Annotated in this window: 55 protein-coding genes and 2 pseudogenes (1 of these 57 cut by a window edge); 33 read left to right on the plus strand and 24 right to left on the minus strand. The window is 70.7% G+C overall.

Features of this window, described 5'->3' with window-relative positions; genetic code table 11:
- From AB0A61_RS04585 to AB0A61_RS04595, 3 genes are all read left to right on the plus strand, one after another.
- Positions 1-1,079 (plus strand): metallophosphoesterase (locus AB0A61_RS04585; RefSeq protein ID WP_361285917.1); only part of this gene is annotated, 1,079 nt, incomplete at its 5' end.
- A gap of 222 nt (positions 1,080-1,301) precedes the next feature.
- Entirely contained in the window at positions 1,302-2,858 is a 1,557-nt protein-coding gene (locus AB0A61_RS04590; protein ID WP_361285920.1) for an ABC transporter substrate-binding protein, read from the plus strand.
- Between the two features lie 96 nt (positions 2,859-2,954).
- Complete coding sequence (locus AB0A61_RS04595; RefSeq protein ID WP_361285923.1) at positions 2,955-3,368, plus strand: ATP-binding protein; 414 nt, start codon at positions 2,955-2,957, stop codon at positions 3,366-3,368.
- A 29-nt stretch (positions 3,369-3,397) separates the two neighbouring features.
- Here AB0A61_RS04595 and AB0A61_RS04600 read toward each other — a convergent pair whose 3' ends face one another.
- From AB0A61_RS04600 to AB0A61_RS04645, 10 genes are all read right to left on the minus strand, one after another.
- Complete coding sequence (locus tag AB0A61_RS04600) at positions 3,398-4,015, minus strand: Uma2 family endonuclease (RefSeq protein WP_361285926.1); 618 nt, start codon at positions 4,013-4,015, stop codon at positions 3,398-3,400.
- A gap of 90 nt (positions 4,016-4,105) precedes the next feature.
- A complete protein-coding gene (locus AB0A61_RS04605) occupies positions 4,106-4,861 on the minus strand; it encodes a TetR family transcriptional regulator (RefSeq protein WP_361285929.1) in 756 nt (251 codons plus the stop codon).
- A gap of 43 nt (positions 4,862-4,904) precedes the next feature.
- Positions 4,905-5,390: a DCC1-like thiol-disulfide oxidoreductase family protein gene (locus AB0A61_RS04610; RefSeq protein WP_361285932.1), complete on the minus strand. Its 486-nt coding sequence runs from the start codon at positions 5,388-5,390 to the stop codon at positions 4,905-4,907.
- Between the two features lie 13 nt (positions 5,391-5,403).
- Complete coding sequence (locus AB0A61_RS04615) at positions 5,404-5,811, minus strand: hypothetical protein (RefSeq protein ID WP_361285935.1); 408 nt, start codon at positions 5,809-5,811, stop codon at positions 5,404-5,406.
- 106 nt (positions 5,812-5,917) lie between these two features.
- Positions 5,918-6,328, minus strand: coding sequence for a VOC family protein (locus tag AB0A61_RS04620; RefSeq protein WP_361285938.1), 411 nt, complete (start codon positions 6,326-6,328; stop codon positions 5,918-5,920).
- A gap of 146 nt (positions 6,329-6,474) precedes the next feature.
- Positions 6,475-7,242, minus strand: a complete 768-nt coding sequence (locus AB0A61_RS04625; protein ID WP_361285941.1) for a succinate dehydrogenase iron-sulfur subunit — start codon at positions 7,240-7,242, stop codon at positions 6,475-6,477.
- Positions 7,242-8,996: a succinate dehydrogenase flavoprotein subunit gene (sdhA, locus tag AB0A61_RS04630; RefSeq protein WP_361285944.1), complete on the minus strand. Its 1,755-nt coding sequence runs from the start codon at positions 8,994-8,996 to the stop codon at positions 7,242-7,244. The genes AB0A61_RS04625 and sdhA overlap by 1 nt, the downstream gene beginning before the upstream one ends.
- 23 nt (positions 8,997-9,019) lie before the next feature.
- Positions 9,020-9,502, minus strand: a complete 483-nt coding sequence (locus tag AB0A61_RS04635; RefSeq protein ID WP_361285947.1) for a succinate dehydrogenase hydrophobic membrane anchor subunit — start codon at positions 9,500-9,502, stop codon at positions 9,020-9,022.
- A 5-nt stretch (positions 9,503-9,507) separates the two neighbouring features.
- Positions 9,508-9,888 carry a succinate dehydrogenase, cytochrome b556 subunit gene (gene sdhC, locus AB0A61_RS04640; protein ID WP_361285950.1) on the minus strand — a complete coding sequence of 127 codons (381 nt, stop codon included), beginning with the start codon at positions 9,886-9,888 and terminating at the stop codon, positions 9,508-9,510.
- Between the two features lie 167 nt (positions 9,889-10,055).
- A complete protein-coding gene (locus AB0A61_RS04645; RefSeq protein WP_361286254.1) occupies positions 10,056-10,625 on the minus strand; it encodes a 2-oxo-4-hydroxy-4-carboxy-5-ureidoimidazoline decarboxylase in 570 nt (189 codons plus the stop codon).
- A gap of 238 nt (positions 10,626-10,863) precedes the next feature.
- Between AB0A61_RS04645 and AB0A61_RS04650 the strand changes: the two genes are divergently transcribed.
- The 6 genes from AB0A61_RS04650 (at position 10,864) to AB0A61_RS04675 (ending at position 17,146) form a co-directional block, all read left to right on the plus strand.
- Positions 10,864-12,453, plus strand: a complete 1,590-nt coding sequence (locus tag AB0A61_RS04650) for a glycoside hydrolase family 20 protein (RefSeq protein ID WP_361286256.1) — start codon at positions 10,864-10,866, stop codon at positions 12,451-12,453.
- A gap of 154 nt (positions 12,454-12,607) precedes the next feature.
- Positions 12,608-13,171 (plus strand): hypothetical protein, encoded by a 564-nt coding sequence (locus AB0A61_RS04655; RefSeq protein WP_361285953.1) that lies wholly within the window; start codon positions 12,608-12,610, stop codon positions 13,169-13,171.
- Between the two features lie 165 nt (positions 13,172-13,336).
- Positions 13,337-13,756 (plus strand): hypothetical protein, encoded by a 420-nt coding sequence (locus tag AB0A61_RS04660; RefSeq protein ID WP_361285956.1) that lies wholly within the window; start codon positions 13,337-13,339, stop codon positions 13,754-13,756.
- Between the two features lie 103 nt (positions 13,757-13,859).
- Positions 13,860-14,477, plus strand: coding sequence for an RNA polymerase sigma factor (locus AB0A61_RS04665; protein ID WP_361285959.1), 618 nt, complete (start codon positions 13,860-13,862; stop codon positions 14,475-14,477).
- Between the two features lie 975 nt (positions 14,478-15,452).
- A complete protein-coding gene (locus AB0A61_RS04670) occupies positions 15,453-16,115 on the plus strand; it encodes an RNA polymerase sigma factor (protein ID WP_361285962.1) in 663 nt (220 codons plus the stop codon).
- 239 nt (positions 16,116-16,354) lie between these two features.
- Entirely contained in the window at positions 16,355-17,146 is a 792-nt protein-coding gene (locus tag AB0A61_RS04675) for a hypothetical protein (protein ID WP_361285965.1), read from the plus strand.
- A 292-nt stretch (positions 17,147-17,438) separates the two neighbouring features.
- On the opposite strand, the gene AB0A61_RS04680 is transcribed toward AB0A61_RS04675, so the two are convergent.
- Positions 17,439-18,308, minus strand: a complete 870-nt coding sequence (locus tag AB0A61_RS04680) for a L,D-transpeptidase family protein (RefSeq protein WP_361285967.1) — start codon at positions 18,306-18,308, stop codon at positions 17,439-17,441.
- A gap of 283 nt (positions 18,309-18,591) precedes the next feature.
- Here AB0A61_RS04680 and AB0A61_RS04685 point away from each other — a divergent pair, with 283 nt between their 5' ends.
- The 3 genes from AB0A61_RS04685 to leuE all read left to right on the plus strand — a co-directional run bounded on the left by AB0A61_RS04685 (position 18,592) and on the right by leuE (position 21,562).
- Positions 18,592-20,172, plus strand: a complete 1,581-nt coding sequence (locus AB0A61_RS04685; protein WP_361285970.1) for a methylmalonyl-CoA mutase family protein — start codon at positions 18,592-18,594, stop codon at positions 20,170-20,172.
- A 92-nt stretch (positions 20,173-20,264) separates the two neighbouring features.
- On the plus strand, positions 20,265-20,840 hold the full coding sequence (locus AB0A61_RS04690) for a Uma2 family endonuclease (protein WP_361285973.1): 576 nt from the start codon (positions 20,265-20,267) through the stop codon (positions 20,838-20,840).
- 68 nt (positions 20,841-20,908) lie between these two features.
- Positions 20,909-21,562 carry a leucine efflux protein LeuE gene (leuE, locus tag AB0A61_RS04695; RefSeq protein ID WP_361285976.1) on the plus strand — a complete coding sequence of 218 codons (654 nt, stop codon included), beginning with the start codon at positions 20,909-20,911 and terminating at the stop codon, positions 21,560-21,562.
- A gap of 76 nt (positions 21,563-21,638) precedes the next feature.
- On the opposite strand, the gene AB0A61_RS04700 is transcribed toward leuE, so the two are convergent.
- The 4 genes from AB0A61_RS04700 to AB0A61_RS04715 all read right to left on the minus strand — a co-directional run bounded on the left by AB0A61_RS04700 (position 21,639) and on the right by AB0A61_RS04715 (position 26,363).
- The gene (locus AB0A61_RS04700; protein ID WP_361285979.1) at positions 21,639-22,598 is read right to left on the minus strand and encodes a class I SAM-dependent methyltransferase; all 960 of its coding nucleotides are present in this window, start codon (positions 22,596-22,598) and stop codon (positions 21,639-21,641) included.
- A 107-nt stretch (positions 22,599-22,705) separates the two neighbouring features.
- Complete coding sequence (locus AB0A61_RS04705; RefSeq protein WP_361286259.1) at positions 22,706-23,815, minus strand: acyltransferase; 1,110 nt, start codon at positions 23,813-23,815, stop codon at positions 22,706-22,708.
- A 236-nt stretch (positions 23,816-24,051) separates the two neighbouring features.
- Positions 24,052-25,389 carry an alpha-2,8-polysialyltransferase family protein gene (locus AB0A61_RS04710; protein ID WP_361285982.1) on the minus strand — a complete coding sequence of 446 codons (1,338 nt, stop codon included), beginning with the start codon at positions 25,387-25,389 and terminating at the stop codon, positions 24,052-24,054.
- Positions 25,386-26,363 (minus strand): glycosyltransferase family 2 protein, encoded by a 978-nt coding sequence (locus AB0A61_RS04715; RefSeq protein WP_361285984.1) that lies wholly within the window; start codon positions 26,361-26,363, stop codon positions 25,386-25,388. Before AB0A61_RS04715 ends, AB0A61_RS04710 begins: the two co-directional genes overlap by 4 nt.
- Positions 26,364-26,562: 199 nt before the next feature.
- On the opposite strand from AB0A61_RS04715, the gene AB0A61_RS04720 reads away from it, so the two are divergent.
- The 17 genes and pseudogenes from AB0A61_RS04720 to AB0A61_RS04800 all read left to right on the plus strand — a co-directional run.
- Entirely contained in the window at positions 26,563-27,918 is a 1,356-nt protein-coding gene (locus tag AB0A61_RS04720) for a DUF6716 putative glycosyltransferase (protein WP_361285987.1), read from the plus strand.
- 32 nt (positions 27,919-27,950) lie between these two features.
- Positions 27,951-29,249 carry an N-acylneuraminate cytidylyltransferase gene (locus tag AB0A61_RS04725; protein WP_361285990.1) on the plus strand — a complete coding sequence of 433 codons (1,299 nt, stop codon included), beginning with the start codon at positions 27,951-27,953 and terminating at the stop codon, positions 29,247-29,249.
- 12 nt (positions 29,250-29,261) lie between these two features.
- Positions 29,262-30,200 (plus strand): N-acetylneuraminate synthase family protein, encoded by a 939-nt coding sequence (locus tag AB0A61_RS04730; protein WP_361285993.1) that lies wholly within the window; start codon positions 29,262-29,264, stop codon positions 30,198-30,200.
- 44 nt (positions 30,201-30,244) lie between these two features.
- Complete coding sequence (locus AB0A61_RS04735; RefSeq protein ID WP_361285996.1) at positions 30,245-31,531, plus strand: hypothetical protein; 1,287 nt, start codon at positions 30,245-30,247, stop codon at positions 31,529-31,531.
- A gap of 176 nt (positions 31,532-31,707) precedes the next feature.
- On the plus strand, positions 31,708-34,146 hold the full coding sequence (locus AB0A61_RS04740; RefSeq protein WP_361285999.1) for a glycoside hydrolase domain-containing protein: 2,439 nt from the start codon (positions 31,708-31,710) through the stop codon (positions 34,144-34,146).
- A 15-nt stretch (positions 34,147-34,161) separates the two neighbouring features.
- Positions 34,162-34,584 (plus strand): hypothetical protein, encoded by a 423-nt coding sequence (locus AB0A61_RS04745; protein ID WP_361286002.1) that lies wholly within the window; start codon positions 34,162-34,164, stop codon positions 34,582-34,584.
- Positions 34,581-35,255 (plus strand): hypothetical protein, encoded by a 675-nt coding sequence (locus AB0A61_RS04750; RefSeq protein WP_361286005.1) that lies wholly within the window; start codon positions 34,581-34,583, stop codon positions 35,253-35,255. Before AB0A61_RS04745 ends, AB0A61_RS04750 begins: the two co-directional genes overlap by 4 nt.
- A 232-nt stretch (positions 35,256-35,487) precedes the next feature.
- Positions 35,488-36,075: a hypothetical protein gene (locus tag AB0A61_RS04755; RefSeq protein WP_361286008.1), complete on the plus strand. Its 588-nt coding sequence runs from the start codon at positions 35,488-35,490 to the stop codon at positions 36,073-36,075.
- Between the two features lie 65 nt (positions 36,076-36,140).
- Positions 36,141-37,370 carry an amidohydrolase gene (locus AB0A61_RS04760; protein ID WP_361286011.1) on the plus strand — a complete coding sequence of 410 codons (1,230 nt, stop codon included), beginning with the start codon at positions 36,141-36,143 and terminating at the stop codon, positions 37,368-37,370.
- A 367-nt stretch (positions 37,371-37,737) separates the two neighbouring features.
- Entirely contained in the window at positions 37,738-38,766 is a 1,029-nt protein-coding gene (locus tag AB0A61_RS04765) for a BMP family ABC transporter substrate-binding protein (protein WP_361286014.1), read from the plus strand.
- Positions 38,767-38,999: 233 nt separating this feature from the next.
- A complete protein-coding gene (locus tag AB0A61_RS04770) occupies positions 39,000-40,055 on the plus strand; it encodes a BMP family ABC transporter substrate-binding protein (RefSeq protein ID WP_361286017.1) in 1,056 nt (351 codons plus the stop codon).
- Between the two features lie 237 nt (positions 40,056-40,292).
- Positions 40,293-41,975 carry an ABC transporter ATP-binding protein gene (locus AB0A61_RS04775; RefSeq protein ID WP_361286262.1) on the plus strand — a complete coding sequence of 561 codons (1,683 nt, stop codon included), beginning with the start codon at positions 40,293-40,295 and terminating at the stop codon, positions 41,973-41,975.
- A complete protein-coding gene (locus tag AB0A61_RS04780) occupies positions 41,972-43,099 on the plus strand; it encodes an ABC transporter permease (RefSeq protein WP_361286020.1) in 1,128 nt (375 codons plus the stop codon). Before AB0A61_RS04775 ends, AB0A61_RS04780 begins: the two co-directional genes overlap by 4 nt.
- Positions 43,096-44,358 (plus strand): ABC transporter permease, encoded by a 1,263-nt coding sequence (locus tag AB0A61_RS04785; RefSeq protein WP_361286023.1) that lies wholly within the window; start codon positions 43,096-43,098, stop codon positions 44,356-44,358. The genes AB0A61_RS04780 and AB0A61_RS04785 overlap by 4 nt, the downstream gene beginning before the upstream one ends.
- Positions 44,355-44,756: a cytidine deaminase gene (locus AB0A61_RS04790; RefSeq protein WP_361286026.1), complete on the plus strand. Its 402-nt coding sequence runs from the start codon at positions 44,355-44,357 to the stop codon at positions 44,754-44,756. The genes AB0A61_RS04785 and AB0A61_RS04790 overlap by 4 nt, the downstream gene beginning before the upstream one ends.
- An 82-nt stretch (positions 44,757-44,838) precedes the next feature.
- A complete protein-coding gene (locus tag AB0A61_RS04795; RefSeq protein WP_361286029.1) occupies positions 44,839-46,122 on the plus strand; it encodes a thymidine phosphorylase in 1,284 nt (427 codons plus the stop codon).
- 95 nt (positions 46,123-46,217) lie between these two features.
- Positions 46,218-46,393, plus strand: a pseudogene (locus AB0A61_RS04800) (Uma2 family endonuclease); the annotation flags it as partial.
- A 2-nt stretch (positions 46,394-46,395) separates the two neighbouring features.
- On the opposite strand, the pseudogene AB0A61_RS04805 reads toward AB0A61_RS04800, so the two are convergent.
- Positions 46,396-46,696 (minus strand): annotated as a pseudogene (locus AB0A61_RS04805) (AEC family transporter); the annotation flags it as partial.
- 159 nt (positions 46,697-46,855) lie between these two features.
- Between AB0A61_RS04805 and AB0A61_RS04810 the strand changes: the two are divergent.
- Positions 46,856-47,242 (plus strand): STAS domain-containing protein, encoded by a 387-nt coding sequence (locus AB0A61_RS04810; protein ID WP_361286032.1) that lies wholly within the window; start codon positions 46,856-46,858, stop codon positions 47,240-47,242.
- On the opposite strand, the gene AB0A61_RS04815 is transcribed toward AB0A61_RS04810, so the two are convergent.
- Together AB0A61_RS04815 and AB0A61_RS04820 are read right to left on the minus strand one after the other, a co-directional pair.
- On the minus strand, positions 47,126-48,145 hold the full coding sequence (locus AB0A61_RS04815) for a sigma-70 family RNA polymerase sigma factor (protein ID WP_361286035.1): 1,020 nt from the start codon (positions 48,143-48,145) through the stop codon (positions 47,126-47,128). The genes AB0A61_RS04810 and AB0A61_RS04815 overlap by 117 nt on opposite strands.
- Before the next feature lie 144 nt (positions 48,146-48,289).
- Positions 48,290-49,594 (minus strand): MFS transporter, encoded by a 1,305-nt coding sequence (locus AB0A61_RS04820; RefSeq protein WP_361286038.1) that lies wholly within the window; start codon positions 49,592-49,594, stop codon positions 48,290-48,292.
- Positions 49,595-49,657: 63 nt separating this feature from the next.
- Here AB0A61_RS04820 and AB0A61_RS04825 point away from each other — a divergent pair, with 63 nt between their 5' ends.
- The gene (locus AB0A61_RS04825) at positions 49,658-50,704 is read left to right on the plus strand and encodes a LysR substrate-binding domain-containing protein (RefSeq protein ID WP_361286042.1); all 1,047 of its coding nucleotides are present in this window, start codon (positions 49,658-49,660) and stop codon (positions 50,702-50,704) included.
- Positions 50,705-50,752: 48 nt separating this feature from the next.
- Here the strand turns inward: AB0A61_RS04825 and AB0A61_RS04830 are convergent, their stop codons facing one another.
- Entirely contained in the window at positions 50,753-51,514 is a 762-nt protein-coding gene (locus AB0A61_RS04830; RefSeq protein WP_361286045.1) for an alpha/beta hydrolase, read from the minus strand.
- A 113-nt stretch (positions 51,515-51,627) separates the two neighbouring features.
- Between AB0A61_RS04830 and AB0A61_RS04835 the strand changes: the two genes are divergently transcribed.
- Positions 51,628-52,791, plus strand: coding sequence for an adenosine deaminase (locus tag AB0A61_RS04835; RefSeq protein WP_361286048.1), 1,164 nt, complete (start codon positions 51,628-51,630; stop codon positions 52,789-52,791).
- 127 nt (positions 52,792-52,918) lie between these two features.
- Positions 52,919-53,266 (plus strand): ATP-binding protein, encoded by a 348-nt coding sequence (locus AB0A61_RS04840; RefSeq protein WP_361286051.1) that lies wholly within the window; start codon positions 52,919-52,921, stop codon positions 53,264-53,266.
- Between the two features lie 73 nt (positions 53,267-53,339).
- Here AB0A61_RS04840 and AB0A61_RS04845 read toward each other — a convergent pair whose 3' ends face one another.
- From AB0A61_RS04845 to afsQ1, 5 genes are all read right to left on the minus strand, one after another.
- Positions 53,340-53,540 carry a PspC domain-containing protein gene (locus tag AB0A61_RS04845; RefSeq protein ID WP_361286054.1) on the minus strand — a complete coding sequence of 67 codons (201 nt, stop codon included), beginning with the start codon at positions 53,538-53,540 and terminating at the stop codon, positions 53,340-53,342.
- Positions 53,541-53,603: 63 nt separating this feature from the next.
- On the minus strand, positions 53,604-54,185 hold the full coding sequence (locus AB0A61_RS04850; RefSeq protein ID WP_361286057.1) for a VanZ family protein: 582 nt from the start codon (positions 54,183-54,185) through the stop codon (positions 53,604-53,606).
- Between the two features lie 94 nt (positions 54,186-54,279).
- Entirely contained in the window at positions 54,280-54,882 is a 603-nt protein-coding gene (locus AB0A61_RS04855; protein ID WP_361286060.1) for a hypothetical protein, read from the minus strand.
- Positions 54,879-56,459 (minus strand): HAMP domain-containing sensor histidine kinase, encoded by a 1,581-nt coding sequence (locus tag AB0A61_RS04860; RefSeq protein WP_361286063.1) that lies wholly within the window; start codon positions 56,457-56,459, stop codon positions 54,879-54,881. Before AB0A61_RS04860 ends, AB0A61_RS04855 begins: the two co-directional genes overlap by 4 nt.
- On the minus strand, positions 56,456-56,909 hold the 3' portion of the coding sequence (gene afsQ1 / locus AB0A61_RS04865) for a two-component system response regulator AfsQ1 (RefSeq protein ID WP_361286065.1). The gene runs 224 nt beyond the window's last position; 454 of the gene's 678 nt are visible here — the last part of the coding sequence; the start codon falls outside the window, past its right edge; the stop codon is at positions 56,456-56,458. Before afsQ1 ends, AB0A61_RS04860 begins: the two co-directional genes overlap by 4 nt.

The raw sequence follows: 56,909 nt of genomic DNA on the forward strand, positions 1-56,909 counted from the left end.
CGGCCACCACCACGGAGCCGGCCCTGAAGAACCCGGCCACCACCACGGAGCCGGCCCTGAAGAACCCGGCCACCACCGCTGAACCGGCCCCGAAGAACCCGGCCACCACCACGGAGCCGGCCCTGAAGAACCCGGCCACCACCACGGAGCCGGCCCTGAAGAACCCGGCCACCACCGCTGAACCGGCCCCGAAGACTCACGCCGCCCTCCCGCCGACGCCCGCGGTGGCACCGGTCGTCCCGCCCGGCGGTCCCACCCGCCGCCTCTTCGTCTCCCGCGCCGTCGCCGGGGCTGCCGCGGTGGCCGCCGCCGGGACCGTCGGCTACGGCACGTACGGCGTGCTGCGCGGGCCGCGGGTGAAGCGGGTCACCGTCCCGCTCGCCAAACTCCCGCGTTCCGTGGACGGCTTCCGGATCGCCGTCGTCAGCGACATCCACCTCGGCCCGACCCTGGGCCGCGGCTTCGCGCAGAAGGTCGTCGACACGATCAACACGACCCAGCCCGACCTCATCGCCGTCGTCGGCGACCTGGTGGACGGCAGTGTGAAGGACCTCGGTCCGGCCGCGGCGCCCCTGGCGCAGCTCAGAGCCCGCCACGGCGCCTACTTCGTCACCGGCAACCACGAGTACTTCTCCGGCGCCGAGCAATGGGTCGAGGAAGTGCGGCGGCTCGGCCTGCACCCCCTGGAGAACGCGCGTACCGAACTGCCCGGCTTCGACCTCGCCGGCGTCAACGACCTGCAGGGTCGAAGCGAGGGACAGGGGCCCGACTTCGACCGCGCCCTCGGCGACCGGGACCCGGCACGCGCGTGCGTGCTGCTCGCCCACCAGCCGGTGCAGATCCACGAGGCCGTCCGGCACGGCGTCGACCTCCAGCTCTCCGGCCACACCCACGGCGGCCAGCTGTGGCCCGGCAACCTCATCGCGGCGGCCGCCAACCCGACGGTGGCCGGCCTGGAACGCTACGGCGACACCCAGCTCTACGTGAGCCGGGGCGCCGGCGCATGGGGACCGCCGACCCGCGTGGGCGCGCCCTCCGACATCACGGTGGTGGAGCTGGCCTCCCGCGCGGCCCGGTAACTCTTTCCGCAGATTTATCCACGGATCTTTCATAGACGTATCCGTAGATCTATCCACCGGCTGGGAATCGGCTGTGAAACGAACCGGAAACTTGTTTCCGTAAGTTCTTTTCCTCCTCCCCCAAATGCCCTTCCCAACCCTGAAAAGCCTGTGATTAGGTGTGCGCGCCACTAGGGGAGTGGCTTGTGCGCAGGGCCCGGAAAGGGCCCGGGGAGGGCACCGATGCGCTCGGTTCGCATGCGGATTCTCGCGTCTCTTCTGGTTCTGGCAGGCGTGGGTGTGGGCGGCCGGCAACTGCTGCCGTCGCAGGGGAGCGGCAACAGGACGATCACGGTGGGCACCACGGACGCGGTCACCTCGCTCGATCCCGCGGGCGCCTATGACGCGGGCTCCTGGGCGCTGTACAGCAACGTGTTCCAGTCTCTGCTGACCTTCGAGCCGGACGGTGCGACGCCGGTGCCCGACGCGGCCGAGAGCTGCGGTTTCGACGGTGCCGGACTGCGCACCTACCGCTGTGAACTCCGTGACGGCCTCACCTTTCCCAGTGGCCGCGCGATGACCGCCGAGGACGTGAAGTACTCCTTCGACCGGGTGAAAAAGATCAATTCCAATCTCGGCCCGGCCTCCCTGTTCTCCACCCTCGGCTCGGTGGACGCCGCCGGCATGACCGTCACCTTCCACCTCTCGACGCCGGACGCCACCTTCCCGTTCAAGGTGGCCACCGGAGCGGGCTCCGTCGTCGACCGCACCCGCTACCCCGAGGGCTCCTTACGCACCGGCGACCAGGCCGACGGCACCGGGCCGTACCACCTGGTGACGTACGCCAAGGACAAGCGCGCGGTGCTCAGGCCCAACACCGGGTACAGGGGCGCCGTCTCCGGCACCGGACGGCCGGTCGAGCTGCGCTACTTCGCCGACGCGGACGCGCTGGAGAAGGCCTGGGCGGCGAAGGAGCTGGAGGTCGCCACCCGCACGCTGCCGCCGAAGGCGCTCTCCGAGCTCAACCCGAGCGACCCCAGCCGGCGTGTCTCCGAGTCCGTCAGTTCCCAGACGCGCAACCTCTACCTCAACACGCGTGCCTCCTCACCGCTGCACGATGTCCGGGTACGGCGGGCGCTGGCCGTGCTGATCAACCGCGAGCAGCTGGCCTCCACGGTGTACGACGGCACCGTCGACCCGCTGTACTCGCTGGTCCCGGCGGGCATCACCGGCCACACCACGGCGTTCTTCGACGCCTACCCGGCGCAGGACACCCGGCGGGCCCGGGCGCTGCTCACCGAGGCGGGCGTGCCGGTCCCGGTGCGCTTCACCTACGGCTACGGAAGAGGGCGCGGCGCGGGAGCCGAGGAGGCCGCCGAGCTCAAGCGGCAACTGGAGGCGAGCGGCCTGTTCCAGGTGGACGTCAAGGGTTACGAGTGGACCGACTTCCAGAAGCGGTGGGCTCAGGGCAGGCTCGACGCCTACGCGGTCGGCTGGGTCGCCGACTACCCGGACCCGGACACCTTCGGCGCCCCGCTCGTCGGCACCGGCAGCACGATGAACACCGGCTACAGCAACAAGGCGGTCGACAACCTCATCCTGGACAGCCGGCAGTACGCCGACCGCAGCCGGGTCGACCAGGACTTCCGCGACCTGCAGGCGGACGTGGCCGACGACGTGCCGCTGATCCCGCTGTGGCAGGGCAAGGAGTACGTCGTCAGCAGCGAGGACGTGGGCGGTGGCCAGTACCTGACGGACGGTACGGGCGTCTTCCGGCTGTGGAAGCTCGGCTGGATCTGACCGGATGCGGCGGCCGGGCTTGCGCCGGAGCGAGGGCGGGCGGACACCCAACGGGAGCATGATGTGCGGGAGGTGGGCGCGGGGGGAGGGGCAGCCGTGTTGAGACGCCACTCCTTCCGGCTCCTCCGGCATCCCGCCTCCGTCGGTATCGCCCGGCGCCGGGTGCGCGATCACCTGGCGGACTGGGGTCACCTTCCCGGTGATCCGGGGCTTCAGGCCGCCGTGCTGCTGGTGTCCGAGCTGGCCACCAACGTCGTACGCCACGGGCCGGACGAAAGCTCCTCGCCGGAGCGGGAGTTCGAGGTGGCGGTGACCGCTCTCGCGGACGGCTCGTGCCTGATCGAGGTGTCCGACGAGGGCCTGTTCGAGCCCCGCCTCCGGGCGGTCGGCGAGACCGCGGAGGCCGGCCGCGGCCTCCACCTCGTGGAGCACCTCACCACGGCCTGGGGAGTGTGGAGCCGCGGCGCCCACGGCAAGACCGTGTGGGCCCTGATATCGGCCGGGGGGTAGCACACCGGCCGCCGGGGTGAGCCGGGCTCTCAAGTGGCCTTGTTCCGCCCGGCCTTGAGGATCTCGGCCACGTCGAGGGTGACCTTGGCGCCGATGGAGTCGGGGAGCGTGACGATCTCACCGGGGGCGTGGGGACGGTGGTACTCGTACTTGCCCTCGGTCGGCTCCGCGAGGACGTGAAGACGCTGATGTTTGCGGTCGACGATGACGTAGACGGGGATCTTCGCCTCGGCGTAGGCGGCGACCTTGGTCTTGAGGTCGTCCTTCCAGTTCCCCGAGGTGACCTCCAGGACCAGGCGGAAGCAGACAGGGTCGTACGCGTTGTTCTCGACGACGTGGTCGTCGATGTCGGCGTCCACCACAACGAGGTCGGGGATGGCGTAGTCCTCGGTACCGGTGGGCAGCCAGAGTCCGACGTTCTGGAGGACCTCGGTTTCCCCGTCATCGAGCCCTGCGACGATGAAGGGGCGCATGAGCTTGGTCAATGCGCGAGCGTGGGGCGCATCCGGTGATGGGGTCACGAGGAGGTGGCCTCCGATGATCTCGACGCGGTAGCCCGGATGGCGCTCCATGATCTCGTCGGCGATGGCCGTGAGCGAGAACGGCCGGACGTCGTCGAAGGGCTGCTCGACGGATGCAGCGGACATCGCGTGCCTCCTAGGGGCTGGTGTCGAGAGCATCATCGTAGGCAGCCCGGATGCCAGGTGTCCCGTTCGAACCGCTTCAGCCGAAAGTGATCACTCGTCCCCGTCCTTGACCCGCCGCCCCTTCCCCGCCGGATCCGGCAGTGCCTTCGTCATCCCCGGCAGGAAGTCCGTGAACAGCTCGTGCACCTCGTGGACCAGCGGGCGCAGCACCCGGAAGCGGGCCAGGACGACGCCCCGGGCGGTGAGGCGGGCGCCGCGCTCCGCGAGCCGGTAGCTGCGCTCGCGCCCCGGCGTCCGGTCGAACACCCAGTACAGGACGAGCCCCATCTGCGCGAGCCACATCAACTCGGGCAGGACCTCCCGCAGCTCCGCCGGCACCTTGGTCCTCGCCCCGTACAGCACCTCCTTGTGGACGCTGATGGCCTGCACGCGCGCGTGCTCGGACTCCGGGGAGAAGGGGCTGAGCGGGCTGTCCGGGTCGGCGGCGTTCTTGAAGAACTGCACGGCGAACTCGTGGTACGGCGTGGCGATGTCCAGCCACGTCTTGAGCACCCCCGCGAGCCGTGCCTCCAGGTCGGTCTCCCGGGCCAGGACCTCCCGGACCGCCTCCTGGTGCTCGGCGGCGATCCGGTCGTAGAAGCCCTGGATCAGGTGTTCCTTGCCCGCGAAGTAGTAGTACGCGTTGCCGACGGAGACCCCGGCCTCCTTGGCGATCGCCCGCATCGTGGTCTTGTCGTATCCGCGCTCCTGGAACAGGCGCATCGCCGTCTCCAGGATCAGCGCGCGGGTCTGTTCGGACTTGCTCTGCGGGGCGCCCTCGCCGGGGCCGTCGTTCTTCGCGGGCACGAACCGAGCCTAGTGCCCGGGGTAAACGCTGCCTGCCGGGGCACTAGCCACTGGCGCAGGCGCCATCGTCACAGCCACCGGGTCCGGTGTACGTCCATCCCTGGTGGGGGTCGTACGCCCATCCGTCGCCCCGCCCGTAGGCCCGTCCGCCCCACTGCCCGCCACGCCACTTGGCGGCCGTCAGCACCGCGCCCCTGGCCAGCCGGGCGCCCGCCGGGGTGCTCAGCCGGTGGGCCAGCGGGCGGTGTTCGCGCAGCGCCCACAGGACCACGACCCAGGCGGCGGCACCCCGGTAGACCTGCCCGGCGTCCCCGACGACGGTGACCTCGTCCAGGGTGGCCCGGTGGTCGAGGGCGGCGAAGCGCCGCCGCGCGTGCTCGGAGCCGGCCGGGACCAGTTCCAAGGGCACCAGCTGGGGCTGCTTCACGAGCCAGTCGCGCACGAAGGTGCACAGCGAACACTCGGCGTCGTACAGGACGGTCAGCCCGCGGACCGGGACGCGCACCGCGCCCCGGCCCCGGTCGGCCACGGCCGGCACCGCCTCACGCCCCGGCCGACGGGGCGACCCAGTCCTGCGGCGCGACCGGCGGCACCTGCTCCCGCTCCAGCATGCCGCGCCGCCGGATCCGGTTGAGCACGTACACGTTGCCCAGGTGCATCACGCCGAGGACCAGCAGCACCACGCCGAGCTTGGTCGACAGGGCCTCGAAGATCCCTCGCGTGTCGTCGATGGTCGCGTCGCCACTCAGATACAGGGCGACGAAGCCGAGGTTGACGAGATAGAAGCCGACCACCAGGAGGTGGTTGACGGCGTCGGCGAGCCTGTCGTTGCCGTGCAGTACGTCGGCGAGGAAGACCCGCCCGTTCCGGCTGAGCGTACGGGCCACCCAGATGGTCAGGGCGACGCTGACGAGCAGATAGATGACGTAGGCGATGACCGTGCGGTCCATGTCCCCACCCTTCTTGAACGCGTTCAAAACGCTGTCATGGCTGACTCTAGACCTGTTTTTGAACGCGTTCAACGCGGGATTGGGGGTGCCCGGGGTGACGGCCGTCTCAGGGGCGGCGACCCAGTGCGGGGCGCTTGGTGTAGTCGGTGAAGCCGATGACGTTGCCCCAGGGATCGGCGATCTCGACGGTCCAGCCGGTCGCCCCGGCCGACGGCTCGTCGAGCAGCTCGATGCCGGCCGCCCTCAGCTCGCGCGCGGCGGTCCGGGCGTCCGGCACCTCCAGCCAGAGGCGGGGGGAGGGCCACGGCGGGGTCCGGTGTCCCAGCGCCTCCTCCTTGCGCAGCAGGATCCCCGGTGTCTCGGCCCCCACTTTCAGCAGTGCGATGTCCGCCTCGTCCAGCCGGAACCCCACCGTGAACCCGGCCCGCTCGTAGAACCCCACGGCGTCACCGAGGTCCCCGACGGGCAGCAGCACATTGTCGAACCCGAGCAGTTCGTACGACTCTCTATCTGACATACCGTCAGAGTAGGCCGACCATCGGTCAAAACCGGGGATTGGCCGACCGGGCCGGATCCGTGCATGTCAGTGACACAAGGCGACGGGCCCCGTCTTCGGTGCACACACCGAAGACGGGGCCCAAGTGCCGGGTACGACGAAGGAACTCAGAAGCGGCGCGTGATCAGCGCCCGCTTCACCTCCGCGATCGCCTTCGTGACCTCGATGCCGCGCGGGCAGGCGTCGGTGCAGTTGAAGGTGGTGCGGCAGCGCCAGACGCCGTCCTTGTCGTTGAGGATCTCCAGGCGCTGCTCGGCCGCCTCGTCACGGCTGTCGAAGATGAAGCGGTGTGCGTTGACGATGGCCGCCGGGCCGAAGTACTGCCCGTCGTTCCAGAACACCGGGCAGGAGGAGGTGCAGGCCGCGCACAGGATGCACTTCGTCGTGTCGTCGAAGCGCTCGCGGTCCTCGGCCGACTGCAGCCGCTCCCGGGTGGGCTCGTTCGTGTCCTTCGTGACGAGGAAGGGCATGACGTCCCGGTACGCCTGGAAGAACGGCTCCATGTCCACGACCAGGTCCTTGAGGACCGTCAGGCCCTTGATGGGCTCGATCGTGATCGGCTTCTCGGGGTTGATGTCCTTGATCAGCGTCTTGCAGGCCAGACGGTTCCTGCCGTTGATCCGCATGGCGTCCGAGCCGCAGATGCCGTGGGCGCAGGAGCGGCGGAAGGTCAGCGTGCCGTCCAGGTCCCACTTGATCTTGTGGAGGCCGTCGAGGACGCGCTCCTTGGGGTCGATCTCCAGCTGGAAGTCTTCCCACGTGGCCTCCGCCGAGACCTCCGGGTTGAAGCGGCGGACGCGGAAGGTGACCGTGATGTAGGGGGACGCCGCCGACAGCGCGTCCGCCTCGGCCTTGTCCAGAACGGGGGTTGCCATCAGTACTTACGCTCCATCGGCTGGTAGCGGGTCTGGACGACCGGCTTGTAGTCGAGACGGACGGTTTCCGAGCCGTCGGCGCCGACCTCGCGGTACGCCATCGTGTGCCGCATGAAGTTGACGTCGTCGCGGTTCGGGTAGTCCTCACGGTAGTGACCGCCGCGGGACTCCTTGCGGGCCAGGGCGGAGACCGCCATGACCTCGGCCAGGTCCAGCAGGTTGCCGAGCTCGATGGCCTCGAGCAGGTCGGTGTTGAACCGCTTGCCCTTGTCCTGGATCGCCACGTTCTGGTAGCGCTCCTTGAGCTCGGCGATCTTCTCGACCGCCGTCTTGATCGTCTGCTCGGTGCGGAACACCATGACGTTGGCGTCCATGGTCTCCTGCAGCTCGCGGCGGATGTGCGCCACGCGCTCGGTGCCCGTGGAGGCCCGCAGCCGCTCGATCTGCTCGACCACCAGGGTTTCCGGGTTCTCCGGCAGCTCGACGAAGTCGGCCCGGTCCGCGTACTCGGCGGCCGCGATACCGGCCCGGCGGCCGAACACGTTGATGTCCAGCAGGGAGTTGGTGCCCAGGCGGTTGGCACCGTGCACGGACACGCAGGCGACCTCGCCGGCCGCGTACAGGCCCGGGACGACCGTGGTGTTGTCCGCCAGGACCTCGCCCTCGACGTTCGTCGGGATGCCGCCCATCGCGTAGTGCGCGGTCGGCTGGATCGGGATCGGGTCCGTGTAGGGCTCGATGCCGAGGTACGTCCGCGCGAACTCGGTGATGTCCGGCAGCTTGGCGTCCAGCTGCTCCGGCGGCAGGTGCGTCAGGTCCAGGTAGACGTGGTCGCCCTCGGGACCGCAGCCGCGGCCCTCGCGGATCTCCGTGTAGATGGAGCGGGAGACGACGTCACGGGAGGCGAGGTCCTTCATGACCGGCGCGTACTTCTCCATGAAGCGCTCGCCGTCCTTGTTGCGGAGGATGCCGCCCTCACCGCGCGCACCCTCGGTGAGGAGGATGCCCATGCGCCAGATGCCGGTCGGGTGGAACTGGAAGAACTCCATGTCCTCCAGCGGCAGGCCCCGACGGTAGACGGCGGCCTGACCGTCACCGGTCAGCGTGTGCGCGTTCGACGTCACCTTGAAGAACTTGCCGCAGCCGCCGGAGGCGTAGATCACGGCCTTCGCCTGGAAGATGTGGATCTCGCCGGTGGCCAGCTCGTACGCGACCACACCCGCCGACTTCTTGACGCCGTCGACCTCGGTGATCAGCTGGTCGAGGACGTAGAACTCGTTGTAGAACTCCACGCCCTCCTTGACGCAGTTCTGGTACAGCGTCTGGAGGATCATGTGGCCGGTGCGGTCCGCGGCGTAGCAGGAGCGGCGCACCGGGGCCTCGCCGTGGTTGCGGCTGTGACCGCCGAAGCGGCGCTGGTCGATGGTGCCGTTCGGGGTCCGGTTGAACGGCAGGCCCATCCTCTCCAGGTCGAGGACCGCGTCGATGGCCTCCTTCGCCAGGATCTCGGCGGCGTCCTGGTCGACCAGGTAGTCACCGCCCTTGACCGTGTCGAAGGTGTGCCACTCCCAGTTGTCCTCCTCCACGTTGGCGAGCGCGGCGGCCATGCCGCCCTGCGCGGCGCCCGTGTGGGAGCGGGTGGGGTACAGCTTGGTCAGGACCGCGGTGCGGCTGCGCTTGGTCGCCTCGATGGCGGCACGCATACCGGCGCCACCGGCGCCGACGATGACGGTGTCGTACTTGTGGATCTTCATCAGGAATACCTCGGTCCCGGGGCCTAGCGGATGTTCGGGTCGAAGGTGAAGATCACCAGCGTGCCCAGCAGGATGGTGAACACCGTGGCGGTGTAGAGCAGGCCCTTCAGCCACAGCCGGGTGTTCGCGCGCTCCGCGTAGTCGTTGATGACCGTCCGCAGGCCGTTCGCGCCGTGCAGCATCGCGAGCCACAGCATGGCGAGGTCCCAGACCTGCCACCACGGGGAGGCCCAGCGGCCGGCCACGAAGGCGAAGCCGATCTTGGAGACGCCGCCGTCCAGCACGAGCTGGATCAGCAGGTGGCCGAGGACGAGGACGACCAGCACCACGCCGGACAGGCGCATGAACAGCCAGCCGTACATCTCGAAGTTGCCCCGGGTGGACTTCGGGGTCTTCTTGGTGCGCCGGCGCGGGGCCTCGATGAAGGGCGCCGGGTTGTCGACGCTGTAGCCGGAGGCGCCCTCGACGGGGCCGATACCGGAAGCGGTGGTGTCAGTGGTGGACATACGCGTCAGCTCCCGAACACAGCACGAGCGGCGTGGCCGAGGACGGGGTAGATCGCCCCGAGCATCAGCACGACCCACAGGACGACGACGGTCCACAGCATCTGCTTCTGGTAGCGGGCACCCTTCCACCAGAAGTCGACGGCGATGACACGCAGACCGTTGAGCGCGTGGAAGAGGATGGCGGCGACCAGGCCGTACTCCAGCACGGCGACGATCGGCGTCTTGTACGTGGCTACGACTCTGTCGTAAGCCTCGGGAGAGACACGCACGAGAGCGGTGTCCAGCACATGCACGAACAGGAAGAAGAAGATGAGGACGCCGGTGACTCGGTGAGCCACCCAGGACCACATTCCTTCCCGGCCGCGGTACAGCGTTCCAGCCGGCACGGAAGAACCCTCCGGGAGCGGGGACTAGGGCCGCGCCGGCTTCACTGTCGGTCGGGCCCGGCCGGGTACGGTCCACCGGCCCCCAGCATCGTATCCATGCGCCGCGGCGAGGCTTACGGGGGGCCTACCCATGTGATCAAACTGGCACTCAAAGGGGCACGGACGGGTTAGTGCCGGGAGGCCCCCGGAGCGAAGGTGCATCCGGTACGCCGGGGGCGGCCGCGTTGCGGCTGGTCGCGCCCCGCGGGGGAGTTGCCGACCGACGCGGCCCCGCGCCCGTCCAGGGTGCGGATCAGCCGCCCTCGTGCCAGTCGCCGCAGCTCTTCCGCCGTGACGACCCGTTCTTCTTCCGGATCGTTTGCCAATCGTGATCGGACCGCTGCCAGGAGGCGGTCGAGGGCCTCGTCGGGTGAGGCGTCGTCGAGGCAGATGACGAACACGTGTCCGAAGCGGCTCTCGTAGGCCGCGTGTGCCGCGCGCAGGGCCGTGTGGGCGGCCGAATAGGTGTCCGCCGGCAGCGCCGGCAGCGACTCGCCCGCCAGCGCGTCCGCCAGGTCCTCCGGTGCCAGGTCGTACGCCGCCTCGTCCGCCGCGGCCAGCAGGGCGTCCACGTCCGGGTAGGGGCGGTGGTCCGCGATACGGCGAGCCCAGTGGGAGCTGCGCAGGCAGCTCAGGAGGGTGTGGTGGGCCTCGTCGGCGGAGGCGGTGTTGAAGTGCTCAAGGTTCTGCGCGGGCAGCGTGGGTCCTCGGCGGTGGGAGGTGCGGCGACGCCGCTGTGGACGTGCCGTGTGTGTCGGTGGGGATGCTGTGTGACTTGTGCCGCTACGTTATCGGCAGTGGTCATGACGTGTCCGGGGGATGCCCGGGTTTCACTCCAACGGGAGAGTTTGGGAACGCCCCGTGGACACCGGCCGGGCTGGTAGGCCTTAGGTTGGCGATGTGAGTCAGCGCAGGCACCGCGCCCCGGCGCGGAAGGTGCAACACCGGCAGGCACTGGCCGGCGGCGCGTTCGCCGTGACGATCGGCCTCGGCGTCGGCCTCGGTCTGTGGGCCTCCGGCGGCGACGGATCCCCGGCGGACCCGGCACAGCGCCCGCCGGACGCCCCGTCCGCGGCGAGTGCGAGCCCCACCCGGAGCTACCCCCTGTCACAGGCGCCCCGCACCATCCCGGCGGTGCGCTCCCACACGGCGGCCCGCGGACCCGGCTGGCGCCCGGCGCCCGGCGACCGGGTCGTGGTGAGCGACCCGTCCCTGGCCGACGAGGGGCGTCTGACAGCCGGGGAGCTCGGCCTGTCGTACGCGGGCCGGCAGAACGACGTGCGCGCCGGAGACGTCCAGCTGGCGCTGAGCGGCGGCGAGGGCGGGAACCCGGAGTCGTACACCATGACGGTGCGCGCCGGGCGGGTCACCATCAGCGGACCGGCCGACGCCGGTGTCTTCTACGGCACCCGCACCCTGAAGCAGGAGGTGCACGGCGGTGGTACGGCGCCCGAGGGCGTCGTGCGGGACGAGCCGGCCAAGCCGCGCCGGGGGTTCATGCTGGACATCGCGCGCAAGCCGTACACGGCGTCCTGGATCCAGGACCGCATACGGGAACTCGGAGACCTGAAGTTCAACGAACTGGGTCTGCACTTCTCCGACGACCAGGGCTTCCGCATCGAGTCCGACACGCACCCGGAGGTCGTCTCCGCGAACCATCTGACGAAGGCGCAGGTCAAGCAGATCGTCGACCTGGCCACCAGCCGGCACATCACCGTCGTGCCGGAGATCGACTCGCCCGGCCACCTGGGCGCCGTCATCGCCGCCCACCCCGACCTGCAGCTGCGCAACGCACAGGGCGTGCCGACCCGGGGCGCGCTCGACATCTCCAAGGACGAGTCCGCCTCGATCGTCGACGACCTCCTCGACGAGTACGCCGGACTCTTCCCCGGCGGCTACTGGCACCTCGGCGGCGACGAGTACCAGGCACTGACGGTGAGCGACCCCGAGGCGTCCTACCCGCAGCTGAGCGCCGCCGCGAAGCAGGCCTACGGCCCCGGCGGCACGGTGTCCGACCTCACCACCGGCTGGCTGAACGACCGCGCCGACACCGTCCGCAACCACGGCCGCGCCCCGCGCGCCTGGAACGACGGCTTCCTGCGGAGCACGTCCGTGCAGCCCGCCAAGGACGCCGAGGTCGCCTACTGGACCGGCAAGGAGATCGGCGCCCGGCAGCCGGCCGGGTACCTCGACTCCGGGCGCAAGGTGATCAACTACAACGACGAGTACCTCTACTACGTCCTCGGCGAGCCGCAGACCTTCGTCTATCCCACGGGAGAGCGGATTTACAAACAGTGGACCCCGCGCGTGCTGCGCGGCACCCAGGCGGTGCCCGCCCGGTACGACGCCCAGATCCTCGGCGGCTCCTTCGCGGTGTGGTCCGACCGCGCCGGCGCCCAGACCCAGGACCAGGTGGCCGCCGGTATCCGCATGCCGCTGCGGGCGACCGTCCAGAAGCTGTGGGATCCGGGTCAACCGGCGCTCTCCTGGGCGGCCTTCAAGGCGCTGGCGGACCGGCTGGGCTGACCCTGCGGACCGATGGGTTCGACTGGCCGAAATCTTTTCTTCCGTCTCCACGCTCGACTGTGTGTGTTGCCCGTGTGACACTACCGGGCGGTTGCACGCAGTAAGGGGAAGTGTGGGCTCCGTAAAGGTCGGTGCCCTGGCGAGGGAGGCGTGGATGAGCCTGGTGGAACTGATCGCGCAGGCCGACGAACGCGGCCTGGCTGCCAGCGGACTGGCTTGTTTGGATCGGTGTGTGCCCCTGCTCGGGGGTGACGACGAGGTGCTGCGGCCGCTGTGGGCGAACCTCGCCGACGACTCCGCCGGCGCGGGCGGCGACTGGGCCGAGCGGCTGGAGCAGGCACGCGGAGCGCTGGACGCCGACGCGGGGGACGGTGGCGAGGACGAGGTCGCGCTGCTGGCACGCCGCATGCTCGCCGCCGCGCCCACCGCCCGGGACACCACCGAGGTGCGGGCGTGGGCCGACGCCTGCTCCGTCGCCTCGCTGCAGATCCACCGGCTGCTCGACCCGTCCGAGGACGCGGCCTCGGTCGACTCCCGCCGTGCCGGGGGTACGGAGGGCATGTCCCCGCTCGTCGCCGCCGAGCTGCGGCGCCAGATCACCGTCCTCGAACTCCTCGCCGGTCACGGTCCGGCCGGAGTCCGCCAGGCGCTGGAGGTGTCGACGGAGGGACGCCGGGTCCTGCGCGCGGTGGTCTCACGCCGGGCCCGGCTGGCCTGACGCCCGCCGCCTGCCGGAAGGCCGGGCCGAACCACGCTTCCGAAAGGGTCCTGTGACCGTCCTGCGCGCGCGGTGGGGTGGTCCTGCGCCGGTTGTGGGAAGCCGTCCGATCCGCGTGACGAAAACGCCGTCGACCTCGCTCTTTCCCATGTGACAGCGCAGGAAGTGACGACACAGCAGCAGACCAGGCCGCACGCCGCCACCAAGCCGGTGCGGTGGGCGGCGGACTCCGTGGCGGCGATGCGCGAGGGCGCCCGGCTGCGCCTGGACTACTCGGCGCAGAGCCTGTGGCGCGTCGACCGGGTGATCGACGAGATACGCGGCGAGGGCACGCCGTACGACGCGGTGAAGAGCGTGCTGCGCGGCTTCGGGGCCTATGCGGGTGAGGTGATCGTCCGGCAGGCCGGGGGCGAGTGGTGGGCGACCGGTGGCGAGCACTGGGTCCGCACACCCGACGGGCGGCTGTGGGACCCGATCGAGGAGGCGCGGCGCTGTTTCGCGGGGCAAGGGTCCCTGCGCCTGCTGTGCCGGGACGCCGTGGGCGCGGCCCGGGACCGAGGCCAAGGCGGCGCTGACAGGCAGTGACACTTATGTGGGGCCCGACGCAGATGACCGTGGGGGGCGTGCACATGGCCGGTGGTGCCGCGCGGTGCGCACGTCTGGGACTCGCTACGGACGAGGACGGTTCTTGGGCCAGGGAGGGGAACCCCGCCGCGCAAAGGCGTACGACGGGCAGCTGGGTGCGGCCGTCGCGCGGGCCCAGGAGGGGGACGAGGACGCCTTCGCGGTCGCGTACCGGATCGTGCAGCCCGGACTGCTCGGGTATCTGCGCGGACTCGTCGGCGACGAGGCGGAGGACGTGGCGTCCGACGCCTGGCTGGAGATCGCCCGGGACCTGGGGCGGTTCCGGGGCGACGGAGCGGGCTTTCGCGGCTGGACGGCGACCATCGCCCGGCACCGGGCCCTCGACCACCTGCGCCGGCAGCGGGTCCGGCCACTCGGAACGGCTCTCGAACAGGACGTCATCGACCTGCCCGCCCCGCACAGCACCCACGAGCAGGCCATGGAGGCCCTGACCACCGAGCGCGCTCTGGCCCTGGTCCGCGCTCTGCCCCGCGACCAGGCCGAGGCCGTGCTGCTCCGCGTCGTCGTGGGGCTGGACGGCCCCGCCGCCGCCCGCGTGCTCGGCAAGCGGCCGGGCGCGGTGCGCACGGCGGCCCACCGGGGGCTGAAGCGGCTGGCCCGGGAACTCGGCGCCGACGGTGTGGCGGAAGCGGGTTCGCGGGCGCCGGGGGAGTCGACGTGAGGGGGCGAGGGTGACGTGTCGCGGGGACCGGGACGAACGGACATGGCTGAAGCGCGGGGCGGCAGCAGCGGCGTCGAGGCGCGCCCTGTGCCCCGGCACGGTCGATCCCGAGAGGGAGCGACGGGCGGTGGCGGCCTTCCGGGCCGCCCGGGCGGCGGAGGCGCGCCGGACCAAGGGCCGGCACCGGGACGACCGGCAGTCCCGGCCCGGGCGGCGGAGGCGCGCCGGACCAAGGGCCGGCACCGGGACGACCGGCAGTCCCGGCCCGGGCGGCGTCCGGGGCGCTCGGTCCGGACCACGGCGGCCCTGGTCCTCGGTGGTCTCACACTGAGCGGAGCCGCGGTCGAGGCGGCCGGCCCCTCCCATGCCTCCCATGCCTCCCCGACCCCGCGCGGCCACACGCACCACCACCTGGCCCACGGCGCACCGCAGCGACCGGCGGCCACGGGGCAGGATGAAGCCGGCGAACCCGGCAGGTCGCCCGATGCCCCGGTAAGAAGACCATCAGGAACGGGCCAGAGCGGGAAAGGCCGAAGGCGGGACCGCCAAGAGCGGAAAGAAGGCCGGGAAGGCCCGGGGGAAGTCCGGCAAGCAGTCCGCGAAGCCCCGGCACCCGGCCGCACAGCAGTCCGAGAAGGGTCGGCACAAGACAGCGGAACCCGGCAAGCAGCAGGTCAGGGGCAGGTGGCGGCCCGCCGCCGACCCGCCGAGGCAACGGCCGGGGCCGCCACCCCCCACAGGAGAGGCCCCGGCCGTCGCGCGGTACGGGCCGCGCGGCGGCCCGTACTTCCTACAGCGCCGGGTGTGCGTTTTCTGTCACACCTCACCTCCACCTCAGTTAGTTGCACGTTGTACGGTCATGGACGGCGAGCGGTTTCACGCCGTAACGTGCCTTTCGCGCCGGGCGGGGAAGACGCATGATCGCCGCAACCAACGGCGGCCTCGGGGCCGCGAGGATCGACTGAGGAACCACGGGTGCTGGGGGACGACGCGGAGCTGACCGCCGCGGTGCTTGCGGCACAGGACGGGAACGAGACTGCGTTCCGGACTGTGTACCGCACCGTGCACCCGCGGCTGCTCGGATACGTACGCACGCTGGTCGGCGACCCGGACGCGGAGGACGTGGCGTCCGAGGCCTGGCTGCAGATAGCCCGCGACCTGGATCGCTTCAGCGGCGACGCCGACCGGTTCCGTGGCTGGGCCGCCCGGATCGCCCGCAACCGCGCACTGGACCACATACGCATGCGCGGCCGCCGGCCCGCGATCGGCGGCGATGAAACGGAACTGACCGGCAAGGCGGCGGAGTCCGACACCGCGGGCGAGGCCATGGAGGCCCTCGCCACCGACAACACCCTCTCGCTGATCGCCCAGCTGCCTCAGGACCAGGCAGAGGCCGTCGTGTTGCGCGTGGTCGTGGGCCTCGACGCGAAGACCGCCGCCGAGACGCTCGGCAAGCGGCCCGGCGCCGTGCGCACCGCGGCGCACCGCGGCCTGAAGCGGCTCGCGGAGCTGCTCGGCGGCGATCCGGAACCGGGCGGCGGGCTCGATGCGCTGCCGCCGCCCAGAGAACCGCAGGGCCGTGCGGTGACGTCCGCCGGTGTGACGCATATGCGCGCCCGGACGCAGAAGGACATGTGATGGCCGACGAGTAGTACAGGTGGCTGGACCGCGATACGGCGGAGCGACTGCTGCGCGGGGAGCCACTTGAAACCGTCGGTGACGCCGCCGGTGACCAGGCACAACGACTCGCCGAGGCGCTGAACGCCCTGTCCGCCGGCCCCTCTCCCGCCGGTGCCGAACTCCCCGGTGAGGCGGCCGCGCTGGCCGCGTTCCGCAAGGCCCGTGCTCAGTGGGCCGATGCCGGAGCGGAGTTCGCTGTGCCCGAGCGTGCCCGTTCCGCCGACGCCGGACTCTTCCGTATCGGCGCCCACGCCTCCGGCGCCCGGCGTCCCGGCCGGCTGCGCCCCGTACGCCTCGCGGTGTCCGCCGCACTGGCCGCCGGTGCGGTCGGCGGCGTCGCCGCCGCGGCCACGACCGGCGTGCTGCCGACTCCGTTCGGCGGTGACAAGCCTGCCCCCGGGGCCTCCGTCACGGCCCCGGCGTCACCCGACCGCCCGCTGGTCTCGCCCTCGACGGGCGGCGGCCCGGGCGGCCGTTCCGGTGTGCCGACGCCCGGCAGTACCACCGGCGGTTCGTCCGACGGCGATGCCCGCGACAACGCACGCGACGGTGCGACCCCCGGCCAGGACCCGACGGGTGGCCCCGGCGACCGGTCGGCCGCGGTCGGCGGCGGGTGGAAGCGGCTGGCCTCGGCCTGCCGCGACCTGCGCGACGGCAAGGGCCTCGACTTCGACCGCAAGCGCGTCCTGAACGGGGCGGCGGGCGGCTCCTCCCGCGTGTGGACGTACTGCAAGGGCCTGCTGAAGGCGGCCGAGGGCGGCTCCGGGGACGACGCCGGCAGGGGCCAGGGCGAGGGCGGCGGTCAGGACGGCCACGGCCAGGGCGACCAGGGCGGCCGGGGAGACCAGGGCGGCGACGACGGCACCCACATAGGCGGAGGCCACCCCGGGAAGGGCATCGGCATGCCCCCGGTCCTCGGCCCGCTGCTGCCGAAGACGGGGCCCGTGCCCGTCGGCGTGTCGTCGCCGCACCCGTACAGCGCGCTGTGACCCCGCGAAAACCGCGCCGTCACCGTCCCGGTCGGCTTCCCGCGCGCCCCCAGACCCTCTTCTCGCGCCCCTGACCTGCGGTTTTGTGGTCGGAGAAAATTTCTCGGCGTGGGGTGTGACGTTTTCGGCCGCCGTGGCGCAGTAATGAGTGAGCCGACTGGTCATCGGCCGTCGCACAGAGCCGGGGTTCCCCCCGTACCCACGGCTCGTGCATCAGGCGCGGGCGGGACACGTTCCCCCGGTCCCGCCCGCGCCCCAACTCATCTCCTTCTCGGCTTCTCGACGCAGCGCGTCACCAGTACACGACGACCTGGTCGCCGACCCTCACCCGTGCGAAGAGCAGAGCGATCGCCGCCTCGTCCCGCACGTTGACGCAGCCGTGCGAGCCGCCGGCGTAACCGCGGGCCGCGAAGTCGTAGGAGTAGTGCACGGCCTGGCCGCCGCTGAAGAACATCGCGTAGGGCATGGGGGAGTGATAGAGCGTCGAGACGTGGTGGCGGGACTTCCAGTAGACCTGGAACACGCCCTCCCGGGTGGGCGTGTACTGCGCGCCGAAGCGCACCGCCATCGTCGACAGCGTCCGCCCGCCGACCATCCAGCGCAGTGTCCGGCTGGTCTTGTCGATGCACAGCACCCGGCCGGTCAGGCAGCGCGGGTCCGGGGCGCCGGCGGGCTGTCCGCCCATCAGGTACAGCTCCCAGGTGCCCGGCTCGTGCGTCATCCCCAGCAGCCGCTGCCAGGTCACGGTGTCGGTCCGGCCCGTCCGCGGCAGGCCGCGCTTGCCCTGGAAGCCGCCGACGGCCTGTTCCGTCAGGTCGTCGTACGTCCCGGTCGGGCCGTCGAACAGCCAGCCGATCTGGCGCAGCCGGGCCTGGAGTTCGCGGACGTCACGACCGGTGTCACCGCGCGACCACAGCACCTGCGCCTCGACCTGGCCCGGGGCCGTGCCCGGAGCCGTGCTCCGGGCCGTGCCCGGACCCGTGCCCGGTCGGCCGTCGGTGGGTGCCCGGCTCGCGGGCGACCCGGTGGACGGGAGCTCGATGTGCACCGGCGAGTGGTGGCGGCCGCCCGGATCCGGGGGCTGCACCGTGCAGCCGCACAGTGCGCTCAGCGCGACGGCCGCGGCGACAGCGGTCGATCTCCTCATGCCCCCGATACGCATACCGCCCCCCGCCGTCTCACCGGTGCCCGGGTCCAGCCGCAGTCCGGTCGCACCCGAGACGTCTCCCGCACTCCGGATGTCTCTCGCACCCCGGATGTCTCCCCACGCGTGACGGGCGGCGAACCGCGCGGCAGGGTGGGAAACACAAGGGAGAACCGGTCTGTGAGCAAGGTCCCAGCGTGGGGCACTCCACCCGGCGCACGGCCACCGCTACAGTCCGTGGCGAGGGTCGGCGGTACCGGCGAGTAACTGGCGAGTAATCGAGAACGCGGAGGCACACACCATGGCGCGCGAGTCGGAGTCCGGGCTGCCCATCGAGCCGGTCTACGGACCGGACGCCCTGGAGGGCTGGGACCCGGCCGGGAAGCTGGGCGAGCCCGGGTCGTACCCCTTCACCCGCGGTGTGTACCCGTCGATGTACACGGGCCGGCCGTGGACGATGCGCCAGTACGCCGGTTTCGGCACGGCGGTGGAGTCCAACGCCCGCTACAAGCAGCTGATCGCCAACGGCACGATGGGTCTGTCGGTGGCCTTCGACCTGCCCACCCAGATGGGCCACGACTCCGACGCCCCCATCGCGCACGGCGAGGTCGGCAAGGTCGGTGTGGCCATCGACTCGATCGACGACATGCGGGTGCTGTTCGGCGGCATCCCGCTGGACAAGGTCTCGACGTCGATGACCATCAACGCCCCGGCCGCACTGCTGCTGCTCCTGTACCAGCTGGTGGGGGAGGAGCAGGGGGTCCCGGCCGACCGGCTCACCGGCACGATCCAGAACGACGTGCTGAAGGAGTACATCGCGCGCGGGACGTACATCTTCCCGCCCAAGCCCTCGCTGCGCCTGATCGCCGACATCTTCAAGTACTGCAAGGCCGAGATCCCGAAGTGGAACACCATCTCGATCTCCGGCTACCACATGGCGGAGGCGGGCGCCTCCCCCGTGCAGGAGATCGCCTTCACGCTGGCCGACGGCATCGAATACGTCCGTACGGCGGTCGCGGCCGGGATGGACGTCGACGACTTCGCGCCCCGCCTGTCCTTCTTCTTCGTCGCCCGGACGACGATCCTGGAGGAGGTCGCCAAGTTCCGTGCGGCCCGCCGGATCTGGGCGCGGGTGATGCGGGAGGAGTTCGGCGCGAAGAACCCCAAGTCGCAGATGCTGCGCTTCCACACGCAGACGGCGGGTGTGCAGCTGACCGCCCAGCAGCCCGAGGTGAACCTGGTCCGGGTCGCGGTCCAGGGCCTGGGGGCGGTGCTCGGCGGCACCCAGTCCCTGCACACCAACTCCTTCGACGAGGCGATCGCGCTCCCCACCGACAAGAGCGCGCGGCTCGCCCTGCGCACCCAGCAGGTCCTGGCCTACGAGACGGACGTGACCGCGACGGTGGACCCGTTCGCCGGGTCCTACGTCATCGAGAAGATGACCGACGACGTCGAGGCGGCCGCCGTGGAACTGATGCGGAAGGTCGAGGATCTCGGCGGCGCGGTGTCGGCCATCGAGCACGGTTTCCAGAAGCAGGAGATCGAGCGCAGCGCGTACCGGATCGCCCAGGAGACCGACTCCGGCGAGCGGGTGGTCGTGGGCGTCAACCGCTTCCAGCTGGACGAGGAGGAGCCGTACGAGCCGCTCCGCGTGGACCCGGCCATCGAGGCCCAGCAGGCAGAGCGCCTGGCGAAGCTGCGCGCCGGGCGCGACCAGGCGGCGGTGGACTCGGCGCTGGAGTCCCTGAAGAAGGCCGCCCAGGGCGAGGACAACGTCCTGTACCCGATGAAGGACGCCCTGAAGGCCCGGGCGACGGTGGGCGAGGTGTGCAACGCGCTGCGGGACGTCTGGGGGAACTACGTGCCCTCCGACGCCTTCTGAGCTGGGCAATTCGTCCGTACGGGTGATCGGGGGCGGAAGTCGCACGTCCCCGGCTACTCTCGTGGAGGGTGGGCCCCGAAAAGGAGGACGCCGTGGCTGTACTGCAACACGAGCTGACGTTGGGCGAGGCCGCCGACCTGCTCTCCCGTGCACTGCCTGGGCACCGCGTGGAGATTCTCCAGGGGAGGCTCACTGTGACACCGCCGCCGGACGGCTCGCATGCGCTGTCGTTGACCAAGCTGGGGAGGGTCTTCGACCGGGCAGGCATTGTCGAAGCGGGGTGCGACTATGTCCAGGGCGTCGGCCTCTGGCTCCCCACGCTGCCCGAGGATTTCGCGATCCCCGACCTCTCCGTCGTCGACGAGGACTTCCGAGACGCCCACGTCACGAAGAACCACTACGCACCGAACGTCTTCCGTCTGGTCGTCGAAGTGACGTCGTCCAACTGGTCCGACGACCTGGGCCCCAAGGTCGAGTGCTACGCCCAGGCCGGCATCCCCGCCTACCTCGTCGCCGACCGCAAGCACGACGAGGTGCTGCTCTACACCGACCCGGCCGACGGCAAGTACTCCGGTCCGCAGCGCTTCAAGCGAGGCCAGAGCGTGCCTCTGCCGGAGACCATCGGTGTCCGTGTCGAGCTCTCGGTGGACACGCTCCTCGACGGCTGACCGTCCGCCTCTTCGCCCTCCGGAAGCCCGGAACCAGAGTGTCGTACCCCTGTGCGACACTCCTTTCCATGTTCGGCGTCATCGATCTCCCCACCTACCTGGCGGGCCTCGTCCTCATCGTCCTGCTCCCCGGGCCCAACTCGCTCTACGTGCTGTCCGTGGCCGCCCGGCGAGGCGTCCGTGCCGGGTACACGGCCGCCGCGGGCGTGTGGTGCGGGGACACCGTGCTGATGACTCTGTCGGCCGCCGGGGTCGCCTCGCTGCTCAAGGCGAACGCCGTGCTGTTCGGGATCGTGAAGTACGCCGGCGCCGGGTATCTGACGTGGCTGGCGATCGGGATGCTGCGGGCGGCCTGGGGGATGTGGCGCACCCGGCACGAGCGGGCCGTCGAGCAGGCCCCGGCGCCCGCCGGGGCCACCGAGGAGCGGCCGTACCGCCGCGCCCTGGTGATCAGCCTCTTCAATCCCAAGGCGATCCTGTTCTTCGTCGCCTTCTTCGTGCAGTTCGTCGACCCGGGCTATGCCTACCCGGCCCTGTCCTTCGTGGTGCTCGGCGCCTTCGCCCAGCTGGCCAGCTTCCTCTACCTCACCGCGCTGATATTCGGCGGCACCAGGCTGGCCGCCGCCTTCCGCCGCCGCAAGCGCCTGTCGGCGTGGGCGACGTCGGCGGCGGGCGCGCTGTTCCTGGGCTTCGCGGTGAAGTTGTCGCTGGCCAGCGCGTAGCCTCTGGCGCGGGTCGGGCCGGCTGAGGTCCGCGAGTCCGGCGGCCGCCGCCGAGTCGCCGGTCTCCCGGTGTCCGTCAGCGCGCCGCCGTGCCGCGCCCGCCGCGGGCGCTGCGCAGCGCGCGAGTGAGGACCGGCGGCAGCAGATCCACGGCTATCCGGCGGGTGCGGCTGCGCGGCCGGGCCGGGCGCGGCCGCGGGACGGCCGTCGGAGCCGGGGGCGCGGACTGCTGCCGTACGGGGGGCTCGGCCGGGGCGGGCTCCGGGTCGTCCTCCGCGTACCGCGACAGCGGGAAGGGCGGGGCCTGCATGCCCCTCTTGGACTTCAGGCGGACGATGCGGTGCCCGGCCGCCTGCTGCTCGCTCACGTCGCAGTCCTCCCGCCCGTGCGCCATCGCCAGCAGTTCCTCCTGGAGGGGCTCGGGATCGTCCCAGGTGCCGTACAGCTTCTGCGTGCTCAGGCAGATCGGGCGCAGGCCTCTGCTGAGCACGGCCTCCCAGGCGGCGATGGAGACGCCGGGCGTGTGCTCGGACCGGAAGTCGTCCAGGACGACGATCCCGCCGGGCAGCAGGGCGTCGCGGGCCGCGCCGATGTCGGCGTACACGTGCTCGTACAGGTGCGAGGCGTCGATGTGCACGAACCGGCAGGAACGGGGCGCCACTTCGGCCGGTACCAGGGAGCTGGGGCCCTGCAGGACACGGGGCAGCCCGTCGTGGAAGGCGAGGTAGTTCTGCTCGAACGCCCGCCGGGTGAGCGTCGCGTACGACTTGGACGTCTCGGCCTGGTTGGCGTCGTCGGGTGCGTCGCCCTCGAAGAGGTCGCACACGGTGTAGCCGTCGTCCGGCCGCCTGTGACGGCCGAGGAATATCGCGCTCTTGCCGAGGTACACACCGACCTCCAGCAGGTCGCCGGGCTGCCCCGCGGACTCCTGGCGGTCCAGGAACCATTCGAAGAGCACCTGGTCGAGGACGGGGAACCAGCCGGGTACGTCGTCGAGCCGGCGGGGCGATCGGGTGGTGCCTGGTGCGACGGTCATGTGGAACCTGCACTCCCTGGAACGGACGAACGGGTGCGGACTGTTCGGTGCCTGCCCGGTGCCACGCCTTTGAGTGGACGGAGAGGTGAACGGCAGGCCAACTGCGGCTAGAGGCGAGGGCGCGGCCGGGCCAGCGCCGTACGCAGCATCGGCGTCAGCCGCTGCTCCACGTACCGGTTGAGCAGCCAGGCCAGCAGCAGCATGACGGTGACCGTCAGCAGGAAGGTGCCGTACGAGGGGATGCCCAGGCCCCGGTGCAGGGCGTGGATGACGACCCAGCCCAGGTGTTCGTGCACCAGGTAGAACGGGTATGTCAGTGCGCCCGCCACGGTGAGCCAGCGCCAGTTCGCCCAGCTGAGCCAGCCCAGGGCGATGGCGGCGACGGCAAGGAAGCCGAGGGTGACGACGAGCATGATGCCGGAGGCGCTGCGGTGGGAGAACGCGTGCACGGTGGGCGCGTGCCAGAGCTGCTGGACCGCGTAGTGCTGGCCGATCAGCCAGCTGACGGCCACGATGCCCCAGGCGTGGATGTCACGCCGGTCGCGGTGGACGAGGTACAGGCCGACGCCGCCGATGAAGAACGGCGCGTACTCGGGCATCAGGACGATGTCGAGCAGTGGCTGCTTCGCGCCCTGCGCGATCGCGTACGCCAGCGTCCAGCCCGCGCAGAACAGGATCACCCGTCGGCGGTTCGCGCCGGGCAGCACGATGCACAGGGCGAACAGGGCGTAGAAGCGGATCTCCGCCCACAGGGTCCAGCACACGCCCAGCACCCGGTCCACGCCGAGCGGCATCTGCAGCATGGTCAGGTTCACCAGTGCGTCGGACGGCGAGACCGTCTTGTACGCGACCATCGGCAGCGCGAACACCCCGGTCACCAGGACGATCGCCACCCAGTAGGCGGGCAGCAGCCGGGAGGCGCGGGAGGCGAAGAACGAGCGCAGCGGCCGGCCCCAGCCGCTCATGCAGATGACGAAGCCGCTGATCACGAAGAAGACCTGCACGCCGAGGCAGCCGTAGGCGAAGTACTGGTGCAGCGCGGGGAACAGGTGGCGCGGTGAGCTGCCCCAGGCCTTTGCGACGTCGCCGTCCCGGCCGCCGTAGTGGTAGGCCGCCACCATCAGCGCGGCCACCAGGCGCAGCCCGTCCAGGGCGCGCAGCCGGGTCTCCCGGGGCCTGGCCGGCGGGGCCGGGCGGGGCGTCTCGACGGGGGGCAGGACGGTGCGGACCGCGGTGCCCGTCGAGGTCCCCCGGGTGTCCTCGGGCGTGTCGATCACAGGCTTCCCCTCATTGGGACTCGGACGGTGCACAGCACCCTAGAACGGCTGTCTGACCGGGAGTTGGCGGCGGAGTGTTCTTTCCATGGGCCGTCCGCAGGAGTTCACCCGTGGGTCGCTTCCCCGTTCCGGGCCCGTGACGTCGGGGCGTACGGCACCCTGTTCGACGACACCCCCTAGCGGCCCACCGCACGCCCCAGCGAGCGTGCACGGCGGGCCACCCGCCGGACGGTCGCGTTGCGCGGGATGAAGGCCAGCTGCGCGGGGACGCCGCCGGGCAGGGCGAGCGAGGTGAGGCGGCGGCGCTTGAAGTAGCGCCGGGTGTGCGGGTTCAGCTGCCGGGCGAGGTACTGCTCCGCGGCCCTCCGCAGGTCGGGGTAGATCTTCGGCTGCATCGCGAAGGACACGGTGCGGACCAGCTCGGTGAGCGCCTCGACGGCCATGCCCTGCCGCTGCTCGCCGACCGCCGTCTGCTCGCTCAGTTCGGGCAGCAGCGCGTCCACGATCGTCACCGGCACCCGGTTGCTGTTCTCGTATGGCGTCAGCCGCTCCAGGAGCGTGCCGGTACCGGTACGGGCGACCGGCAGCCCGTACAGCGCCGAGGCGGTGAACAGGGCGGTGGAGAAGCATCCGACCACCAGCGCGGGACGCATCCGCTGGTAGAGGACCTCGGCGAGGACAGGGGTGTCGAGCACCGTGAGGGCGGCGCCGAGCTTCTCGGCCTCCTTCTCCAGGGCGCGCGACCAGCGGGCCGGGGCCGAGGGGTGCGGCTTGAACACCACCTGGGTGTGCCCGAGTCGCACCGCCCCCCGCAGCATCCGTACATGCAGCTCTTCCTCCTCCTGCGGGGTGAGGATGTCGAGCGCGGAGAGGTACTGGCCGAGCAGCAGGGCCGGTTCGCCGCCGACCCCGGGCAGTTCGTCGCCGGTGTCGGCGAGTTCGGCCAGCACCTTCAGGAAGGCGTCCGTCGGCACGATCTCCGGCTCGACACCGAACTCGGTGAGCAGGACGGGCTTCAGACCCGGCACCAGGTCCAGGTGCAGCAGCCGGTCGACGCGCGTGCCGACCAGGGGGTCGATCTTGTTGCGGGTGGGGCCGTAGCTCATCAGACCGTCGGCGTAGACGGTGACCGGTGCGCCGGTGAAGAGCTGGCAGAAGCCGAGCGCCGGGTTGACCTGGATCGACTCCACGACCAGTTCCACGTCGTCGTCGCCGAGGTTCCACAGCAGTCTGAGGTGCCGTTCCCACAGCGGGACGTCGTCCAGGCGCGGAGCCCAGCCGCCCGGGTGGAAGGGGGAGATGGTCTCGTTCCACGACAGCACGTCGTCGAACCGCTCCCGCAGCCGCTCGAAGCCCGGCATCTCGGCCGGGCCGGGTGTGGTCTCCGGGGTCGCCGCGTTGTTGCAGACGAGCAGGATCCGGCGGTCGGCTGGGCCGAAGCAGTCGGAGTCGAGGGCGGCGGCGAGCGTGGCGGTGCCGTACAGCGTCGACGCCAGGAAGATCTGCGTGGTCACGCGGCGACCCCCGTGGCGGCCGGGCGGCGGCGCAGCCTGCGCAGCCGGGTGGCGCGCTGGATGTCCATCGAGTCGAGCGCCTCGTCGAGAATGTCCTGGGGCATGCGCCGCAGGGCACCCGCGCTGAGCGACTTCAGTTTCCGTGCCACCGCCGGTTCGAACCTTTCGATGGAACCCAGATGATGGGAAATGATCGCGCAATACGTCCGGACGGCCTTGGGGAGGAGTTCGTCCGCGTCTTGATCTTGGGCCGTTTCCTGGATGACCTGGTCGAACGCGCGAATGAAATCAAGTTGGCGCACATCGCCGATCTGGGTGAGTGAGGAGGCGACGCCCCGCCGGTAGTGGACGCCGAGCAGGCCCACCGCGGCGAAGGAATCCGCCTCCCGGTGCAGTTTCCAGATCCACGGCCGGTCCTCGGCCGTGCGCAGTCCGTCGGTGAAGTGCAGCAGTCCCCGGTCGACCAGCCGGCGGTGGTAGATCCCCGCCCAGGCATAGGCGTAGTCGACCGAGGTGGAGCGGTCGGCGGGCAGGATCGCCTCGCGCGGGTTCATCACCACCCCTCGTCGGCCGTGCGGGACGCGGTGTATCGCGCGGGCCCGCCCGGTGCACTGCACATGGTCGGTGCGGACGAAGTCGCAGCCCAACTCCTCGATTGCGCCGAGCAGTTGGTGGTAGTGGCCGGGGGCGAGCCAGTCGTCCCCGTCCAGGAACGTCAGGTACTCGCCGCGCGCCTTGTCGATGCCGGTGTTGCGTGCGGTCGCCAGTCCTCCGTTCTTTTCGTGTCTGACATGCACCGCACCCGGCAGCTCGCGCTCGGCGCGCGCGAGGATGTCCGGGGTCTCGTCGCGCGAGCAGTCGTCGACGAGAATGAATTCGAAGTCCTCACGCGCGTTCGCACGCAGGCTCTTCAAGGTGTCGGGCGCGTATTGCTGCACGTTGTAGAACGGCACGATGACGGAGAGCTTGACCACGGGGATGACGTTAAGGGTCGGCCCCGGCCTGCGTCTTTACTGTCAGTTTGAGCCTGGGTGAACGAAGCGTGGCGATGCCGTGAACCCGATTGTTTATTCAGCTGATCAAGGCCCGATTCGCCATTCGGCGATGTGCTGTTAACCGTTTGTTGCATTCAGGTTGGGCCGAACCTTGGAATGCCTTCCTACGGTCTTCGGCGTGCCAGCAAGTGCAATGAAGGCCCTGCGAGTTGCCGTTCTCGCGGATTCCGACACCCGGTGGAAATGGGGCGCGCTGACCGCGACCCGCATGGTTTCCGCTGAAAAGGGTGAATCGGACATCCGTCTTGACGGCTACCTCCTGCGCGGCCGTGCCACTCCCACCGCCCGCCAGCTGAAGGAGGTCGGCGTCCGCGCGGACTCGCTCCGCGAGGTCACCGCCGTCCAGTTCCTGCACGCCATGGACGCCACGGACGCCATGGACGGAGACGCCACCGGCGAGGAGCCGTACGACGTCCTCGTGCTCGCCCTGGTCGGCGGCGGCGTCCAGGCGATACTGCACGGGCTGAAGCGGGTGTGGCAGGGCCGCAGCAGGCGCCCCGTCGTCGTCACCGGCTACGTCGGCGTCGTCTACGAGAAGCTCGCCGACGGACTGCTGCTGCGGCACGGCGCGGACCTCGTACTCGCCAACTCCCGCCAGGACGCCGAGCGTTTCCGCGCGGTGTACGAAGGAGTGGGCGCCGACGCCTCCGCGGTCACGGAGGTGGCGCTGCCGTTCCTCGGCGGCGCGCCCTACACCGGTGAACACGCCCCCTTCACCGTGGTGTTCGCCGCGCAGCCCTCGGTCCCGGCAAGCCGCACGGATCGCATCTACCTCCTCGACCGGCTGGTCCGGCACGCCCGCCTGCACCCGCGCCGCGAGGTGCTGCTCAAGCTGCGCTCCAAGCCCGGCGAGCACACCACGCACATCGAGGAACTGCCCTACCAGAAGCTGGCGCAGAAGACCGACCTGCCCCCCAACTTCCGCCTGGTGTACGGACACATGGGCGAGGTGCTGGACCGCACCGACCTGCTGGTGACGGTCAGCTCCACCGCCGCCCTGGAGGCCCTGCACCGCCGTATCCCCACCGTCGTCCTCACCGACCTCGGCGTACGCGAGGTGCTCGGCAACCACCACTTCGTCGGGTCCGGCTGCCTGGCCTCCTGGGACCAGCTGGACGCCGGACACCGTCCGGCGCCCGACGAGGAGTGGGTGTCCCGGCAGGGCGTCGCCGCCGACGGCTCGTACGCCACGGCCTTCGACGCGGCCCGCGCGCGCATCGCCGAGCTGCTGGACCGGCCCGAAGGCCTGCCGCCCCTGGCGCCCTACTACACGGCGGCGACCGCCCCCGGCTACCTGCCGGGCATCCTCGCCCGCCATCACCTCGGCCCGGACGGCACCCCGCTGCCGGGCGCACCGGCCGCCGACAAGGAGCCGGGCCCCTTCCGGCAGATCGTCCGCCGCGCGGCCCGCGGGGCCTACCGCCACGGCGTGCAGCGCGTGGCGCCCGTGATCCGACGGATGGGGGAGCTGTGAGCGACCGGATCCCACGTCAAGGAGTGGAGCCCATGTCCAACCCGGAAGCGGACCGCGGTGCCCCGATGCGCCGTGTGCTCGCGGTGATCCCCGCGCGGGGCGGCTCCAAGGGCGTGCCCGCGAAGAACCTCGCCCCGGTCGGCGGCATCCCGCTGGTGGCCCGCGCCGTGCGCGAGTGCCGCGCGTCCCGGCTGGTGACCGACGTCGTCGTCTCCACCGACGACCAGGCCATCGCCGCCGCCGCCCGGCAGGCCGGCGCCGAGGTCGTGCTGCGGCCCGCCGCCATCGCCGGCGACACCGCCACCTCCGAGGCCGCCGTCCTGCACGCCGTGGACGCCCACGAGGCGCTGCACGGCGCCCCGGTCGACGTCGTGCTGCTCGTGCAGTGCACCAGCCCGTTCCTGGTCCGCGAGGACGTCGACGGGGTGGCGGCGGCCGTCGTCGAGAACGGCGCCGACACCGCGGTGACCGTGGCCCCCTTCCACGGCTTCGTCTGGCGCGACGCGGCCGACGACCCGGCGGTCACCGGTACGCAGTCCACGGCCGCCGTCGGCGGCGCGGTGACCCTCGCCAACTCGACCGTCACCGAGGGCGGTTACGGCGTCAACCACGACAAGTCCTTCCGCCCGCGGCGCCAGGACCGTCCCCAGGACCTGCTGGAGACGGGTGCCGCGTACGCGATGGAGGCCAAGGGCTTCCGCGAGCACCGCCACCGGTTCTTCGGGCACACCGAACTGGTCCGCACCGACCCGGCCCGGGTGCTGGAGATCGACGATCCGCACGACCTGGCCCGCGCCCGCGCCCTGGCTCCCCTCTTCGACGCGGACCGGCCCGGCGCCCTCCCGGCCGCCGACGACATCGACGCGGTCGTACTCGACTTCGACGGCACCCAGACCGACGACCGGGTGCTGATCGACTCCGACGGCCGGGAGTTCGTCTCCGTGCACCGCGGGGACGGCCTCGGTATCGCGGCCCTGCGCAGGAGCGGCCTGAAGATGCTGATCCTGTCCACGGAACAGAACCCGGTCGTCGCCGCCCGGGCCCGGAAGCTGAGGCTCCCGGTGCTGCACGGCATCGACCGCAAGGACCTCGCGCTGAAGCAGTGGTGCGAGGAACAGGGCATCGCGCCGGAGCGCGTGCTCTACGTCGGCAACGACGTCAATGACCTCCCGTGCTTCGCCCTCGTCGGCTGGCCCGTGGCGGTCGCGAGCGCCCACGACGTCGTGCGCGGCGCCGCACGCGCGGTCACCACCGTCCCCGGTGGCGACGGCGCCATCCGAGAGATCGCCAGCTGGATCCTCGGCCCCTCTCTCGAGTCCCCCACCAAGTAAGGACATCTGCTGATGAGCACCAACTCCCGCACCCGTACCTTCGGTTCGCGCGAGGCCGGCCCCGGCCACCCCGTCTACATCTGCGGCGAGATCGGCATCAACCACAACGGCGAGCTGGAGAACGCCTTCAAGCTCATCGACGTGGCCGCCGAGGCCGGCTGCGACGCCGTGAAGTTCCAGAAGCGCACGCCGGAGATCTGCACCCCGCGCGACCAGTGGGGCATCGAGCGCGACACCCCCTGGGGCCGGATGACCTACATCGACTACCGCCACCGGGTGGAGTTCGGCGAGGACGAGTACCGCCAGATCGACGCGTACTGCAAGGAGAAGGGCATCGACTGGTTCGCGTCCCCGTGGGACACCGAGGCGGTCGCCTTCCTGGAGAAGTTCGACGTCCCGGCGCACAAGGTCGCCTCCGCCTCCCTCACGGACGACGAGCTGCTGCGCGCCCTGCGCGCCACCGGCCGCACGATCATCCTCTCCACCGGCATGTCGACCTCGAAGCAGATCCGCCACGCGGTCGAGGTCCTCGGCAGCGAGAACATCCTGCTCTGCCACGCCACGTCGACCTACCCGGCGAAGGCCGAGGAGCTCAACCTGCGCGTGATCAACACGCTGGAGAAGGAGTACCCGAACGTTCCGATCGGCTACTCCGGCCACGAGACCGGCCTGCAGACCACCCTCGCCGCGGTCGCGCTCGGGGCGACCTTCGTCGAGCGCCACATCACCCTGGACCGCGCGATGTGGGGTTCGGACCAGGCCGCCTCCGTCGAGCCGCAGGGCCTGCAGCGCCTGGTCCGCGACATCCGCACCATCGAGGCCTCGCTCGGCGACGGCGTGAAGAAGGTCTACGACTCCGAGCTCGGCCCGATGAAGAAGCTGCGCCGTGTCGTCGGCGTCGTCGCCGAGGCGGAGATCGCCGCGGCGGCGGGCGAGCCGGTCGCGGTGTGAGACCGGGCCTCCCCCACCCCTTACGACGGGACGGTCGTACGTCGATGAGCCCCCGCGCCGGGTCCGCCGGTTCCTCCCACGGCTCCCGCACCCTCGCCTTCGTCGAGAGCCCGGTACAGCTGCTCAACGTGCTGGAGTGGGCGCATGTCCACGCCCTGGAGGCGGACCGCGAGGTGTGCGGCACGGGGCTGGTCCCGGCCCAGACGCGGCGCACCGTGCATCCCGCTCCGCCACCGGCGGCAGCGGGGGCCGGTGCCCAGAGCGGCGCGGGGGATCTCGCGAGGGCCGGCGCGGAGCCCGGCGCGGGGAATCCCGCGGGGCCCGGCGCGGGGACACTCGCGGTCGGCGGCCTGCGGGCAGCAGGTGGCGGCACGGGGCTCACGCTCGTCGTCCTGGCCCCGACCGACCCGATGACCCGCGGCCAGCTGCGGCGGATGGCCGAGCTGGCCCGCGACGAGGGGCACAAGGTGCGCTGGGAGGAGGCGCGGGGCGGGCCGGCCGCACCGTTCCAGACGATCGGCGGCCTGACCTCTCTGCTGCGCCGGGCGGACCGGGTGGTGATGGGGGACCCGTTCTCGCGTTACGTGCAGCTGCTGCTGACCATCACCCGGGCCGGGGACCTGGTCGTGGTGGACGACGGTACGGCGACGATGGAGTTCGTCGCCCAGCTGGCCCGCGGTGAACGCCTCGTGCGCTGGCACCGCAAGGGCGGCCGCCGCGGCCCGAGAGACCTCCTCTTCGCCCCCGTGTCGGCCTCCGCCCGCCGCCGCCTCACACCGCGGGCGGGCCGTCGCGTGCAGGTGTTCTCCTCGATGCCGATCGAGGAGACCCCGGACGGTGTGACGGTCACCGCGAACGACTTCGCCTGGACCCGGTCCCGTTTCGGTCCGCCCCGTATCACCGGTGGCGCGGACATGGTGGGGACGTCCCTGGTCGAGACGGGCGTGGTGGACGGCGAACGCTACCTGGACGCCGTACGCAGCCTCGCCGGGGCGCACGGTGTGAAGCGCTACTTCGCGCACCGCCGCGAGAGCGCCGAGAAGCTGCACCGGCTGGCGGGGGAGACGGGCCTTCAGATCGTCCGGCCGGATCTGCCGCTGGAGCTCATCGCCCGGCGCGGACCGATCGGACGCACGATCCTGAGCTTCCCCTCCACGGTCGTCCACACCCTCCCCCTGGCGCTGGTCGGCACCGAGGTCAAGGTCGCCGTCTGCGACATCGACCCGACGTGGCTGACGGAACACGCGTCCCCGCGGGCGCAGGGCTTCCTGTCCGGTGTGACGGGAACGGCGCGCGACGTGCACCGCCTGGCGGCGGTGAGCGCGGTGTAAGGGCCGTGACAACGGCCCGCCGCCCGCCCCGGACAGAGGGGCAACAGGTGAAGACGAGGAGAAGAGAGGGTCTGCCTATGGTGGCAGGTTAGGCATCGGTCATCGGCCCAACCGCTTTCCGTGGTGGGCCATTTGGTGTCCGCTGCCGCTTCCTGTGAGAAGAAAGGGCTGCACCCATGGCAGACGCCAAGGTTCTGGAAGCCCAGAAGTGGGTCAACGCCACCTACGGCAGCGTCAACGGCTACGTCCGCTGCCCCGAGGACGGCAAGACCGGCTGGGCCACCATGTACTCCCTCGTGATGGGTCTTCAGCACGAACTCGGCATCGATCCCGTGGCCGCCTCCTTCGGCCCCACCACGCTGTCCAAGTTCGCCGCACTCGGCGACATCGGCTTCGGCTGGGACAAGAACCGCAACATCGTCGCGATCCTCGAGCACGGCCTGTTCTGCAAGGGTTACTGGGCCGTCGAGCCCGACAGTTACGGCTGGTACACCGGCGTGACCCGCGAGGCCGTCAAGAGTCTCCGCTCCAACATGGGCATCCCCGAGGGCGACGGCACCGTCAACGCAAAGATCGCCAAGAGCATCCTCAACATGGACGCCTACGTGGTGGTCGCCGGCGGCACCGACAAGATCCGCGGCATCCAGCAGTGGCTGAACGGCCGCTACTGGCAGAAGGACGCCTACAGCATCGGCCCCTGCGACGGGATCTACTCCCGTGACGTGCAGAAGGCCCTCGTGATCGCCCTCCAGTACGAACTGGGTCTCACCCCCACCGGCAACTTCGGCCCCGGCACCCAGGCGGGCCTGAGAGCCCACCCCCTCAGAGAGGGGGACTCGGGGATCTTCGTCCAGCTCTTCACGGCCGCCTGCGTCTTCAACGAGCCGGTCATCCTGCACGGCCTGGACGATCAGGAGGTCCGCACCACCTTCAAGGACACCTACGACTCCAAGACCACCGAGTACGTCAAGGTCTTCCAGGAGTTCTCCCAGCTGCTGCCCGCGTCCGGCGCCGGCGACTACCCGACCTGGTGCCAGCTCCTGGTCTCCATGGGCGACCCGGACCGCGAGGCCCACGGCTGCGACACCCGCTTCGAGATCACCGCCTCGCGCGCCAAGTGGCTCTACGACAACGGCTTCCGCGTGGTCGGCCGCTACCTGTACGACCCGCCGGGCTCCACCCTCGACAAGGAGATCAAGCCCGGCGAACTCAGGACCATCTTCGACGCCGGGCTGCGCGTCTTCCCCATCTATCAGGACAACGCCCGCCAACTGGCGGACTTCACCTACACCGCCGGGTACCAGCAGGCCCTCAACGCCCACAAACTCGCCTCCGACTACGGCTTCAACCGGGGCACCACCATCTACTTCGCCTGCGACTACGACGCCACGCAGGAGGAGATCGACGGCTACCCGCAGGGCGTCATCACCTACTTCAACGGCGTGGCGGCGGGCCTGGCGAGCCAGGGCAAGAAGTACTTCCACGGCGTCTACGGCTCCCGCAACGTCTGCACCAACGTCACCAGCAAGACGCTGGCCCGGTACTCCTTCGTCTCCGGCATGTCCTGGGGCTTCTCCGGCAACCTCGGCTTCCCGCTGCCGGACAACTGGTCCCTCAACCAGATCAAGGAGTTCAGCGTCACCAACGGAAGCGACCGCTTCGACCTCGACCGGGACGTCTGGCGCAACGGCGGTGATCCGGGTGCCCGTTCCGTCAACGACACCGGGGGCCCCGCCGACGGTTTCATCGCCTACGTCGAGAAGCTCTACGGCATGGCGGTCGCCTACGGCGGCGGGAAGAACCCCAGCCAGCTGGTCATGGAGTACATCCGCCACGAGAAGTACCAGGGCATGGCCTGGTGGTGGCTGGCCGGAAGCTACGACTCCGGCTTTGTCGACTACTGCAACAGCCGCGGCATGTCGGTGACGGCGACCTTCAAGGACCCGATCTCCGGCTACGACCTCGACGCCACCCACCTCATGGCCACCGCCAACGGCTTCCTGGTCAACTCCGACCCCAGCGACAAGAAGTCCGCCACCGGTGGTGACATCGCGGGCTGGGGCGGCGACATCATGACCTTCTACTCCGACTGGCGTAACTCCGAGGCGCAGTACGCCTCCGGTCACGCCTTCTGCGACGCCAAGCTCGCCAAGCCCAACACGGTGTCCAGCTTCGGCTTCACCGACATGGTCGAGGACGCCGACGGATACCTGCTGGGCAAGGCCGTCGCCGGCGGTCAGAACGTCGTCGACTGGGTCAAGGCCCAGTACAACGGCGGCGGGGGTCTGCACCGCTTCCGCGACAACTTCGACCGCCGCTGGCAGACCGCCGGGAACTGCAAACAGTCCTGCTGGAACATCCTCACGGCCGCGGACGACGTGACCATCGACCTGGCACGCAAGAAGCTCATCATGGCGTCCGGGGCTATGCTTCCGTCCCTGCTGATCAACCTGCCCGGCGGCAGCGACAAGCTCGACTCGTTCTGCCTCGGCTTCAGCGACCGCATGCTCGCCCTCCTGGGCCTGGAGAACTCCCTGGCCCCCGCCTACCGGAAGAACCTCCAGAACTACCTCAGGGCCGCCCGGCAGCGGGCAGCCGCACGAGCCGACCGCTAAGACCCGAACCGCAGCATGGACGTCATCGCGAACTCCCTTTGCCTCGCCGTGCCCACCCTTCCCGTGCTGTGGCTGTGGGGCCGGCCCCTGTTCAACGGCCGGTGGAAGACCCCCGGCTGGTTCACGGGGACAGCCGTGCTCTGCACGCTGGCCACCGTGGTCACCTGGCTCGTCGGTGCCTTCGCGGGGTCCTCCCTGGACGCCGAGGAGGCCTGCCACCGGGCCGGTGCCCACTACGACAGCGCCTACCGGGCCGCCCACTGGCAAGAGCCCTCGCGATGGTTCCCGCTGCACGACAAGTGCAACGCCGCCCACGACCTGGTCCCGCCATGGGTGAACCCGGCTCTGGTGATCCTGCCCGTGCTGGCCCTCGCCTGCCTGGGCGTGGCCGTCCGGCTGGTCGTTGCGAACAGACGAGACCAGAAGGGCACAGCGTGAACGAGCTGACCAGGCGCCATTTCGTCGGCGCCACCGCGGGCCTCGCGACAGCCGTGGCCATGGCTTCCTCCCTCGGCGCGGTACCGGCCCAGGCCGCCGACCGCTCGACGGCCTGGACCGGGCGTGACTCGGCCAACGGCTGGGAGATCCCGGGCGAGGCGAGGAACTTCCGCATCGAAGGCAGCAACCAGTCCGTGCGCCTCGCCACCGGCGATGCCGCGACGATCCTGCTGTACGTCGCACGCCGCTTCCACTACGAGATCGGCCGGCTCCGCGACGGCGACGTCCGGGGGCACCGCACCTCGCGCCGCGTCCGCGAGCGCCACGAGTCCAACTACCTGTCCGGCACCGCGATCGAGATCAGACCCCAGGCATATCCGCTCGGCGTCAGGGGCGGCTTATACCCGATGGAGCTGATCGTCGTCCGCGACATCCTGGCCGAGCTCGACGGGGCCGTGGCCTGGGGCGGCGACTTCAGGGCGCCCAAGGAGTCCCACTTCGAGATCGCTCTCGGACCGGGCCACCCCAAGGTGAAGGACGCCGCCCGGAAGATCAACGGATGGAACACCGGACCGGGCGGCCAGGGCGCCGGCGCAACGGACGCCTTCGACCCCGGCCGCCAGGCCCGCGCAAGATCCTTCGCCCACCGCAACGCCGCACTCACCGCCTAGGACCGACTGGAGATCGAACAGAGACCAGGGGCCCCGACGATGGCCTCGCACCCCTTTGCCAGGGTGTGAGGCCATGTGCTCCCTCATCGAAGGGAACCGCGGGAATGCGCACAGGAATGGCGGCCGTCGCCCTTGTCGCGGCCGGGCTGGGTCGGTGCCGCCACCCAGGCGCAGGCCTACTCCGGCTTCACCGTCGAGCAGTACGACAAGATCACCTTTGGCATGGACCGGCATGAAGCCCTCCATCCGGCTCGCCCAGTACAACAAGCTCGGCAAGCTCATGACCGAGGCGCAGGTCTTCTCGATCGTGCACAGGGACTCCTGCGTGCTCCAGCGGGAGAAATACCCCGACCTCCAGCGGGAGAAATACCCCGACTGGCCGTCCACCGTCGGCGGCACCCGGATGTACTACTGCACGCAGACCGCTTCGGGCCTCTTCCCGCCCAGCGCCAACCTCTGGTTCTCCGACGGCCTGCTCAGCACCAGGGTTCAGCACAACCTTCACCTGACGAGCTCACCTGACGAGCAGCCCCACGGACGGAAGGCGCAGATGACGAGGGGCCGCCCCGGCTCGGGTGTCGTCGGAGGCCGAATGGCGGGACCATGGTTCTTGGTCCGTCCGGCCGAATCCTCGCAGGTGGGCCCGGCGGGTCCGGGGCCGACGCGCCCCGGCGGGCCCACCGCGGGGCGTCCGACAGGTGAACGGACCGGTGTGGCTCCAGCGTGTCGTGGTATGCGTGGAGGAAAGAAGAGTGGGTCTACCCATCCCACTCGACACGTATGCGTCCGGCGGTCAGATTTTCTTCCCCTGTGGGGTTGAACTTTTGTTGATCGAGGGTCGGTTGGCCGTGCGGGCGTCCTACCCTTCAGAGGGTGAAGCAACTGATGTCCCTAGAGTCCGAGGCCGACCTGCCGGGGGACACTTTCCCCGGCGTGCTGTCCGAGGCGTTGCGCGTTGAACTCGTTGCCTTCCGACGCGACCTGCACATGCACCCGGAGCTCGGCAACCAGGAGTTCCGCACCACCGCCGCGATCAAGGAACGGCTGGAGAGGGCCGGACTGAAGCCGCGGGTGCTTCCCTCCGGGACCGGGCTCGTATGTGACATCGGCGGGGACATCGGGGATGCGTCCGACGGGGAGGGCGTACTCGCCCTGCGGGCCGACATCGACGCCCTGCCCATCCCGGACACGAAGGGCGAGTGCCCGTACCGGTCGACGGTGCCGGACCGTGCGCACGCGTGTGGTCACGACGTCCACACGACTGTCGTGCTGGGTGCGGGCCTCGTCCTTGCCGACCTGCACCGGCAGGGGCTGCTGCCCCGGCCCGTACGGCTGATCTTCCAGCCCGCCGAGGAAGTGCTGCCCGGCGGTGCCGCCGGTGCCATCGCGAGCGGGGTGCTGAAGGGGGTCACGCGGATCGTCGCCGTGCACTGCGACCCCCGGGTGGATGCCGGGAAGGTCGGACTGCGGCACGGACCGATCACCTCCGCCTGTGACCGGCTGGAGGTCTCGCTCGCCGGGCCCGGCGGGCACACCGCCCGGCCGCACCTCACCACGGATCTCGTCACCGCCGCCGCCCGGGTCGTCGTCGACGTGCCCGCGCTCGTCGGCCGACGGGTCGACACCCGGGCCGGCCTCGCCGTGACCTGGGGGCGGATCGAGTCCGGGCACGCCCCGAACGTCATCCCGCAGAGTGCCGAGCTCGCCGGGACCGTACGTTGCCTCGACATCAACGTCTGGCGGCAGGCGCCCGACATGGTGGTCGCCGCGATCGACGAGGTGGCGAACCTGCACAAGGCCAAGTCGGAGATCACCTACGTGCGCGGGGTGCCGCCGGTCGTCAACGACCCGGTGGTCACCGACCTGCTGCGGGACGCGATGGTGGCGCGGCGGGGCGCGGAGTCGGTGGAGAGCACCGAGCAGAGCCTCGGCGGCGAGGACTTCTCCTGGTACCTGGAGCGGGTGCCCGGTGCCATGGCCCGGCTCGGGGTGCGGACGCCGGGCGAGCGGACCGTGCGCGACCTGCACCAGGGGGACTTCGACGCCGACGAGTCCGCGATCAAGGTGGGCGTCGAGCTGTTCACGGCCGCCGCGCTGCTGCATCCGGCACGCTGACCCCTCCCGTCGGGCACGCCCGCCTTCCGAGTCCGGCACGCCGTTCTGTCGCAGGGTTCCGTCGCAGGCGCCACCGTGCCGCCGTAGAGTCGGAAGGCACCGGGAAAGGGGCGTCCCGATCGGCGCCTCTTCGTCCGCCCGTGTCACTCGTGCGCAGTCGGTGACACGTAAACGTGACCCGCTGTCGGCACGGTTCGATAACGGCTGGGAGAAACCCTGTTCCCCCGTACTTCTACGCGCGTTACGGTGCGCCGAAAATCGCCACCAGGCGGCACATGGGGAAGCGGGCCGGCGACGGTGCCGTGGGGATGAAGGGGTGCTTGCTGTGCGTCTGAACTCTCGGAGGACCAGGTTCTCCCAAGCCGCGGTGACCGTAGCGGTCATCGCGCTCGCCGCCGCCGGGTGCGGCAAGTCCAGCAGTGAGTCGTCCGGCGGCTCCTCCGAGTCCGGCAAGTACTCGGGCAAGGGCATCGGTCTCGCGTACGACATCGGCGGCAAGGGCGACCAGTCCTTCAACGACGCCGCCTTCTCCGGTTTCCAGAAGGCCGAGAAGGAGTTCAAGATCAGCGGCCGCGACGTCGAGCCGAACGACAACGAGTCCAGCGCCGACAAGGTGCAGCGCCTGGAGCAGCTGGCCAAGGCCGGCTACAACCCGGTCATCGGCGTCGGCTTCGTGTACGCCCCGGCCGTCAAGGAGGTCGCGGCCAAGTACCCGAAGATCACCTTCGGCATCATCGACGACAACACGGTGAAGGCGAGCAACGTCGCCGACCTCGTCTTCCACGAGGAGCAGTCGTCGTACCTGGCCGGTGTCGCGGCGGCCAAGGCGACCAAGAAGAACCACATCGGCTTCATCGGCGGTGTGGACATCCCGCTGATCCACAAGTTCGAGGCGGGCTTCAAGCAGGGCGCCCAGTCGGTCAACCCGAAGATCAGGATCGAGTCGCAGTACCTGACCCAGACGCCGCAGGAGGGCGGCTTCTCCAGCCCGGACAAGGGCAAGGACGCGGCGAACGGCCAGATCGAGGCGGGCGCGGACGTGATCTACCACGCCGCCGGTCTGTCCGGTCAGGGCGTCATCCAGGCCGCGGCCGAGCACAAGGTCTGGGCCATCGGCGTGGACTCCGACCAGTACCAGCAGAGCGCCCTGGCCAAGTACAAGGACTACATCCTCGGCTCGGCCCTGAAGAACGTCGGCGGCGCGGTCTACGACCTGAGCAAGTCCGTCGTCGAGGGCAAGCCGCTGACCGGCGAGGTGCGCGGCGACCTGAAGTCGGGTGGCGTCGGCTTCGCCGACTCCAACCCGAAGTACCAGGCGATGAAGGACGTCGTCGCCGCCGTCGACAAGGCCAAGCAGGACATCATCGACGGCAAGGTCACCGTCAAGACCCAGTGACGGCCGCCTGACGCCCGGATCCGCGGCCCCGGGCGCCCCCCACGTGCCCCGTTGCGACCGTACGCCCCTTGCCATCCGCAAGGGGCGTACTGCTGTCCGTGAGGGCGGACCGTGAGTGTGGCCACAGCTCGATAACGGACCGGACAGAAGGGGTTTTCCGTCTGGTCTACGCGCGTTACGCTGCCGCGGAACCAGCGCCTGGTATGGGCGCTTGCACAAAGGAGTCACGTTCCATGCGCCGGGTGTCCCGTATCGCGATTGCAGGCGTTGCAACCGCAGCCCTTGCTGTCACCGTATCCGCCTGTGGTAGTTCGTCCACTTCGTCTTCGGCCGCCGGTGGCAGCGGCAAGTCCAAAGGCATAGGTCTCGCGTACGACATCGGCGGCAAGGGCGACCAGTCCTTCAACGACGCCGCGTACGCCGGTTTCCAGAAGGCCGAGAAGGACTTCGGCGTCAGCGGCCGTGACGTCGAGCCGCAGGACGGCGAGACGGACGCCGACAAAGTGCAGCGCCTGGAGACGCTGGCGAAGGCGGGCTACAACCCGGTCATCGGCGTCGGCTTCGTGTACGCCCCGGCCGTCAAGGAGGTCGCCGCCAAGTTCCCGAAGGTGACCTTCGGCATCATCGACGACAACACCATCCAGGCGAAGAACGTCGCCGACCTGGTCTTCCACGAGGAGGAGTCCTCCTACCTCGCCGGTGTCGCCGCTGCCAAGACCACCAAGAAGAACCACATCGGCTTCATCGGCGGTGTGGACATCCCGCTGATCCACAAGTTCGAGGCGGGCTTCGTCCAGGGCGCCCAGTCGGTCAACCCGAAGATCAAGATCGAGAAGCAGTACCTGACCCAGACGCCGCAGGAGGGTGGCTTCGCCAGCCCCGACAAGGGCGAGAGCGCCGCCAACGGCCAGATCGACGCCGGTGCGGACGTCGTCTACCACGCGGCCGGCCTGTCCGGTCAGGGCGTCATCAAGGCCGCCGCGGCGCACAAGGTGTGGGCCATCGGCGTCGACTCCGACCAGTACGCCCAGAGCGCGCTGGCGAAGTACAAGACCTCCATCCTGACCTCGGCCCTGAAGAACGTCTCGGGTGCGGTGTACGACCTCGCCAAGTCGGTCATCAAGGACGACAAGCCGCTTCGCGGTGAGGTCCGCGGCTCCCTGGCCAACGGCGGCGTCAGCCTGGCGGACTCCAACCCGGTCTTCAAGAACAACGCCGACCTGCAGGCCGCCCTCAAGAAGGCCGAGGCAGGCATCAAGAACGGCACCATCAAGGTGAAGACCTCCTGACCGGACGGTCTCGGGCCTGCCGTAGGCCGGTCGTGACCATGGCCAAAAGAGCGCTGTAGTGGCAGCGTTACGGCCACGGAACGGGGTGCGGGAAGCACGAGCGACTCGCGCCCCGTTCGCGCGGCAGAATGCTCGGGACGGATCGAGAAGCGAACACAAGATCGATCAGGTCCGGGCACTATTTAAAGCAGGGGCGCTACGCGCGTAGAGCGGCCCCTTTCCCAAGGAGAGTGCGCCATCGACGCGTCCAGCAGCCCTCCGCTCACCGCCCAGTCGACAGTCGCGGTAGAGCTCGCGGGCATCACCAAGCGATTCCCCGGAGTCGTCGCCAACCACGACATCCACCTGACGGTCCGCAAGGGCACCGTGCACGCCCTGGTCGGCGAGAACGGGGCGGGGAAGTCGACCCTGATGAAGATCCTCTACGGCATGCAGAAGCCGGACGAGGGCACCATCGCGGTCGACGGCGAGCAGGTGAGCTTCGGCAGCCCCGCCGACGCCATCGTCCGCGGCATCGGCATGGTCCACCAGCACTTCATGCTGGCCGACAACCTGACGGTGCTGGAGAACGTGGTGCTCGGCAGCGAGAAGCTGTACGGCATCGGTGGCGGCGCCCGTAAGAAGATCAAGGAGATCTCCGACCGCTACGGCCTGAACGTCCGCCCGGACGTCCTGGTCGAGGACCTCGGCGTCGCCGAGCGCCAGCGTGTGGAGATCCTCAAGGTCCTCTACCGCGGCGCCCGGACCCTGATCCTCGACGAGCCGACCGCCGTGCTCGTCCCGCAGGAGGTCGACGCACTCTTCGACAACCTGCGCGAGCTGAAGTCCGAGGGCCTGTCCGTCATCTTCATCTCCCACAAGCTGGGCGAGGTCCTCTCGGTCGCCGACGACATCACCGTCATACGGCGGGGTACGACGGTGGGCACCGCCGTACCGTCCGAGACCACCCCGCGCCAGCTGGCCGAGATGATGGTCGGCAGCGAGCTGCCCACCCCGGAGACCGCCGAGTCCACCGTCACGGACCGGCCGGTCCTGGAGGTCAGGGGCCTGACCCTGTACGCGAGCGGCGGCGCCTCCCTCGGCGAGCTCGCCGAGCCCAGCGCCACCGGCCTGGCCACGCAGGACACCGCCGAGAGCGCCGCGGAGGTGCGCCGCGTCCTCGACGACGTCACCTTCACCATCCACGCGGGCGAGGTCATGGGCATCGCCGGTGTCGAGGGCAACGGCCAGACCGAGCTCATCGACGCGCTGATCGGCCTCAAGAAGGCCGACTCCGGCTCCGTCGCCTTCCTCGGCGAGGACATCACCCCCTGGTCCACCCGCAAGCGCCGCGAGCAGGGCGTCGGCTACATCCCCGAGGACCGCCACCGTCACGGCCTGCTGCTGGAAGCCCCGCTGTGGGAGAACCGCATCCTCGGCCATGTCACCGAACGCCCCAACGCCAAGGGCTTCTGGCTCGACCCCAAGGGCGCCCAGGAGGACACCCGCCGGATCGTCGAGCAGTACGACGTGCGCACCCCCGGTATCGACGTCACCGCCGCCTCCCTGTCCGGCGGCAACCAGCAGAAGCTGATCGTCGGCCGCGAGATGAGCCACAACCCGAAGTTCCTGATCGCCGCCCACCCGACTCGCGGTGTGGACGTCGGCGCCCAGGCGCAGATCTGGGACCAGATCCGCGAGGCCCGCCGCGAGGGCCTGGCCGTGCTGCTGATCTCCGCCGACCTGGACGAGCTGATCGGTCTGTCGGACACCCTGCGGGTGATCTACAACGGCAGGCTGGTCGCCGACGCCGACCCGGCCACCATCACCCCGGAGGAGCTGGGCTCGGCCATGACCGGTGCCGCCTCCGGCCACCTGGAACACGCAGACACCGCCGCAGAGGGCGACGACAACGCCGGTCCGGAGGACGAGGCCCGATGAAGAAGTTCGACAAGGAGCGGGTGCTCCTCGCGGTGGCCGGTCCGGTCATCGCGCTCGTCGCGGCGATCCTGCTGACCTCGGTCGTGCTGATCGCCTCGGGCAAGAGCCCGATCGAGCCGTACACGCTGATGCTGCAGCAGGCGACGTACTCCGACGTCCAGGTGCTGATCATCAACCAGGCGTCGATGTACTACATCGCCGCCCTCGCGGTGGCCGTCGGCTTCCGCATGAACCTGTTCAACATTGGTGTCGACGGGCAGTACCGGCTCGCCGCGATGATGGTCGCCGTCGTCGGCGCCAACATCGCCCTGCCGTCCTTCCTGCAGATCCCGCTGCTGCTGATCGTCGGCATGCTCACCGGCGCCTTCTGGGCCGGCATCGCGGGCATCCTGAAGGTGACCCGGGGCGTGAGCGAGGTCGTCGCCACGATCATGCTCAACGCCATCGCCACCAGCCTCATCGGCTACCTGACCCTCTCCAACGTGTGGGGCGTACAGGTCGGCAACAACATGACGACCGGCATCATGAAGCAGTCCGGCTGGTTCCCCGGCATCAACCTGGGCTCGGACGTCGGCGAGATCTACGGCCTGGTCTTCCTCGCCATCGCCATGGGCATCGTCTACTGGATCGTGCTCAACCGCACCCGGTTCGGCTTCGACCTGCGCGCCACCGGTGCCTCGGAGACCGCCGCCGCGGCCTCCGGCGTCGACGCCAAGAAGATGGTGCTCACCGCGATGCTGATCTCCGGCGCGGTCGCCGGCCTGTCCGGCCTGCCGCTGCTGCTCGGCGACGCGCACACCTACAGCCTCAGCTTCCCGACCGGCCTGGGCTTCACCGGCATCACCATCGCCCTGCTCGGCCGCAACAACCCGGTCGGCATCGCGTTCGCCGCGCTGCTGGTCGCCTTCCTCGACAAGACCTCTCCCGCCCTCGACTACGCGACCCCGGTGGCGTACGAGAAGGAGATCGCCACGATCATGCAGGGCCTGATCGTCTTCGCGGTCGTCATCTCCTACGAGGCCGTACGGCAGTGGGGCCTGCGCCGCCAGCAGAAGCGGGTCGGCGCCGAGCTCGCCGCGGCCGCCCAGAACAACTCCGAGAAGAAGGAGGTGGCGGCCCGATGACCACAGCGACCATCGCCAAGCCGCAGGCGAAGCAGCCCGGCAAGGGCGGCCGCCGTTTCTCCCTCCCGGTACTCCTGCTGATCATCGCGGGTGTGCTGGTGCTGACCTCGTTCGTCCGCCTGGTCACCGGCGCGGACGGCATCACCTCGACCGGCCAGATGTCCACCGCGCTGCGCCTGGCGGTGCCGATCGGCCTCGCGGGCCTCGGCGGCCTGTGGGCCGAGCGCGCGGGCGTCGTCAACATCGGCCTCGAGGGCATGATGATCCTGGGCACCTGGTTCGGTGCCTGGGCCGGCTACCAGTGGGGCCCGTGGACCGGTGTCGCCTTCGGCATCATCGGCGGTGCGCTGGGCGCGATCCTGCACGCCATCGCCACGGTGACCTTCAACGTCAACCACATCGTCTCCGGTGTGGCGATCAACATCCTCGCCCTGGGCACCACCCGCTACCTGTCGAAGTTCACCTTCGAGAACGCCCCGCAGGGCTCCTCCAAGCAGTCCCCGCCGATCGACTCGCTGGGCAGCTTCGACATCCCGGGCCTGTCCAACTGGCTGGACACGCTCAACAGCAAGCACTGGTTCCTGGTATCCGACATCGCCGGCCTGGTCGGCGGTCTGATCACCGACCTGTCGCCGCTGACGGTCATCGCGATCGCCCTCGTGCCGGTCAGCTGGTGGGTGCTGTGGCGCACCGCCTTCGGTCTGCGCCTGCGCTCCTGCGGCGAGAACCCGGTCGCCGCCGAGTCGCTCGGCGTCAACGTCTACAAGTACAAGTACATCGCCGTGATCATCTCCGGTGGCTTCGCGGGCCTGGGCGGCGCGTTCCTGTCCATCGTGGCCTCCAACGTGTACCTCGACGGCCAGACCGCGGGCCGCGGCTACATCGGTCTCGCCGCGATGATCTTCGGTAACTGGATGCCGGGCGGCCTCGCCCTGGGCGCGGGCCTGTTCGGCTACACCGACAGCCTCAACCTGCGCGGCGGTACGACCAACGTGCACGCGCTGATCCTGCTGGTGGCGATCCTGCTGGTGTTCGGGGCGGCGTACCTGGTGTGGAAGAAGAAGTACCTGCCCGCCGTCATCACGGCCGTGGTCTCGGCCCTGATGTTCGTCTGGTACGTGAGCACCAACGATGTGCCCAAGCAGATCGTGACGGCGACCCCGTACATCGTCACCCTGCTCGTGCTGTCGCTGTCCGCGCAGCACCTGCGGATGCCGAAGGCGGACGGCCTGCCGTACCGGAAGGGACAGGGCAAGTGACCCCCGACGCGACGTTCGACTGGGCGGCTCTGCGGGAGGAGGCACGCGCGGCCATGTCCCGCGCGTACGCCCCCTACTCGGGCTACCCGGTCGGCGTCGCCGCCCTGGTCGACGACGGGCGGATCGTCACCGGCTGCAATGTCGAGAACGCCTCCTACGGCCTCGGCCTGTGCGCCGAGTGCGGACTCGTGTCACAGCTGCAGAACAGCGGCGGCGGGCGCCTGACGCACTTCACGTGCGTGGACGGCAACGGCGAAATCCTCGTGCCGTGCGGGCGCTGCCGCCAGCTGCTGTACGAGTTCGGCGGTCCCGACCTGCTGCTGGAGACCCCGGCGGGCATCGTGCCGCTGTCGGAGATGCTGCCGCAGGCCTTCGGCCCGGACCATCTCACCAAGTAACTCCGTGCCGGCCCCTCTGAGTCGACCCTCCGGTCCCGCTCAGGGGGGCCGCACACCTTCGCAACCCCCGGAAGGAACGCCCATGGCGATGGACGCCATCTCCGTCATCCGCACCAAGCGGGACCGCGGCGAGCTCAGCGACGAGCAGATCGACTGGGTCATCGACGCGTACACCCGCGGGGAGGTGGCCGACGAGCAGATGTCCGCGCTCGCCATGGCCATCCTGCTCAACGGCATGAACCGCCGGGAGATCGCCCGCTGGACGGCCGCGATGATCGCCTCCGGCGAGCGCATGGACTTCTCGTCGCTGTCCCGTCCGACGGCCGACAAGCACTCGACGGGCGGCGTCGGCGACAAGATCACCCTCCCGCTGGCCCCGCTGGTGGCCGCCTGTGGTGCCGCCGTCCCGCAGCTCTCCGGTCGCGGCCTCGGCCACACCGGAGGCACGCTGGACAAGCTGGAGTCGATCCCCGGCTGGCGGGCGCTGCTGTCGAACGAGGAGATGCTGTCCGTGCTGGACGGCGCCGGTGCGGTGATCTGCGCGGCGGGCGACGGCCTGGCGCCCGCGGACAAGAAGCTGTACGCACTGCGCGACGTGACCGGCACGGTCGAGGCGATCCCGCTGATCGCCTCCTCCATCATGTCCAAGAAGATCGCCGAGGGCACGGGCTCGCTGGTTCTGGACGTGAAGGTCGGCACGGGCGCCTTCATGAAGACGATCGAGGACGCGCGGGAGCTTGCGTCCACGATGGTGGGCCTCGGGACCGACCACGGTGTGCAGACCGTCGCGCTGCTGACGGACATGTCGACGCCGCTCGGCCTGACCGCGGGCAACGCGCTGGAGGTCCGCGAGTCGGTGGAGGTCCTGGCGGGCGGCGGCCCGGCGGACGTGGTGGAGCTGACGGTCGCACTGGCCCGCGAGATGCTCGACGCGGCCGGGGTGGCGGACGCCGACCCGGCCAAGGCGCTGGCCGACGGCTCGGCGATGGACGTCTGGCGGCGGATGATCGCGGCCCAGGGCGGCGACCCGGACGCGCCGCTGCCGACGTCGAAGGAACAGCACGTGATCAAGGCGTCGGCGTCGGGTGTCCTGACCCGCCTGGACGCGTACGACATCGGCATCGCCGCCTGGCGCCTGGGTGCCGGCCGCGCCCGCAAGGAGGACCCGGTGCAGGCGGCGGCGGGCGTCGAGATGCACGCCAAGCCCGGTGACACGGTGACCGCGGGTCAGCCCCTGCTGACCCTCCACACGGACACCCCGGAGCGCTTCGAGTACGCGCTCCAGGCGGTCGAGGGCTCCTACGACATCGCCGCGGCGGGTACGGACTTCACGCCGTCGCCGGTGGTGCTGGAACGTATCGCCTGACCTGCGCTTTCCCCTTTCGGGCGAACGGGATCGGTGGACCTCCGCCGGTCCCGTTCGGCATGCTGGGATCGGTGACGCACCGATGGAAGACCGCCATGAGCGCACTCACCGTGAGCCAGGACCCCGAGCAGAGCTGGGACGACCTCGTCCGGTTCTGGGAGGGGAATGGCCCGAGGGCGGCAAGGTGGAGATCATCGAGGGGACCATCACCGTGTCACCTGCTCCCGCGTTTCGCCACAACGTGATCGTGGCTCGCCTCCAGCGTCGCCTTCTGGAGCACAGGGCGCCGATCGTGGTGCGGCCCACGCCCCAGCGCCGCAGCACGCCGGCCGCGACGAACGCCCCCGCGGCCGCCGCCGTGCTCAGCGCCGTCAGGAGCAGCCGGCTGGAGAAGATCACCGACAGGTCGGCCCGGGCGAGCGTGGTGAACACCAGGGCCGGGGGACGCCACGTTGAAGGCCAGCTTGGTCAGCACCTCGCGGCCGTGGCCGCCCAGGGAGCCGCGTCGCCCGATCACATAGCCGACGCCGATGACGACCGCGATGACCGCGAACCCGCTCAACACCCCCTGCACACTGCCTCCTTCGGGGGCAGGAGGCCGTCGGGTATCCAGGGCGGAGCTGATCCGTGGGGCATACAGCAAACCCTCCGGGGAGGGAGGGGAACGGGTCAATGTGATCTTTGCGGGGCCGGAGGGCGGCCCGGTGCCCCGCACCGGGGACCACGGCTACCGATGAGTTGCGCCCGCCCCGACGGTCTACCGGTCGTGGATGCCAGGACACCCCCCGTACTCGCGCTCCTCGGACCCGTCACCCGGGACGAGGTGGCGCGGCTGTGCGACCAGGTGCGCAGGCTCCTCCAGGCCACCGGCGCCGGGGTCGTGGTGTGCGACGTGGGCGGGCTCGGCCCTCCGGGTCTCGGTGCCGTCGACCTGCTGGCGCGGCTTCAGCTGGCCGCCCGGCGGGCCGGGGGCCGCATCCGGCTGCGTGACCCCGACCCCGCGCTACCCGCGCTCCTCGACCTGGTCGGCCTCCCCGTCGAGATGGAGGGGCAGCCCGAACAGCGGGAACCAGCGCTGGGCGTCGAGGAAGCAGTGGAACCCGGTGATGCGGCCGTCTGACGTCTCCAGAATCTGCACCGCCCACGGGCTGAAGCCGCCCTTGTCCGGGTCCGGCTTGTAGTGCGCGAACGCGGGCAGCCCGTTCGCCCGGACCGGCAGCAGCCGGGATCCCGCACAGGAGGCGCCCAGCGTCGTCATGAAGCCGGTGATGTCCGCCGGACCCGTCAGCCACAGGTCGAACGGCGGCATCGTCATGACGGCGTCCTCGTGCAGCAGCGCCGTGAGCGCCGTCATGTCGTACCCCTCGAAGGCCCGCACATAGCGCTCCAGCAGCTTTTGCTGCTCCTCGTCCAGCGGGTCCGACACCGCCGCGCCGGCGCCCCTGTCGTCCCGCTCGGCGAGGGTCGCGCGCGCCCGCTGCAGCGCGCTGTTGACCGAGGCGACGGACGTGCCGAGCAGCTCGGCGACCTCGCTCGCCTTCCAGGCCAGCACCTCGCGCAGGATGAGCACCGCCCGCTGTTTGGGCGGGAGTTGCTGCAGGGCGGCCATGAAGGCGAGCCGCACGGACTCCCTGGCGACGACCGCCTCCGCCGGGTCGTCGCCGGCCGGCAGGACGCGGGCGTCCGGCATCGGCTCCAGCCAGGTGTGGTCCGGGCGGGGAGACAGGGCGGCCTGGGCCAGCGGGGTCGACTCGGTCAGATCCATGGGCCGGGCCCGCTTGTTGCCCGCGGTCAGCATGTCCAGGCAGACGTTCGTCGCGATGCGGTACAGCCAGGAGCGCAGGCTGGAGCGGCCCTCGAACCTGTCGTAGCTCCGCCAGGCGCGCACGAGGGTGTCCTGGACCGCGTCCTCGGCCTCGAAGGACGAGCCGAGCATGCGGTAGCAGTAACCGGTCAGCTCGACCCGATGCTTCTCCAGCCGCGCATCGAGGTCCGGCGTCGCCGCCGTCGTACCGTCGCTCATCGTCCACCCACCCCTGTGGCCGTTCCGTGCGGTGCGCATCGTCGCGCCCAGCACTTCGGAAGCTACCGCAGGGCACTGACAACGGCGCCGGGAGTACACGAAAGCCCACGTCGGGGCGGTCGCCTCAGCGCGTACGAGCGGGACTCAGCGGGCGGCGACCGGCTCCCGGCGCGCCGCCACCCGTGCCGCCCTCGACCCGAAAACCGTGATCGTCACGACACCGAGGACGGCCAGCAGACCGACCCCGACGGTCCCGGTCCAGCCCTGTGCGCGGAAGGCCAGGGCGCCCACCGTGCTGCCGACGCTGGAGCCGATGTAGTACGTGGACTGGTAGAGGGCGGAGGCCTGCGCGCGGCCGTGGGCGGCGGTCCTGCTGACCGCCGAGGAGGCGACCGCGTGGCCCGCGAAGAAGCCCGCCGTGATCAGGACCAGACCCAGCAGGACCAGGACGACCGAGCCCAGCAGGGACAGCAGCAGACCCGCTGCCGTGGTTGCGCCCGCCAGGTAGAGGGCGCCCCTGCGGCCCAGGCGGCCCACCAGCCTGCCCGCGGTCGACGCCGAGACGGTACCGACCAGGTACACCAGGAAGATCGAGCCGATGATGCCCTGGGGGAGGGAGAACGGCGCCTCGGTCAGGCGGTAGCCGATCACCGTGTAGACGCCGCCGAACACGGTCATGAACAGGGCGCCGATCGCGTACAGACGGCGCAGCAGCGGGTTGGCCAGGTGGTCGCGGACCGTGCTCGCCAGTACGCGCGGGCGCAGCGAACCCGGCCTGAAGTGCCGCGGCGTCGGCAGCAGCAGGCGGAACGCCGCGGCGCAGCCCACCGCGATGACCCCGACGACCCCGACGGCGACCCGCCAGCCCCACTCCTGGGCGATCCAGCCGGTGATCACCCGGCCGCTCATGCCGCCGACGCTGTTGCCCGCCACGAAGAGACCGATCGCCGTGACCAGCGCCCTGGGACGGACCTCCTCCGCCAGGTAGGCCTGCGCCGAGGCCGGCAGCCCGGCCAGCGCGGCGCCCTGGAGCGCCCGGAGCGCGACCAGCGTGCCCAGCGAGGGGGCGAAGGGCACGAGCAGGCCGACCGTCACCGCGACCGCCAGGGAGGCCGTCATCACCGTACGCCGTCCGAAACGCTCCGACAGCGCGCTCATCGGCAGGACGAACACCGCCAGGCCGCCCGTCGCGGCGGCCACCGTCCAGCTCGCCTCGCTCGCCGCCACCCCGAACTCGCCGGAGATCAACGGCAGCAGCGCCTGGGTGGAGTACAGCAGCGCGAAGGTCGCGACACCGGCGAGGAAGAGGGCGAGGCTCATCCGGCGGTAGCCGGGGCCGCCCGGGGTCATCCGGGAGTCTGCCTCGATGGCGGGGACGGTGGCGGAGACGGCGGGGACTGCGGGTGCGGCGCCCCTGACAGTGGGCGCCCCGGTATCGGCGGGAGACATGCTTCGACGGTAGGAAGTCCACGGTTCATCCGTCCAATGCATGAACTCGGCATAATCGTTCCCATGACGCATCAGCACAGGCCGCGGGGCCACCTGTCACCGTCCAGTGACACTAAAGACATCTCGAAGAACACGCGGATGACCGGACGGGCGACCAGTCGGGAGAACAGCCGGGAGGCCTCCCGGAGGGACACCGGCAGGGCCGTGGAGGACATCGCCCTGCTGCTCGCGCCGCGCCTTGCCCACTTCGCCGGCGTCGCCCGCACCGAGCACGTCACCCGCGCCGCCCAGGAGATGCAGGTCCCGCAGTCCACCCTGTCCCGGGCCATGGTCCGGCTGGAGCAGGACCTCGGTGTCGACCTCTTCGCGCGCCGGGGCCGGACGGTTTCCCTCACCCCCGCGGGCCGCACGTTCCTCGGCTCGGTGGAACGCGCTCTCGCCGAGATCGAGCGGGCCGCGGACGAGGTGCGCGCGGACGCCGACCCGGCCACCGGCAAGGTCGCCTTCGGCTTCCTGCACACGATGGGCGCCGAGACCGTGCCCGGCCTCATCCACGCCTTCCGCGCCGATCACCCCCGCGTCCGCTTCAGCCTCGTGCAGAACTACGGCGAGGCGATGCTGGAGCGGCTGCGTGCGGGGGAGCTGGACCTCTGTCTCACCTCGCCGGTGCCGGACGCCCCCGACCTCGTCGCCCGCCGTCTCGACGAGCAGAAGCTGCGGCTCGTCGTCCCGGCCGACCACCGCCTCGCCGCCCGTCGGCGCATCCGTCTGGCCGAGGCCGCAGACGAGACCTTCGTGACGCTGGAGCCCGGCTACGGTCTGCGCCGCATCACCGACGACCTGTGCCGCGAGGCCGGCTTCAAGCCGCGGGTGGCCTTCGAGGGCGAGGAGGCCGAGACGCTCAGGGGTCTGGTGGCGGCGGGCCTGGGGGTGGCCCTCCTGCCCCCGCCCGCGGTGCCCCGCCCGGGGGTCGTGGAGCTCACCGTCACCGGCCGGAGAGCGGTGCGCGAAATCGGCGTGGCCTGGCTGGACGGCCACCCGGACACACCCCCGGTGGCGGCCTTCAAGCGGTTCCTGCTCTCCAAACGCGGCAACCTGCTGCCCACCTAGCGGCAACCTGCTGCCCACCTGGGAACTGCCGACCCGAGAGGACATCCCCTAGCGCCGCAACGTCTCCCCGAACCCCGCGGCCAACGGCATCCGCAACCCCAGCGGAGGCGGAGCCGCCAGAGCGTCCTGAACCGGCCGGGAAAGCGCTCGGCCGAACAGCGCCCCCATGACGAAGTCCGAAGCCAGGGCGAGGACTTCGGCACGGTACTGGTGCAATCCGTGCCCGTCGGCGTGGACTTCGAACCGGCACACATCCCGGTTCACCTTCTTCGCCCGCGCCGCGAGCCGGAAGGACAGCTCCGGGTCGGTGCGCTCGTCGTTCGTGCCGTGCACGATCAGCACGCGTCGTCCGGCGAGCTGTTTCACCGGTTCGGGGGAGGCGGCCACATCGTCCTCGGGCAGCCAGGGGGCCATCGCCACCACGGAGTTGACGGCCTCGTGCCCGCCCGCGTGCAGTGCGGCCCGGCCGCCCATGTCGAGGCCGGCCAGGCAGACGGGGACGTCGCCGTAGCGCCGCACGACCTCGTCGGCGGCCCAGGCGGCGTCCCGGGCGAGATGTGCCTCGCTGCCGTTCCAGCCGCGGTAACGGTAGTGGACCACGTGGGTCGCCAGGCCCTCGTCGCGTCCCGCCCGTACCAGATGGCGCCCGAGCGCGCGCACCGAGGCGGTCGCCAGCATCGACGAGGGCCTGCGGCCGGAGACCTCCTCGCCGCCGGGGAGCAGCAGCACCACTCCGCTGACCGCCGCCGGCTCCGGGCCGAGCGTCCTCCCCAGCCGGGCCTGGCGAACCGGCGTCGCTTCCTGTGCCATGACAGAACAGTGTCAGAAGCACCGGTGTACGCCACCCGTCCGTGCGGTCACCGTTACGTATCGACGGATGTGTACAGGGAGTCGTCTACGCGCGTAGGGGGTAGAGTGCGGAAATGACGAGCCAGACTGCCCACCTGGGGGACACCCCGAGCTCGGACCAGATCCGCCGGGCGCCCAAGGTTCTGCTGCACGACCACCTCGACGGCGGGCTCCGCCCCGGCACCGTCGTCGACCTCGCCCGCGAGTCGGGCTACACCGATCTCCCCGACACCGACCCGGACAAGCTCGGCATCTGGTTCCGTGAGGCCGCCGACTCCGGTTCCCTCGAGCGGTACTTGGAGACCTTCTCCCACACCGTCGGCGTCATGCAGACCAGGGACGCGCTGGTCCGCGTCGCCCGCGAGTGCGCCGAGGACCTCGCCGAGGACGGCGTCGTCTACGCCGAGGTGCGATACGCCCCCGAGCAGCATCTCGAGGGCGGTCTGAGCCTGGAGGAGGTGGTCGAGGCGGTCAACGAGGGCTTCCGGGAGGGTGAGCGGCTCGCCCGGGAGAACGGCCACCGCATCCGGGTCGGCGCCCTGCTCACCGCCATGCGGCACGCGGCCCGTGCCCTGGAGATCGCCGAACTGGCCAACCGCTACCGGGACACGGGCGTCGTCGGCTTCGACATCGCCGGTGCCGAGGCCGGCTATCCGCCCACCCGGCACCTCGACGCCTTCGAGTACCTCAAGCGCGAGAACAACCACTTCACCATTCACGCGGGCGAGGCCTTCGGGCTCCCCTCCATCTGGCAGGCGCTGCAGTGGTGCGGCGCCGACCGGCTCGGGCACGGGGTGCGCATCATCGACGACATCGAGGTGCGGGAGGACGGCTCGGTCCGGCTCGGGCGACTGGCCTCGTACGTCCGGGACAAGCGCATCCCGTTGGAGCTGTGTCCCAGCTCCAACCTCCAGACCGGTGCGGTGTCCTCGTACGCCGAACACCCGATCGGGCTGCTGCGGCGTCTTCACTTCCGGGCCACCGTCAACACGGACAACCGTCTCATGTCACACACCAGCATGAGCCGGGAATTCGAGCGACTCGTCGAGGCGTTCGGTTACACGCTCGACGACATGCAGTGGTTCTCCGTCAATGCGATGAAATCAGCGTTCATTCCTTTCGACGAACGACTGGCCATGATCAATGACGTGATCAAGCCCGGATATGCGTTGCTGAAATCCGAATGGCTGTTTCAGCAGACCGCTTCCACCAGCGGGTCTGTGACCTCGGGCGGCTGATCCGGGCAGGTGGAATGCGGGCGGGCTTCACAACCCGTCCGCATTTCGATGTTTGCGGCTGGTGGCCGGGCATGTTTACGGTCGTGGACCGCTCAGTTCCCCGTCATCCATGCAAGGACGCATTTTTATGAAGCAGTCTGCCGCCAAGACCCTCGGTGTCGCCGCCCTCGGTGCCGCCTTCGCCGCCGCCGGCGCGGGAGCGGCGAACGCCGCCCCGGCCGTCCCGGGTGCTCCCCAGGCGCTGGGCACCGTCAGCAAGGCGCTCCCGACGGAGCACCTCACCAAGACGCTGCCGGGCGGCCAGGCGCTGAACCAGGCCAAGCCCGCGGTCGAGCAGGGCCTGCGCTCGAAGCCGGTCGCCCCGACCGTGCTGAACCAGGGTCCGAACAGGCCGGTGGGCGGTCTGCTCGGCGGCCTGCCGCTGCCGGGTCTGCCCCTGGGCGGCACGTCGGTGAACGGGATCCCGCTGGGCTGAGCCACCGCCCACATGCCGCTGGGGCGCACCCCGTGCTTAGGGGTGCGCCCCAACGGCGTTCTCCGTACGGCGATCACCAGGCCGTCCGTGCCTGGTCCTCGGAGGGCAGCAGGATCCACAGCGCGATGTAGGCCAGGAACTGCGGGCCCGGCAGCAGGCAGGAGAGCAGGAAGATCACGCGCATCGTCGTCGCGGAGGTGCCGAAGCGCCGAGCCAGCGCTGCGCACACTCCGCCGATCATGCGGCCGTCGGTCGGGCGGGCAAGGGCGGTCATCTCGGCTCCTTGAGGGGCTGCTGTGCGAGGCCTCCCCGATGGCTGCCTCGTCTGCCCTCCACGTTAGGGAGACGAAGGGGGCAAAGCGTCGCTCCACGGGGCGATCCCGACCCTGGGAATCGTCGGGGTCCGACCCTGAGCCGGTTCCTCCTGGCGCACGGCCGTGTGCTGCCGGCGTTCGGCCCTGCGGCGGAGACGGAAGCGGCCGGCGGGCACCACCGCCAGGTGCGCCAGGGCCACGCCCGCGGTGTTCAGCAGCAGCGCGTCGACGTCCACGACCCGGCCGGGCACACCGGTCTGCAGCAGGGCGATGCCGAGCGAGATCAGCACACCGGCGGCGACCGTACGCATCAGCGACGGGACCAGGGAGGCGCGGAGTCTGCCGTGCGCCATCGGCAGCAGCACGCCCAGCGGCGCGAGCAGCCCGAGCCCCTCGCCGATGCGCCGGGCCGCCTCGAGCCCGCCCAGCGCCAGGTCGGCCCGGATGGTGGCGAACGGGTGCAGGTTCGCCGGCATCACCCATGGGACGTCGAGCGGGCGCAGCGAGAGCCAGGCGACGAGCCCGAGATGGGCGACGAGGAGGAGACCCCCCGTCACGCGGACGCGGATCGCGGCACTGCCGCCGACGGAGCCTTGACGCTGCACGCCCCCCAAGACGCGGCCTCCGGCACGATCGGTTCCGGGAAAGTCCGCACGCACCGCAACGAGTCCTGCGCCACACGTAGGCGTCGCCCGCGGGTCAGCCGCCCGTCACCTCGGTCGACGGCGGCTCGGTGCCGCCGGGCCGGGAGCGGACCTCGTCGGTGCACTCGTAGCGGCGCAGCGGCGCGCCGTCGGGGCCGCCGAGGACCACGGCGCCGTCCCCCTCGGCCGCCGCGGAGTCGGACAGCGTGCACACGAGCTGGGCGAGGGCGTACGGCGTCAGCCCGGCGGGCGAGGCGCTCAGCCGGAGGGTGTCCTTGGGGTCCTTGTGCCGGGGCCCGGTGACGGTCACCCCGCGCGGCACGTGCGTGCTGTACCCGGCCTCCTTCTCGCCGGCGGACGGCGTCGCGGCGAGCTGGTCGAGCAGCCCCTGCGCGACGATGACCCGCCGCTGCGCGTCCGCGGTTCCCTCCGGCACGCGCACGGTCCGGTCGACGGTCACCAGCGACGAGCCGCACAGCAGGAACACCTGCACGGGCACACCTCGGGAGGTCTGCGTCGCCAGGTCCGGCCGGGCCGGCGAACAGGGCACGCGGGAGGGGGCGCGGCCGAAGTTCGTGGGCACTTCGGTGGGGCGGATTCCGCACCCGCCGAGCAGCACGGCCAGCACGGGCAGCGCCAGCAGACGGCGTCCCGTCATCGGGCGCCTCCCTTCGAAGCGTTGCCCTTGCCCGGGTCCTTCTTGCCGGCCTCCTCGGCGAGGGCGGAGGCGTCCCGCGGCAGTCGCAGCGTGAACACCGCACCGCCCTTGGGCGAGTTGGCGGCGGTGATGCCGCCGCCGTGGATGTGGGCGTTCTCCAGGGCGATCGACAGGCCGAGCCCGCTGCCCTCGGAGCGCGGCCGGGAGGCGCTCGCCTTGTAGAACCGGTCGAAGACGTGCGGCAGGACGTCCTCGGGGATGCCGGGCCCGTGGTCCTGCACCTCGATGACGATCTCGTGGTCCGCCGCTCGCACCGAGACCCTGACGGGGGAGCCGCCGTGCTTGAGGGCGTTGCCGACGAGGTTCGCCAGGATGACGTCCAGGCGGCGCGGGTCGAGCCGGGCGTGCAGGCCGCGTTCGGCGTCCAGGTCCACCGCGTCCAGCCAGGCACGGGCGTCGATGCAGGCGGTGATCTGGTCGGCGACGTCGACGTCGTCCAGGACCAGCCTGGCGGTACCCGCGTCGAAGCGGGTGACCTCCATCAAATTCTCGACCAGGTCGTTCAGCCTCCGGGTCTCGCTGACCACCAGCCGGACCGCGGGCTCGATCATCGGGTCGATGCCCCCGGCCTCGGACTCCAGCTCCTCCTCCAGCACCTCCGTCACGGCGGTGATGGCGGTCAGCGGGGTGCGCAGCTCGTGCGACATGTCGGCCACGAAGCGCCGGGAGGCCTCGTCACGGGCGGCCATGTCCGCCACCCGCTTCTCCAGCGCCTCGGCCGCGTTGTTGAACGTCCGGGAGAGATCGGCGAGTTCGTCGGTGCCGGACACCCTGAGCCGGGTGTCGAGCTTGCCCTCGCCGAGCCGGCGCGCGGCCACGCCCAGCCGGTGCACCGGCTTCAGCACGGTGGTGGCCGCCGCCTGCGCCAGCAGGGCGGCACCGATCAGCGCGAGGCCGGTGGCGATGCCCAGTGACCAGGCCAGCGAGTTCAAGTCCTTGGCCTCCGGCTCCAGCGACTTGAGCATGTAGCCGGTCGGGCCGCCCCCGATCACGTTCGTGCCGGCCACCAGGTAGGGGCTGCCGTGCTCGTCGATCCGCTGCCAGTACAGGTGGTACGACGCCTTGTTGTCCGAGGACGGCGACTGCTTCCGGTCCACCGCGGCACGAAGCGACTTGGGCACGTCCTCCATCACGAAGCCGTTGAGGCCACCGGAGTTGCCGTACACGGTCTTGCCGCCGGCGTCCTGCGCGACCAGCAGCACGCTGAAGCGCTGGCTGCTGTTCGCCATCTGTCCCGCGGTGTGTTGCAACTGGTCCTGGCTGGGATGCACCGGCAACGCGGCCGCCCGGTTCTGCATCTCCTGCTGGAAGTCGCGCAGCACCGCGTCCTGGGCCCGGGTGAGTACCGCCTCCCGGTTGAGCCAGTACGCGATCCCGGACGCGGACACCGCGGCGGTCAGGGCCACCAGCCCGAAGACGACGACCAACCTGAGCCGCAGACTGGTGAACCGCAGTCGTGACAGAGCTCCCTTGCGACCCGCGGCCCAGCCGCGCAGCCCCCCTTGCGCGTTTGTCACTGAGGCGCGTCCAGGCGGTAGCCGACACCACGCACGGTACGGATCAGCGTCGGGGACGACGGCACGTCCTCGACCTTGGCGCGCAGCCGCTGCACACAGGCGTCCACGAGCCGCGAGTCGCCCAGGTAGTCGTGCTCCCAGACCAGCCGCAGCAGTTGCTGCCGGGACAGCGCCTGCCCCGGCCGTCGGCTCAGTTCGAGCAGCAGGCGCAGCTCGGTCGGGGTCAGCTGGAGGTCCTCGCCGTTCTTCGTCACCGTCATCGCCGCACGGTCGATGACCAGGCTGCCGAAGCTCGCCGCGTCGTTCGCCTCCCGCTCCCCGCGCCGCAGCACGGCGCGGATCCGGGCGTCCAGCACCCGTCCCTGTACGGGCTTGACGACGTAGTCGTCGGCGCCGGACTCCAGGCCCACCACCACGTCGATGTCGTCGCTGCGCGCGGTCAGCAGAATG

It is taken from the genome of Streptomyces sp. NPDC046197, assembly GCF_040646295.1.
Lineage (GTDB): Bacteria > Actinomycetota > Actinomycetes > Streptomycetales > Streptomycetaceae > Streptomyces.

Bases quoted from the DNA above. Each gene is read 5' to 3' on its own strand.
- AB0A61_RS04755 (WP_361286008.1), top strand. From the start codon at position 35,488: ATGAAGCCCTCCATCCGGCTCGCCCAGTACAACAAGCTCGGCAAGCTC.
- AB0A61_RS04840 (WP_361286051.1), top strand. From the start codon at position 52,919: ATGAAGCAGTCTGCCGCCAAGACCCTCGGTGTCGCCGCCCTCGGTGCC.
- AB0A61_RS04770 (WP_361286017.1), top strand. From the start codon at position 39,000: ATGCGCCGGGTGTCCCGTATCGCGATTGCAGGCGTTGCAACCGCAGCC.
- AB0A61_RS04835 (WP_361286048.1), top strand. From the start codon at position 51,628: ATGACGAGCCAGACTGCCCACCTGGGGGACACCCCGAGCTCGGACCAG.
- AB0A61_RS04730 (WP_361285993.1), top strand. From the start codon at position 29,262: ATGAGCACCAACTCCCGCACCCGTACCTTCGGTTCGCGCGAGGCCGGC.
- AB0A61_RS04635 (WP_361285947.1), bottom strand. From the start codon at position 9,502: ATGTCCACCACTGACACCACCGCTTCCGGTATCGGCCCCGTCGAGGGC.
- AB0A61_RS04795 (WP_361286029.1), top strand. From the start codon at position 44,839: ATGGCGATGGACGCCATCTCCGTCATCCGCACCAAGCGGGACCGCGGC.
- AB0A61_RS04745 (WP_361286002.1), top strand. From the start codon at position 34,162: ATGGACGTCATCGCGAACTCCCTTTGCCTCGCCGTGCCCACCCTTCCC.
- AB0A61_RS04725 (WP_361285990.1), top strand. From the start codon at position 27,951: ATGTCCAACCCGGAAGCGGACCGCGGTGCCCCGATGCGCCGTGTGCTC.
- AB0A61_RS04615 (WP_361285935.1), bottom strand. From the start codon at position 5,811: ATGGACCGCACGGTCATCGCCTACGTCATCTATCTGCTCGTCAGCGTC.
- AB0A61_RS04600 (WP_361285926.1), bottom strand. From the start codon at position 4,015: ATGTCCGCTGCATCCGTCGAGCAGCCCTTCGACGACGTCCGGCCGTTC.
- AB0A61_RS04740 (WP_361285999.1), top strand. From the start codon at position 31,708: ATGGCAGACGCCAAGGTTCTGGAAGCCCAGAAGTGGGTCAACGCCACC.
- AB0A61_RS04820 (WP_361286038.1), bottom strand. From the start codon at position 49,594: ATGTCTCCCGCCGATACCGGGGCGCCCACTGTCAGGGGCGCCGCACCC.
- AB0A61_RS04760 (WP_361286011.1), top strand. From the start codon at position 36,141: ATGTCCCTAGAGTCCGAGGCCGACCTGCCGGGGGACACTTTCCCCGGC.
- AB0A61_RS04735 (WP_361285996.1), top strand. From the start codon at position 30,245: ATGAGCCCCCGCGCCGGGTCCGCCGGTTCCTCCCACGGCTCCCGCACC.
- leuE (WP_361285976.1), top strand. From the start codon at position 20,909: ATGTTCGGCGTCATCGATCTCCCCACCTACCTGGCGGGCCTCGTCCTC.
- AB0A61_RS04590 (WP_361285920.1), top strand. From the start codon at position 1,302: ATGCGCTCGGTTCGCATGCGGATTCTCGCGTCTCTTCTGGTTCTGGCA.
- AB0A61_RS04855 (WP_361286060.1), bottom strand. From the start codon at position 54,882: ATGACGGGACGCCGTCTGCTGGCGCTGCCCGTGCTGGCCGTGCTGCTC.
- AB0A61_RS04625 (WP_361285941.1), bottom strand. From the start codon at position 7,242: ATGGCAACCCCCGTTCTGGACAAGGCCGAGGCGGACGCGCTGTCGGCG.
- AB0A61_RS04655 (WP_361285953.1), top strand. From the start codon at position 12,608: ATGAGCCTGGTGGAACTGATCGCGCAGGCCGACGAACGCGGCCTGGCT.
- AB0A61_RS04620 (WP_361285938.1), bottom strand. From the start codon at position 6,328: ATGTCAGATAGAGAGTCGTACGAACTGCTCGGGTTCGACAATGTGCTG.
- AB0A61_RS04780 (WP_361286020.1), top strand. From the start codon at position 41,972: ATGAAGAAGTTCGACAAGGAGCGGGTGCTCCTCGCGGTGGCCGGTCCG.
- AB0A61_RS04685 (WP_361285970.1), top strand. From the start codon at position 18,592: ATGGCGCGCGAGTCGGAGTCCGGGCTGCCCATCGAGCCGGTCTACGGA.
- AB0A61_RS04830 (WP_361286045.1), bottom strand. From the start codon at position 51,514: ATGGCACAGGAAGCGACGCCGGTTCGCCAGGCCCGGCTGGGGAGGACG.
- AB0A61_RS04845 (WP_361286054.1), bottom strand. From the start codon at position 53,540: ATGACCGCCCTTGCCCGCCCGACCGACGGCCGCATGATCGGCGGAGTG.
- AB0A61_RS04785 (WP_361286023.1), top strand. From the start codon at position 43,096: ATGACCACAGCGACCATCGCCAAGCCGCAGGCGAAGCAGCCCGGCAAG.
- sdhA (WP_361285944.1), bottom strand. From the start codon at position 8,996: ATGAAGATCCACAAGTACGACACCGTCATCGTCGGCGCCGGTGGCGCC.
- AB0A61_RS04825 (WP_361286042.1), top strand. From the start codon at position 49,658: ATGACGCATCAGCACAGGCCGCGGGGCCACCTGTCACCGTCCAGTGAC.
- AB0A61_RS04680 (WP_361285967.1), bottom strand. From the start codon at position 18,308: ATGCGTATCGGGGGCATGAGGAGATCGACCGCTGTCGCCGCGGCCGTC.
- AB0A61_RS04700 (WP_361285979.1), bottom strand. From the start codon at position 22,598: ATGACCGTCGCACCAGGCACCACCCGATCGCCCCGCCGGCTCGACGAC.
- AB0A61_RS04810 (WP_361286032.1), top strand. From the start codon at position 46,856: ATGAGTTGCGCCCGCCCCGACGGTCTACCGGTCGTGGATGCCAGGACA.
- AB0A61_RS04815 (WP_361286035.1), bottom strand. From the start codon at position 48,145: ATGAGCGACGGTACGACGGCGGCGACGCCGGACCTCGATGCGCGGCTG.